Annotated in this window: 54 protein-coding genes and 3 pseudogenes (1 of these 57 only partly in view); 25 read left to right on the top strand and 32 right to left on the bottom strand. The window is 62.4% G+C overall.

What is annotated here, in order from left to right; all coding sequences use genetic code 11:
• On the top strand, positions 1-1,284 hold the 3' portion of the coding sequence (gene recD, locus ACK59L_RS09010; protein WP_409273096.1) for an exodeoxyribonuclease V subunit alpha. 792 nt of this gene lie to the left of the window's left edge; 1,284 of the gene's 2,076 nt are visible here — the last part of the coding sequence; the start codon falls outside the window, past its left edge; the stop codon is at positions 1,282-1,284.
• Positions 1,285-1,296: 12 nt separating this feature from the next.
• Here the strand turns inward: recD and ACK59L_RS09005 are convergent, their stop codons facing one another.
• Positions 1,297-2,259, bottom strand: coding sequence for a LysR family transcriptional regulator (locus tag ACK59L_RS09005; protein WP_409273094.1), 963 nt, complete (start codon positions 2,257-2,259; stop codon positions 1,297-1,299).
• Positions 2,260-2,392: 133 nt separating this feature from the next.
• On the opposite strand from ACK59L_RS09005, the gene ACK59L_RS09000 reads away from it, so the two are divergent.
• Both ACK59L_RS09000 and mmsB read left to right on the top strand, forming a co-directional pair.
• Positions 2,393-3,919, top strand: a complete 1,527-nt coding sequence (locus ACK59L_RS09000) for a CoA-acylating methylmalonate-semialdehyde dehydrogenase (protein WP_058639893.1) — start codon at positions 2,393-2,395, stop codon at positions 3,917-3,919.
• A 10-nt stretch (positions 3,920-3,929) separates the two neighbouring features.
• Positions 3,930-4,817 carry a 3-hydroxyisobutyrate dehydrogenase gene (gene mmsB / locus ACK59L_RS08995; RefSeq protein WP_409273092.1) on the top strand — a complete coding sequence of 296 codons (888 nt, stop codon included), beginning with the start codon at positions 3,930-3,932 and terminating at the stop codon, positions 4,815-4,817.
• Positions 4,818-4,878: 61 nt separating this feature from the next.
• On the opposite strand, the gene ACK59L_RS08990 is transcribed toward mmsB, so the two are convergent.
• From ACK59L_RS08990 to ACK59L_RS08960, 7 genes are all read right to left on the bottom strand, one after another.
• On the bottom strand, positions 4,879-5,223 hold the full coding sequence (locus tag ACK59L_RS08990; RefSeq protein WP_023534343.1) for a cupin domain-containing protein: 345 nt from the start codon (positions 5,221-5,223) through the stop codon (positions 4,879-4,881).
• Positions 5,224-5,378: 155 nt separating this feature from the next.
• Positions 5,379-6,311 carry a phosphatidate cytidylyltransferase gene (locus ACK59L_RS08985; protein WP_058604848.1) on the bottom strand — a complete coding sequence of 311 codons (933 nt, stop codon included), beginning with the start codon at positions 6,309-6,311 and terminating at the stop codon, positions 5,379-5,381.
• A gap of 1 nt (position 6,312) precedes the next feature.
• On the bottom strand, positions 6,313-6,936 hold the full coding sequence (locus ACK59L_RS08980) for a lysophospholipid acyltransferase family protein (RefSeq protein WP_409273089.1): 624 nt from the start codon (positions 6,934-6,936) through the stop codon (positions 6,313-6,315).
• Positions 6,937-6,946: 10 nt separating this feature from the next.
• The gene (locus ACK59L_RS08975; RefSeq protein ID WP_409273087.1) at positions 6,947-7,378 is read right to left on the bottom strand and encodes a hypothetical protein; all 432 of its coding nucleotides are present in this window, start codon (positions 7,376-7,378) and stop codon (positions 6,947-6,949) included.
• Entirely contained in the window at positions 7,379-9,133 is a 1,755-nt protein-coding gene (locus ACK59L_RS08970; protein WP_409273085.1) for a bifunctional alpha/beta hydrolase/class I SAM-dependent methyltransferase, read from the bottom strand.
• Positions 9,134-9,163: 30 nt separating this feature from the next.
• A complete protein-coding gene (locus tag ACK59L_RS08965) occupies positions 9,164-9,769 on the bottom strand; it encodes a CDP-alcohol phosphatidyltransferase family protein (protein ID WP_409273083.1) in 606 nt (201 codons plus the stop codon).
• Between the two features lie 113 nt (positions 9,770-9,882).
• Positions 9,883-10,770: a LysR substrate-binding domain-containing protein gene (locus ACK59L_RS08960; RefSeq protein ID WP_409273082.1), complete on the bottom strand. Its 888-nt coding sequence runs from the start codon at positions 10,768-10,770 to the stop codon at positions 9,883-9,885.
• Between the two features lie 77 nt (positions 10,771-10,847).
• Between ACK59L_RS08960 and ACK59L_RS08955 the strand changes: the two genes are divergently transcribed.
• On the top strand, positions 10,848-11,612 hold the full coding sequence (locus tag ACK59L_RS08955; RefSeq protein WP_409273080.1) for a sulfite exporter TauE/SafE family protein: 765 nt from the start codon (positions 10,848-10,850) through the stop codon (positions 11,610-11,612).
• Here the strand turns inward: ACK59L_RS08955 and ACK59L_RS08950 are convergent.
• On the bottom strand, positions 11,602-11,916 hold the full coding sequence (locus ACK59L_RS08950; RefSeq protein ID WP_409273078.1) for a putative quinol monooxygenase: 315 nt from the start codon (positions 11,914-11,916) through the stop codon (positions 11,602-11,604). The two genes, ACK59L_RS08955 and ACK59L_RS08950, sit on opposite strands and share 11 nt — an antisense overlap.
• Positions 11,917-12,076: 160 nt before the next feature.
• Between ACK59L_RS08950 and ACK59L_RS08945 the strand changes: the two genes are divergently transcribed.
• From ACK59L_RS08945 to ggt, 3 genes are all read left to right on the top strand, one after another.
• The gene (locus ACK59L_RS08945) at positions 12,077-12,667 is read left to right on the top strand and encodes an NAD(P)H-dependent oxidoreductase (protein WP_078477999.1); all 591 of its coding nucleotides are present in this window, start codon (positions 12,077-12,079) and stop codon (positions 12,665-12,667) included.
• Between the two features lie 82 nt (positions 12,668-12,749).
• A complete protein-coding gene (locus tag ACK59L_RS08940; protein WP_196135159.1) occupies positions 12,750-13,655 on the top strand; it encodes a LysR family transcriptional regulator in 906 nt (301 codons plus the stop codon).
• A gap of 110 nt (positions 13,656-13,765) precedes the next feature.
• Positions 13,766-15,433 (top strand): gamma-glutamyltransferase, encoded by a 1,668-nt coding sequence (gene ggt, locus ACK59L_RS08935; RefSeq protein ID WP_409273075.1) that lies wholly within the window; start codon positions 13,766-13,768, stop codon positions 15,431-15,433.
• 301 nt (positions 15,434-15,734) lie between these two features.
• Here the strand turns inward: ggt and ACK59L_RS08930 are convergent.
• From ACK59L_RS08930 to ACK59L_RS08905, 6 genes and pseudogenes are all read right to left on the bottom strand, one after another.
• Positions 15,735-16,316 (bottom strand): annotated as a pseudogene (locus tag ACK59L_RS08930) (methyl-accepting chemotaxis protein); the annotation flags it as partial.
• 198 nt (positions 16,317-16,514) lie between these two features.
• Positions 16,515-17,396, bottom strand: a pseudogene (locus ACK59L_RS08925) (methyl-accepting chemotaxis protein); the annotation flags it as partial.
• Positions 17,397-17,735: 339 nt separating this feature from the next.
• Entirely contained in the window at positions 17,736-18,611 is an 876-nt protein-coding gene (locus ACK59L_RS08920) for a neutral zinc metallopeptidase (protein ID WP_058604860.1), read from the bottom strand.
• A 148-nt stretch (positions 18,612-18,759) separates the two neighbouring features.
• The gene (gene trmA / locus ACK59L_RS08915; RefSeq protein ID WP_409273073.1) at positions 18,760-19,845 is read right to left on the bottom strand and encodes a tRNA (uridine(54)-C5)-methyltransferase TrmA; all 1,086 of its coding nucleotides are present in this window, start codon (positions 19,843-19,845) and stop codon (positions 18,760-18,762) included.
• The gene (locus tag ACK59L_RS08910; protein ID WP_023534351.1) at positions 19,842-21,137 is read right to left on the bottom strand and encodes an NCS2 family permease; all 1,296 of its coding nucleotides are present in this window, start codon (positions 21,135-21,137) and stop codon (positions 19,842-19,844) included. Before ACK59L_RS08910 ends, trmA begins: the two co-directional genes overlap by 4 nt.
• 201 nt (positions 21,138-21,338) lie before the next feature.
• Entirely contained in the window at positions 21,339-22,559 is a 1,221-nt protein-coding gene (locus tag ACK59L_RS08905; protein ID WP_058604862.1) for an MFS transporter, read from the bottom strand.
• Positions 22,560-22,914: 355 nt separating this feature from the next.
• Here ACK59L_RS08905 and ACK59L_RS08900 point away from each other — a divergent pair, with 355 nt between their 5' ends.
• The 3 genes from ACK59L_RS08900 to ACK59L_RS08890 are packed head-to-tail and all read left to right on the top strand — an operon-like array spanning position 22,915 to position 25,526.
• A complete protein-coding gene (locus tag ACK59L_RS08900; protein WP_409273072.1) occupies positions 22,915-24,351 on the top strand; it encodes a cytochrome ubiquinol oxidase subunit I in 1,437 nt (478 codons plus the stop codon).
• A gap of 3 nt (positions 24,352-24,354) precedes the next feature.
• The gene (gene cydB / locus ACK59L_RS08895; protein ID WP_058604864.1) at positions 24,355-25,362 is read left to right on the top strand and encodes a cytochrome d ubiquinol oxidase subunit II; all 1,008 of its coding nucleotides are present in this window, start codon (positions 24,355-24,357) and stop codon (positions 25,360-25,362) included.
• 11 nt (positions 25,363-25,373) lie between these two features.
• Entirely contained in the window at positions 25,374-25,526 is a 153-nt protein-coding gene (locus tag ACK59L_RS08890; protein ID WP_023534359.1) for a DUF2474 domain-containing protein, read from the top strand.
• 76 nt (positions 25,527-25,602) lie between these two features.
• On the opposite strand, the gene ACK59L_RS08885 is transcribed toward ACK59L_RS08890, so the two are convergent.
• Together ACK59L_RS08885 and ACK59L_RS08880 are read right to left on the bottom strand one after the other, a co-directional pair.
• Positions 25,603-26,727, bottom strand: a complete 1,125-nt coding sequence (locus ACK59L_RS08885) for a methyltransferase (RefSeq protein WP_409273069.1) — start codon at positions 26,725-26,727, stop codon at positions 25,603-25,605.
• Positions 26,728-26,823: 96 nt separating this feature from the next.
• Positions 26,824-27,531, bottom strand: a complete 708-nt coding sequence (locus ACK59L_RS08880; protein WP_409273067.1) for an autoinducer binding domain-containing protein — start codon at positions 27,529-27,531, stop codon at positions 26,824-26,826.
• A 205-nt stretch (positions 27,532-27,736) separates the two neighbouring features.
• Between ACK59L_RS08880 and ACK59L_RS08875 the strand changes: the two genes are divergently transcribed.
• Positions 27,737-28,513 carry a ferredoxin--NADP reductase gene (locus tag ACK59L_RS08875; RefSeq protein WP_196135153.1) on the top strand — a complete coding sequence of 259 codons (777 nt, stop codon included), beginning with the start codon at positions 27,737-27,739 and terminating at the stop codon, positions 28,511-28,513.
• Positions 28,514-28,591: 78 nt separating this feature from the next.
• On the opposite strand, the gene mscL is transcribed toward ACK59L_RS08875, so the two are convergent.
• Positions 28,592-29,002, bottom strand: coding sequence for a large-conductance mechanosensitive channel protein MscL (mscL, locus tag ACK59L_RS08870; protein WP_023534347.1), 411 nt, complete (start codon positions 29,000-29,002; stop codon positions 28,592-28,594).
• Between the two features lie 179 nt (positions 29,003-29,181).
• On the opposite strand from mscL, the gene radA reads away from it, so the two are divergent.
• A complete protein-coding gene (gene radA, locus ACK59L_RS08865) occupies positions 29,182-30,552 on the top strand; it encodes a DNA repair protein RadA (protein WP_409273066.1) in 1,371 nt (456 codons plus the stop codon).
• A 62-nt stretch (positions 30,553-30,614) separates the two neighbouring features.
• Here the strand turns inward: radA and ACK59L_RS08860 are convergent, their stop codons facing one another.
• The 3 genes from ACK59L_RS08860 to ACK59L_RS08850 all read right to left on the bottom strand — a co-directional run bounded on the left by ACK59L_RS08860 (position 30,615) and on the right by ACK59L_RS08850 (position 33,451).
• Entirely contained in the window at positions 30,615-32,132 is a 1,518-nt protein-coding gene (locus ACK59L_RS08860) for a nucleobase:cation symporter-2 family protein (protein WP_100850883.1), read from the bottom strand.
• 262 nt (positions 32,133-32,394) lie between these two features.
• Positions 32,395-32,760, bottom strand: coding sequence for a PilZ domain-containing protein (locus ACK59L_RS08855; RefSeq protein ID WP_196135152.1), 366 nt, complete (start codon positions 32,758-32,760; stop codon positions 32,395-32,397).
• 67 nt (positions 32,761-32,827) lie between these two features.
• Positions 32,828-33,451: a lytic polysaccharide monooxygenase auxiliary activity family 9 protein gene (locus ACK59L_RS08850; RefSeq protein ID WP_409273063.1), complete on the bottom strand. Its 624-nt coding sequence runs from the start codon at positions 33,449-33,451 to the stop codon at positions 32,828-32,830.
• Positions 33,452-33,757: 306 nt separating this feature from the next.
• Here ACK59L_RS08850 and ACK59L_RS08845 point away from each other — a divergent pair, with 306 nt between their 5' ends.
• From ACK59L_RS08845 to yjiA, 3 genes are all read left to right on the top strand, one after another.
• Positions 33,758-35,824, top strand: a complete 2,067-nt coding sequence (locus ACK59L_RS08845) for a carbon starvation CstA family protein (protein ID WP_058604871.1) — start codon at positions 33,758-33,760, stop codon at positions 35,822-35,824.
• Between the two features lie 13 nt (positions 35,825-35,837).
• Positions 35,838-36,035 carry a YbdD/YjiX family protein gene (locus ACK59L_RS08840; protein WP_023534469.1) on the top strand — a complete coding sequence of 66 codons (198 nt, stop codon included), beginning with the start codon at positions 35,838-35,840 and terminating at the stop codon, positions 36,033-36,035.
• Positions 36,036-36,179: 144 nt separating this feature from the next.
• The gene (gene yjiA, locus ACK59L_RS08835) at positions 36,180-37,157 is read left to right on the top strand and encodes a GTPase (RefSeq protein WP_078479388.1); all 978 of its coding nucleotides are present in this window, start codon (positions 36,180-36,182) and stop codon (positions 37,155-37,157) included.
• Here yjiA and ACK59L_RS08830 read toward each other — a convergent pair.
• Entirely contained in the window at positions 37,117-38,601 is a 1,485-nt protein-coding gene (locus tag ACK59L_RS08830; protein ID WP_409273061.1) for a methylenetetrahydrofolate reductase C-terminal domain-containing protein, read from the bottom strand. The two genes, yjiA and ACK59L_RS08830, sit on opposite strands and share 41 nt — an antisense overlap.
• A 228-nt stretch (positions 38,602-38,829) precedes the next feature.
• Between ACK59L_RS08830 and ACK59L_RS08825 the strand changes: the two genes are divergently transcribed.
• A complete protein-coding gene (locus tag ACK59L_RS08825) occupies positions 38,830-39,702 on the top strand; it encodes a 5-methyltetrahydropteroyltriglutamate--homocysteine methyltransferase (RefSeq protein WP_409273059.1) in 873 nt (290 codons plus the stop codon).
• Between the two features lie 66 nt (positions 39,703-39,768).
• Here the strand turns inward: ACK59L_RS08825 and ACK59L_RS08820 are convergent, their stop codons facing one another.
• Positions 39,769-40,947 carry an acetyl-CoA C-acetyltransferase gene (locus tag ACK59L_RS08820; RefSeq protein WP_409273058.1) on the bottom strand — a complete coding sequence of 393 codons (1,179 nt, stop codon included), beginning with the start codon at positions 40,945-40,947 and terminating at the stop codon, positions 39,769-39,771.
• Between the two features lie 286 nt (positions 40,948-41,233).
• Between ACK59L_RS08820 and fabV the strand changes: the two genes are divergently transcribed.
• Entirely contained in the window at positions 41,234-42,445 is a 1,212-nt protein-coding gene (fabV, locus tag ACK59L_RS08815) for an enoyl-ACP reductase FabV (RefSeq protein ID WP_058604875.1), read from the top strand.
• Between the two features lie 97 nt (positions 42,446-42,542).
• Here the strand turns inward: fabV and ACK59L_RS08810 are convergent, their stop codons facing one another.
• The 6 genes from ACK59L_RS08810 to ACK59L_RS08785 form a co-directional block, all read right to left on the bottom strand.
• Positions 42,543-42,884 (bottom strand): HopJ type III effector protein, encoded by a 342-nt coding sequence (locus tag ACK59L_RS08810; RefSeq protein ID WP_196141358.1) that lies wholly within the window; start codon positions 42,882-42,884, stop codon positions 42,543-42,545.
• Positions 42,877-43,173 carry a DUF1244 domain-containing protein gene (locus ACK59L_RS08805; RefSeq protein WP_144966995.1) on the bottom strand — a complete coding sequence of 99 codons (297 nt, stop codon included), beginning with the start codon at positions 43,171-43,173 and terminating at the stop codon, positions 42,877-42,879. The genes ACK59L_RS08810 and ACK59L_RS08805 overlap by 8 nt, the downstream gene beginning before the upstream one ends.
• A gap of 9 nt (positions 43,174-43,182) precedes the next feature.
• On the bottom strand, positions 43,183-43,920 hold the full coding sequence (gene folM / locus ACK59L_RS08800) for a dihydromonapterin reductase (protein WP_144966994.1): 738 nt from the start codon (positions 43,918-43,920) through the stop codon (positions 43,183-43,185).
• Between the two features lie 33 nt (positions 43,921-43,953).
• Positions 43,954-44,514, bottom strand: coding sequence for an antibiotic biosynthesis monooxygenase (locus ACK59L_RS08795; protein ID WP_058604878.1), 561 nt, complete (start codon positions 44,512-44,514; stop codon positions 43,954-43,956).
• Positions 44,515-44,687: 173 nt separating this feature from the next.
• Positions 44,688-45,305, bottom strand: a complete 618-nt coding sequence (locus tag ACK59L_RS08790) for a hypothetical protein (RefSeq protein ID WP_409273056.1) — start codon at positions 45,303-45,305, stop codon at positions 44,688-44,690.
• Between the two features lie 58 nt (positions 45,306-45,363).
• Entirely contained in the window at positions 45,364-45,792 is a 429-nt protein-coding gene (locus ACK59L_RS08785; RefSeq protein ID WP_196135144.1) for a PAS domain S-box protein, read from the bottom strand.
• A 111-nt stretch (positions 45,793-45,903) separates the two neighbouring features.
• Here ACK59L_RS08785 and ACK59L_RS08780 point away from each other — a divergent pair, with 111 nt between their 5' ends.
• Both ACK59L_RS08780 and ACK59L_RS08775 read left to right on the top strand, forming a co-directional pair.
• On the top strand, positions 45,904-46,359 hold the full coding sequence (locus tag ACK59L_RS08780) for a flavodoxin (RefSeq protein ID WP_167338571.1): 456 nt from the start codon (positions 45,904-45,906) through the stop codon (positions 46,357-46,359).
• Positions 46,360-46,584: 225 nt separating this feature from the next.
• Positions 46,585-47,487 carry an alpha/beta fold hydrolase gene (locus ACK59L_RS08775; RefSeq protein WP_409273054.1) on the top strand — a complete coding sequence of 301 codons (903 nt, stop codon included), beginning with the start codon at positions 46,585-46,587 and terminating at the stop codon, positions 47,485-47,487.
• A 250-nt stretch (positions 47,488-47,737) separates the two neighbouring features.
• Here ACK59L_RS08775 and ACK59L_RS08770 read toward each other — a convergent pair whose 3' ends face one another.
• The gene (locus ACK59L_RS08770) at positions 47,738-48,520 is read right to left on the bottom strand and encodes an IclR family transcriptional regulator (RefSeq protein ID WP_196135175.1); all 783 of its coding nucleotides are present in this window, start codon (positions 48,518-48,520) and stop codon (positions 47,738-47,740) included.
• Between the two features lie 169 nt (positions 48,521-48,689).
• Here ACK59L_RS08770 and hmgA point away from each other — a divergent pair, with 169 nt between their 5' ends.
• The 4 genes from hmgA to ACK59L_RS08750 all read left to right on the top strand — a co-directional run bounded on the left by hmgA (position 48,690) and on the right by ACK59L_RS08750 (position 52,493).
• Positions 48,690-49,991 (top strand): homogentisate 1,2-dioxygenase, encoded by a 1,302-nt coding sequence (hmgA, locus tag ACK59L_RS08765; protein WP_409273052.1) that lies wholly within the window; start codon positions 48,690-48,692, stop codon positions 49,989-49,991.
• 3 nt (positions 49,992-49,994) lie between these two features.
• On the top strand, positions 49,995-51,287 hold the full coding sequence (gene fahA, locus ACK59L_RS08760; RefSeq protein WP_409273050.1) for a fumarylacetoacetase: 1,293 nt from the start codon (positions 49,995-49,997) through the stop codon (positions 51,285-51,287).
• Between the two features lie 12 nt (positions 51,288-51,299).
• A complete protein-coding gene (gene maiA / locus ACK59L_RS08755) occupies positions 51,300-51,926 on the top strand; it encodes a maleylacetoacetate isomerase (protein ID WP_409273048.1) in 627 nt (208 codons plus the stop codon).
• Positions 51,927-52,247: 321 nt separating this feature from the next.
• A complete protein-coding gene (locus tag ACK59L_RS08750) occupies positions 52,248-52,493 on the top strand; it encodes a hypothetical protein (protein ID WP_409273046.1) in 246 nt (81 codons plus the stop codon).
• A 55-nt stretch (positions 52,494-52,548) separates the two neighbouring features.
• Here ACK59L_RS08750 and ACK59L_RS08745 read toward each other — a convergent pair whose 3' ends face one another.
• A complete protein-coding gene (locus ACK59L_RS08745) occupies positions 52,549-53,355 on the bottom strand; it encodes a SirB1 family protein (protein WP_409273044.1) in 807 nt (268 codons plus the stop codon).
• 122 nt (positions 53,356-53,477) lie between these two features.
• On the opposite strand from ACK59L_RS08745, the gene ACK59L_RS08740 reads away from it, so the two are divergent.
• On the top strand, positions 53,478-54,497 hold the full coding sequence (locus ACK59L_RS08740) for a Glu/Leu/Phe/Val dehydrogenase dimerization domain-containing protein (RefSeq protein WP_409273042.1): 1,020 nt from the start codon (positions 53,478-53,480) through the stop codon (positions 54,495-54,497).
• 42 nt (positions 54,498-54,539) lie between these two features.
• Here the strand turns inward: ACK59L_RS08740 and ACK59L_RS08735 are convergent, their stop codons facing one another.
• Positions 54,540-54,803: a YebG family protein gene (locus ACK59L_RS08735; RefSeq protein ID WP_058604888.1), complete on the bottom strand. Its 264-nt coding sequence runs from the start codon at positions 54,801-54,803 to the stop codon at positions 54,540-54,542.
• A 218-nt stretch (positions 54,804-55,021) separates the two neighbouring features.
• On the opposite strand from ACK59L_RS08735, the pseudogene ACK59L_RS08730 reads away from it, so the two are divergent.
• Positions 55,022-55,324, top strand: a pseudogene (locus ACK59L_RS08730) (phosphate-starvation-inducible protein PsiE); the annotation flags it as partial.
• Between the last annotated feature and the right edge of the window lie 173 nt (positions 55,325-55,497).

Raw genomic sequence — 55,497 nt, 5'->3', positions numbered from 1 at the left:
ACCGAATCCATTGGCCAGCAAGTCGAGCGTCTGCAGGTCAGCAGCACCGTGCGTGGCCATATCCCCACTGAAGTCAGTACCGTGCACCGCCTGCTCGGCAGCCGTCCAGGCTCGCGACATTTCCGTCACAATGCCGCCAACCCGCTGCCCCTGGACGTACTGGTGGTCGATGAAGCCTCGATGATCGACCTGGAGATGATGGCCAACCTGCTCGATGCCATGCCGCCAAAGGCACGGCTGGTGCTGCTGGGTGACAAGGATCAGCTGGCCTCGGTGGAGGCCGGTGCGGTGCTGGGTGATTTGTGCCGGGATGCCGAGCAGGGCCGCTACTCCCCTGCGACCCAAGCATGGCTGGAGCATATCGGCGGGCAATCGCTGTCTGAAAGCGGTCTTGAGCCAGGTGATGAACAGCGCCACCCACTGGCTCAGCAAGTGGTCATGCTGCGCTTTTCCCGGCGCTTCGGCGAAGGCAGCGGCATCGGCCAGCTCGCCCGGTTGGTCAACCGCCAGCAAAGCCATGCGGCGCGCAACCTGCTAACCATGCCGCCGCCCGACGTCCACAGCCTGGCCCTGAAACAGGAGCATGACCGCGCCTTCGATCGCCTGCTGCTCGACGGCCTGGACCGCGGCGCAGAAGGCCCCCAGGGCTATCGCAGCTACCTGCGTACACTGGGCAGCCAGCGTCCGGCGCTGGATACACCCTTCGACGACCCTGCATGGGAGCGCTGGGCTGCCAAGGTCTTGCACAGTTTCGAGGATTTCCAGCTGTTGTGCGCCGTGCGCCGCGGCGCCTGGGGCGTTGAAGGGTTGAACGAGCGCGTGGCGCGGGTGCTGCACAACGCCCGCCTGATCGACAGCCAGCAGCCTTGGTACGAGGGCCGCCCGGTGTTGGTCACGCGCAACGACTATGGGCTGGGTTTGATGAACGGCGACATCGGCATCGCCCTGTGCCTGCCGGACGAACAGGGCAAGCCATTGCTGCGCGTGGCCTTTCCCCGCAACGATGGCAAGGGTGGCGTACGCTTTGTGCTGCCCAGCCGCTTGAACGAGGTGGAAACCGTGTTCGCCATGACCGTGCACAAATCCCAGGGCTCGGAATTCGGCCATACCGCACTGGTCCTGCCCGACGCACTCAATCCGGTGCTGACCAAGGAGCTGATCTACACCGGCATCACCCGTGCCAAGCACTGCTTCAGCCTGGTCGAACCTCGCCAGGGCATCTTCGAGGAAGCCGTGGAGCGCAAGGTTCGACGTATCTCGGGGTTGATGCTCGAGCAGGTGTGAGGGCGAGCGCCGTCAGGGCTGGGTGCAGGCCTTGGCAAAGCGCATCACCGTATCCTGCCCCATCATCAGTGGGGCATTGGCTTCGGTCACCTCGCGGATGTAGTCCCACAACAAGGTGATGCGCTTGAGTTTGCGCAGGTCTTCGCGGCAATACATCCAGAATTGCCGCGTCACCTCCACCTGATCGGGCAGCACCGTGACCAGCCGCGGGTCCTGCGCGGCCAGAAAACACGGCAGAATGGCCAGCCCCCGACCTTGAAGCGCCGCGGTGTACTGGGCAATCACGCTGGTACTGCGCAGGTGGGCCGTGGCCCCGGGGATCAGGTTGGCCAGGTACAGCAGCTCGGAGCTGAAAGCCAGGTCGTCGACATAGCTGATGAAGGGATGCCCGGCCAGGTCGGCAACGCCCTGGATCGGCGCGTGGCTGTCCAGGTAGGCCTGGGTGGCGTACAGGCGCAGCCGGTAGTCGCACAGCTTGCAGCATACATAGGGCCCGTGTTCCGGACGTTCCAGGGCGATGACGATGTCTGCCTCGCGCTTGGACAGGCTGATGAAGTGCGGCAGCGGCAGAATATCTACTGAGATCGCCGGGTATGCATCGACGAAGTGGCTCAGCTGCGGGGTGATGAAGAAGCTGCCGAAGCCTTCGGTACAGCCCATGCGCACATGCCCCGACAGCGCCACCCCGGAGCCTGATACCTGCTCGCACGCCATGTGCAGCGTACTCTCGATGGCCTCGGCATAACCGAGCAGGCGTTGGCCTTCTGCCGTCAGCACAAATCCGCTGGTGCGCGATTTTTCGAACAACAAGGTGCCAAGCGCCCCCTCCAGCGACGTGATGCGCCGCGAGACGGTGGTGTAGTCCACGCTCAGGCGTTTGGCCGCGCTGCTGGCCTTGCGGGTGCGGGCTACTTCAAGAAAGAACTTCAGGTCGTCCCAGTTGAGCGCGCTCAGGGATGTGAGGTCTTTTTGCATGATGATCCGGAATTTTTATGCGTTCTTGTAGGATGTTTGCACATCTATACTCGAAACATGCCCTCTTACGCCACCCCGCGTTAGCGACGGCGCTGGCGATCTCGTCCTGACAATAATTCCAAGGAGAACGCAGATGAACGCACCCCAGTCACCTGACCAGACCAAGGTCGAGCAGGCCAAGCTGCTGATCGATGGCCAATGGGTGGAGTCCCGAACGAGCGAGTGGCGCGATATCGTCAACCCGGCCACCCAGGCCGTGCTGGCGCGTGTTCCGTTCGCCACCACCGAGGAGGTGGATGCCGCCGTGGCAGCGGCACAGCGCGCCTTCTTGACCTGGCGCCATACGCCGATTGGCGCGCGCATGCGCATCATGCTCAAGCTCCAGGCGCTGATTCGTGAGCACAGCAAGCGCATTGCCCAAGTGCTGAGCGCCGAACAGGGCAAGACACTGGCCGACGCCGAGGGCGATATCTTCCGTGGCCTGGAAGTGGTCGAGCACGCGGCGTCCATCGGCACCCTGCAAATGGGCGAATTCGCCGAAAACGTGGCAGGCGGTGTCGATACCTATACCTTGCGCCAGCCGATTGGGGTGTGCGCCGGCATCACACCGTTCAACTTCCCCGCGATGATCCCGCTGTGGATGTTCCCCATGGCCATCGTCTGTGGCAATACGTTCGTGCTCAAGCCCTCCGAGCAGGACCCGTTGTCCACGCTGTTGCTGGTCGAGCTGGCCGTGGAGGCCGGGGTGCCGGCCGGTGTGCTCAACGTCGTCCATGGGGGCAAGGCCGTGGTCGATGCCCTGTGCACGCACCAGGACATCAAGGCGATTTCCTTCGTTGGCTCGACCGAAGTGGGTACCCATGTCTACAACCTGGCCAGCCAGCATGGCAAGCGCGTGCAGTCGATGATGGGCGCCAAGAACCATGCCGTGGTGCTGCCGGACGCCAACCGTACGCAGACCGTGAATGCCCTTGTAGGGGCGGCCTTTGGTGCCGCAGGCCAGCGCTGCATGGCCACCTCGGTCGCGGTGCTGGTGGGCAAGGCCCGCGAATGGCTGCCGGACATCAAGCAGGCGGCGAGCAAGCTCAGCGTCAACGCTGGCTGCGAGCCGGGTACCGATGTGGGGCCGGTGGTGTCCAAGCGGGCTAAGGAGCGTGTACTGAGCCTGATCGAGAGCGGCATCCGAGAAGGCGCCACGTTGGAGCTCGATGGCCGCGACGTCAAGGTGCCGGGCTATGAGCAAGGCAACTTCGTCGGCCCCACCTTGTTCTCGGGGGTGACCACCGACATGCAGGTCTATACCCAGGAAATCTTCGGGCCGGTGCTGGTCACGCTCGAAGTCGATACCCTCGACGAGGCCATCGCACTGGTCAACGCCAACCCGTTCGGCAACGGGACCGGTCTGTTCACCCAGAGCGGCGCGGCGGCGCGCAAGTTCCAGAGCGAGATCGACGTCGGGCAGGTGGGCATCAACATCCCGATCCCGGTGCCCGTACCGTTCTTCAGCTTCACCGGCTCGCGCGGCTCCAAGCTGGGAGACCTGGGGCCGTACGGCAAGCAGGTGGTGCAGTTCTACACCCAGACCAAGACGGTTACCGCCCGCTGGTTCGATGACGACAGTATCAACGACGGCGTGAACACCACCATCAGCCTGCGCTAAGGAGCACGACATGCGTATCGCATTCATTGGCTTGGGCAACATGGGCGCCCCCATGGCCCGCAACCTGATCAAGGCCGGTCACCACCTTGCCCTGTTCGACCTGAACAAGGAGGTACTGGCAGAACTCGGCGCCCTGGGTGGGCAGGTCAGCGCCTCACCACGCGAGGCGGTGGCCGAAAGTGATCTGGTCATCACCATGTTGCCGGCCGCCGCGCACGTGCGCAGCGTCTACCTCGATGACGATGGGGTACTGGCCGGGATCCGAGCTGGCACGCCTACCGTCGATTGCAGCACCATCGACCCGCAAACCGCCCGCGAGGTGTCCAAGGCGGCGGCCGCCAAGGGCGTGGACATGGGCGATGCACCGGTCTCAGGGGGCACGGGTGGGGCGGCGGCCGGTACGCTGACGTTCATGGTCGGGGCCAGCGACGCACTGTTCGCAGCGCTCAAGCCGGTGCTCGCGCACATGGGCCGCAACATCGTGCACTGCGGCGAAGTGGGGACGGGGCAGATCGCCAAGATCTGCAACAACCTGCTGCTGGGCATTTCGATGATCGGTGTGTCCGAGGCCATGGCGCTGGGCCATGCCTTGGGTATCGACACCCAGGTGCTGGCAGGCATCATCAACAGCTCCACCGGGCGCTGCTGGAGCTCCGACACCTATAATCCCTGGCCTGGCGTGATCGAAACGGCGCCGTCTTCGCGTGGCTACACCGGCGGCTTCGGCGCCGAATTGATGCTCAAGGACCTGGGGCTGGCCACTGAAGCTGCGCGTCAGGCCCGCCAGCCTGTGATCCTTGGCGCCGTTGCGCAACAGCTGTACCAGGCCATGAGCCTGCGCGGGGAGGGGGGCAAGGACTTCTCGGCCATCATCGAGGCCTACCGCAAGCCACAGTGAGCAAAGGGGGCACGTCATGAACGTGCAGGGGGCGGCTCATTGCACCCCCTGCGCCTGCGAATCAGGCGAAGACGAAGTACTTGCGCACCGTCTCGACCACCTCCCAGGTGCCCTTCATTCCTGGCTCGATCACGAACACGTCACCTGCCTTGAGGTGCTTCGGTTCCTCGCCTTCCGGGGTGACGATGCAGTAGCCATCGAGGAAGTGGCAGTATTCCCACTTGTCATAGTTGACTTCGAACTTGCCTGGGGTGCAGATCCAGGTGCCCATGATCTTGCTGCCGTCGGCTGACAGGTAGGCGTTCAGGTTTACGGTGTGCGGGTCGCCGCCGATGCGTTTCCACTTGGTAGCGTCCACGACCGGGGTGGGGCAGGTTTCACGCAGCACGGTGATGAAATCGGACATGGCACAACTCCTGTGACTGGTTGAATGACCCGTCACCATAGGTGTTGAAGCGCCCGTGCAGTTGCCTGAAGTCGACGTCCAGGTGCCTGGCCGCGCTGTTCATGCAGGTTCAGCTCAGGCTACAGGCTAGTTCGCTACCAGGCCTTGGCGCCGCTTCAAGCCCACCAGTAACGCACGAAGTGGAAAAACACCGGTGCAGCGAAGCAGACCGAGTCGATGCGGTCGAGCATGCCGCCATGGCCTTCGATCATGTGCCCCCAGTCCTTCACGCCACGGTCGCGCTTGATCGCCGACATCACCAGCCCACCAAAGAAGCCCATGGCATTGACCGCCAGGGCCATCAGGGCAGCCTGCCAGAAGCTGAACGGGGTGATCCAGCACAGCAGCGCGCCGATCAGCGTGGCCAGTGCCACGCCGCCCACCAGGCCCTCGAGGGTTTTGGAAGGCGAGAGGTTTGGCGCCACCTTGCGCTTGCCGAACAGCTTGCCGCACACGTACTGCAGCACATCACTGAGCTGCACCACCACGATCAGCCAGGCGATGAGCAGCAGGTTGCGCCCTTCAAAACCGGGAATCTCCAGGGTCATCAGCGCCGGTACCGCCGACACGCAGTACACCGCGATCATCAAGCCCCACTGCACCTTGGAAGCCCGCTCCAGAAAGCGCGTGGTGTCGCCCCCCAGGCTGGCCAGGATCGGCAGCAACAGGAACAGGTAGACCGGAATGAAGATGCTGAACAGGCCATACCAGTCCATGGCGATCAGCACGTACTGGACGGGCAGCGCAATGTAGAACGCCGCTGCCAGTGCGGGGTAGTCACTGCGCCGGGTGGGGGTGAGGGTCATGAATTCGCGCAAGGCGTAGAACGACACGCCGTAGAACAACACGATCACGCCGTATTTGCCGAAGACGAAGGCGATGCCGATCACCAGCACCATGACCCACCAGGCATTGATGCGGGCGTTGAGGTTGTCGATCACCGCATGAGGCCCTGGGCCTGCGCGCCATTTCAGCACGCGGCCGATCACACTGGCGAGCAGCAGCAGGGCGCCGATGCCGGCGAACAGCGCGAGGGTATTGTCGTGCATGTCAAACGTCCTTGGGTGCTAGATCGAGCAGGGCCTGACCAGCCCGCTCTAGAAAGGCTTGCTTGCTTTCGTCGGCCTGCAGGTGCAAGGGTTCGCCGAAACTCAGGGTGCACAGCAACGGTAACGGCAAGGCGCGTCCCTTGGGCATCACCCGATTGAGGTTGGCGATCCACACCGGCACCAGCTCGACCTGTGGGTGGGCCGCCGCCAGGTGATACAGGCCACTTCGCAACGGCAACAAGGGCTCATCGCTGAGGTTGCGTGTGCCTTCGGGAAAGAAGATCAGCGAATCGCCCTGGGCCACGGCATCGAGCACCGGTTGCAAGGGGGGACCCTGGCCTTCGTCGCGTTGTCGCTGGATCAGCACGCCATTGAACACCTTGCGGATGAGAAAATCGCGAATACCCGGCTTGGCCCAGTAGTCGGCGCCAGCTACCGGCCGAGTGCGACGCCGCAGCGTCTGGGGCAGCGATGCCCACAGCAGGACGAAATCGCCGTGGCTGCTGTGGTTGGCAAAGTACAGCCGCTGCACCGGAAGGGGCGTGCACCCCAGCCAGAGGGCTCGCGCCCCGGTAATCAGGCGTGCGGCCGAAGTGATCAGGTAGGCGGTCAGGTTGGCGAGCATGGAGCGTTCATCATCCTTTGATAGACAGTATCAGCAGGGTAGCCAAGGCCACCGTGAGTTGCAGGCCCAGGCACAGGGCCTGGCGACGCAGCAGGCCGAGCGCAGCCCGGCTGCGCAGCGGCCAGGTACGCGCATCGGTCGGCTGCGGCTTGAGCCCATGGTCGAACAACGCGCGGTCCAGCGCCTGCATGTCTGCCGCCAGGTCCTGGCTTTGGGCCAGGTGCGCGAACAACTCGGCATCGAGCGCAACGCGAATGGCCCAGTACTTGTGCAGCATGCCCAGGCCAACGAGCAGCAGGCACGGCACAACCGACCAGGGCGACAGCGCCGCGCCAAGCAACGGCACCAGGCCGAACCCGAGCGCCAGCAGGGTCATGCCGTCCGAGAGCCCTGCCAGTTGCCGGCCCTGGCGCAACAGGCTGGCGACCAACACAAGGTCCACTCAGCGCACCCGTTGAGCGAGGCTGACACTGAAAATCCCCCACTCGTCGATGCGTTGGGTCACCTTGCGAAAGCCCGCTGCTTCAACCAGCTGGTCCATTTCTGCCTGGCTGCGGCGACGCATCACCCAAGCCTGGCCACCCCGGTGGCTGGTCAAGGCGCGCGCAATCATCTCCAGTTGCGGATGCCACGGTTGACCGGTGTAGACCAGGTAACCGCCATCCTCCATCGCCTGGGCCAGGCCAGCCAGTGAATGGCTCACCAGGGTGTTGCTGGCGAACAGTTCGTACAGGCCTGACACCACTGCCAGCGTCGGAGGCTGTTCCAGCGTCGCCAGGCTATGACGGTCGAAGGCATCGCCCTGAACGAAACGGGCAATGTCACCCAGGCCCTTTTCCTGGATCAGTGCGGCGCCTTGTTGCACGTTGAGCGGGCTGTAATCGCGCAGCAGGATTGACTCAGGGCGCTGATCGACCTGTTGCAGGGCTTCGAGAATGTAGCGGCCATGGCCGGCTGCGATATCCACGATGTGCACCGGGCGACCGGCATCGCGCAGACGATCCATGGCCAGGCGCAGCAGCGCTTCGACATGCACCTTGCGCTGGCGAATGCCACGCCAACCGATGGCATTGAGGTAGTTCTGGTCGACCAGCCGGCCCAGCCCGCCTTTGCCCGCAGGCTGGTTGCGGTACACATAATCCAGTGTGCTGCCCGAATCGAAACCCGTGTCGAAGCCAAGCCGCACGCCGTCCGCTACCTTGCTGCCCAAGCGCAGTCCGGCACGGGTGGCGCGCCAGTAAAGCCCGCGCAGCGAGTGGCGGGGCAAGGGCGCGGCCAGGCTCTCGGCCTCGGCGCAACTGGCGCCGGTCTTGTCCGCATCGAGCAGCGAAAGCCGTTCGACCGGGCAGGCGAAGCAATGCTCGACGAATCGCTCGATACGGCGTAAGGCGTGTGCCCGCTCGCGCTCGCCCAGGGTGTCGTGGAAGAACCCTGGCAGCACGTGCATCTCCTTGCGCGCACTGCCCAGACGGTCGAAGAAGCGCTGCTGAGGTGCGCGCTCGACCACCAGGTCTGCACCGGAGACCAGCAGTTGCGTGGGTAGCTGAATCGCCTGGGCGTCGGCCACCACTCGGTCGGCGGCATCAAACAGGCCTAGCAGCATGGTCACCGAAATGGGCCGGCTGATCAGCGGGTCTGCCTTGTACGACATGACCCGTTCCGGGTCATGGGTCAGCAGTTGTGGCTTGACGTAGCTGTTGACGAAGAAATTGCCGCGCACGGCCTTGAGCAGCTTCAGGCCAGGGCGGGCAAAAGGTACGTACAGCTTGACCTTGAACGCCGGAGACGCCAGCACCAGGCAACGTACCTTGGGTGCGTAGTCATGCGCCCAGGTGGCCACCAGCACCGCGCCGACACTCTGCGCCAGCACCACCAGGTCCTGTTCGGCCAGCCCGTGGCGGGCCTGAATGTGCTCGATGAACGTCTGCACATCGCGCACGCTGCTCGCAAAGCCTGGGCTGTCCCCGCGTGCGCCGGGCGACAGGCCGTGGCCGCGGGCATCCCAGGCAAAAAAGTCATAGCCCGGCATGGCCAGCTCATCGGCCAGGTGGGCCATTCGCCCGCCGTGTTCGTGGCCGCGGTGGAACATCACCACCGCCCGACGCGGCTGGTGTTCGTTGCGCGTGGCAGGCCAGTGACGGTAGTGCAGCTCGACACCGTCATGGGTGGAAAAATGCAGGCTTTGCGCTTGGCGCATGGTCGATATCCTTATGCGACGGGCGAAGACTTAGCGGGTTTCAGCCAGCCCGCGACGCACCCGGTTGTAGAGGGTATAGAGGCAGAGCGCCAGGATCACAAGCAGCAATCCATTGACCCAGGTACCGTCAAACAAACCTAGGGCGACACCGGTACCCAGTACGCCGAAGGCGAAGGCGCGGTCGCTCTTGCCCATGGGCCCGTCGTAACGGCGCGATGCACCTGCCAAGGGGCCCATTACGCCCGCGTATTCGCTGACCGTCGCCAGCAGCACCACCATCACCACCAGCGCCGGCCACACGCCCACCAAGAGCGCGAACGGCAGGTACAAGGCGGCATCGGCGATCACGTCGCACAGCTCGTTCAGATAGGCGCCAAGGGTGGATTGCTGGCCAAATTCGCGCGCCAGCATGCCGTCGATGGCATTGAGTGCCATGCGCAGCAGCATCCATATTGGCACCAGGATGAACAAACCGTGGAGGTGAGGCAGGGCCGCTAGCAACAACCCTAGCGCAACGGAGATGACGGCAGCGGCGAGCGTGACTTGGTTGGCCGTGATGCCCCTGTCATACAGGCGCTGCACCAGAGGCCGCAGCAGGGCCTGGAAACGGGGTTTGAGCTGGTAGATCGATGCCACTGGCAAGTCCTTTTTGGTGGGGCGTTGTCGCGCATTCTGGTGCAGTCCTGGTGGCCGGTAAAGCCGCAGGTACCGGCGCTCTTGCCACTGACATGACTGCGCTGCAAGAAGTTTCAGGTCCGCTCGGTGAATACCCTCACCAATGCCGCTGCATAGCCTGGCAGGGTCGCGAAGTCCCGCGCGCACAACAGCAACCTCCGGTTAGCCCAGGGTTCCTGCAGTGCCATGGCCCGCAGCGGCAACACCCCTTGCCAGCGCTGCACCGCCGCCAAAGGTACGACCCCGACGCCGGCACCGCCTGCGACCATGCGCAACACACCCTCCAAGCCCTCGGCACGGACCCTGACGCGCATGCGCTGGCCTGCACGCAGCGCCTGCTCTTCCAGGTAAAGGGCCAGGGCACTGGCCGGCCCGAGACCGACATGACCATGGGCCAGGCTGTCGACGAAGCGCGGCGTGGGAAGGTTGGCGAGCGGGTGACCATTTGGCGTCACCAGTACCAACGGATCGTCGCGAAAGGGCCGTGTCTGTAGATGCTCGCTAGGGGCTGCGCTGGAGATGATACCCAGGTCGGCCATGCCCTGGGTGATGGCCTGCACGATGCGCAAGCTCGGGTGCTCCTGCACATCCACGCTCATCCCTGTGTTCTCGGCCAGGTAGGCCGCCAGCAGTTCGGGCAGGTATTGGGTCAGGGCCGCGGTGTTGCACAGCAAGCGCACCTGGCCCTGATGCCCCTGCGCGTACTGACCCAGGTCGAATTGCAAGCGTTCGACCTGTTGCGCGATGAGCCGGGCATGTTGCAGCAACGCCTGCCCCGCAGGCGTGGGGCAGACACCCCGGCGATTGCGCAGCAAGAGTGCAACGCCCAGGGACGCTTCCATGGCACGAATCCGGGCGCTGGCTGCCGGTAGCGAAAGGTGGCTGCGCCCAGCGCCGGCGGTGATATTGCCGCACTCGACGGTGTGCCGGAAAAGCGTCAGGTCAACGAGGTCAAAATGCATGAGGCTCTGTCTGGGCAATAGGCTGACCACGAATATGACAGATGTTCAGCACGCTATGCATTCGCCATGATGGGCACATGATGACCTTCACAGCGTTTTACCAAGACCTTGGCCCAGTGCTGACTGCGCTGGTGTTTGCCACCTTTCTTCTGGCAGGTGCCGTCAAAGGCGTGATCGGGCTCGGCCTGCCAACCGTGGCCATGGGGCTGCTGGGCCTGGCTATGCCACCTGCGCAGGCTGCTGCGTTGCTGATCGTCCCCTCCACGGTGACCAACCTCTGGCAACTGGCGGCTGGGGGGCATTTGCAGGCGTTGCTGCGCAGGCTGGGCCCGATGCTGGCCATGATCTTCATCGGCACCTTGCTGGGCAGTATGTGGCTGGGCATCAGCAGCGGCCCCTGGGCCGCGCACGCACTGGGGGGCGCACTAATGGTCTATGCCGGTTACGGGCTGGCTGGGCCGGCCTTGCGCGTTGCGCGGAAACGGGAAGGGTGGCTAGGTCCTGTCTGCGGCCTGGCTACCGGGGTGATCAGTGCGGCCACGGGCGTGTTCGTGATGCCGGCAGTGCCTTACCTGCAAAGCCTTGGGCTTAACCGTGACGAGATGATTCAGGCCCTTGGGCTGGCATTTACGGTGTCCACCCTGGCGCTGGCCTTCGGCCTTGCCGGGCAGGGCGTACTCGGCGGTCCGGCGCTGGGTGCCTCTTTACTGGTGGTGGTGCCCGCCCTGCTTGGCATGCAGGCGGGCCAGTGGCTGCGTCGACGCGTCAGCGCACAGGTGTTTCGCCGCTGTTTCTTCGTGGGCCTGATGCTGCTGGGCGTGCATTTGCTGATCAACGGTTAGCGGATGCGCCGCTGAGCATGTCGACCCGTTGGATTTCGAAGTCGCGCTCCAGGTAATCCATGCGCCGGTCAAAAAAAGCGGCCATGTGCGGCAGGGCCGAGTGCACATCCAGTGCCGCCTTGTTCGCCCAGACCTCGAAGAACACGAACAGGCTCGGGTCCTGCTGATCGCGCAGCATGTGGTATTCGATACAGCCGGGTTCGCGGCGGCTGGGCTCGACATAGGGCCGGAACAGTTGCTCGAAGGCTTCTGCCATTTCCGGGCGTGTCTTGGCTTTGAGAATGAAGGCGTACTGCTCGTTCATGACGTTCTCCTGCTTCGGGAGTGCTAGAGATTAAAGCAACAATCCCTAATCGATTCGTGATCTTGAGGCAAATGTATTTTGCCGTTGATTGGCTGTTTCCCAACCGGGCCTGACTTTAACCTGCTGGCCTGCAATCAGTGTCCAGGTCCGGGAGGCCCCTATGAAAAACATCCTGCTACTCAACGGCGGCAAACAGTTTGCCCATTCCGCCGGGCAGCTCAATACCACCCTGCACGAGGCCGCACTGGCGCACCTTGACCGTGCAGGTTTCGACGTACGTCAGACCTTCATCGACGGGGGCTATGACGTGCAGGAGGAGGTGGAGAAATTCCTCTGGGCTGACGTGGTGATCTACCAGATGCCAGGCTGGTGGATGGGCGCGCCCTGGACCGTCAAGAAGTACCTCGATGAGGTCTTCACTGCCGGGCATGGCAGCTTGTATGCCAGTGATGGTCGTACTCGCTCGGATCACACGCAAAAATACGGCAGTGGCGGGCTCATTCAAGGCAAGCAGTACATGCTGTCACTCACGTGGAATGCTCCGCAGCAAGCGTTCGACGAGGCTGACGACTTCTTCGAGGGCAAAGGTGTGGATGCGGTGTACTTCCCTTTCCACAAGGCGCAGCAGTTCCTGGGCATGAGCGGCTTGCCGACCTTCCTGGCCACCGACGTCATGAAGCGCCCGGATGTCCCGGCAGCGTTGGCGGCCTATCAAGCGCACCTGGACCGCGTGTTTGGCAAGGCTCAGTAGGCCTCTGCCTTGCGGGCATCGCTGGACTTCCCTCGCGCAAGCGGCTATCTAGACCCAGGCAACTCTATCCACAGGCCTTGATGTGAAAACCCGATCCGAAGAACTCCAGGTGTTCGTCGCCGTCATCGACGGTGGGTCTATCTCTGCAGCGGCCGCGCAGATGGGCCAGACGCCCTCGGCGGTCAGCCGAACCCTGGCGCGCCTGGAGGCCAAGCTGGGCACCACGCTGGTCAACCGCACCACCCGGCGCATGGACCTGACCGAGGAAGGACGGTTCTTTCTCGAACAGGCAAGGCAGGTGCTGCGGCAGATGGACGAGCTGGAAGAGCGCCTGGCGATGAACCGGCAGACGCCCACCGGTCGCCTGCGGGTCAACGCGGCCACGCCATTCATGCTTCACGCCATCGTGCCCTGGATAGGCGAGTTCCGGCAGCAGTACCCCGGCATCGAGTTGGCGCTCAACACCGACGACCTGATCATCGACCTGCTTGAGCACAGTACCGACGTGGCCATTCGCATCGGCGAGCTGGCCGATTCCAGCCTGCACGCGCGCAACCTGGGTTGCAGCCCGGTGCAGGTACTCGCCAGCCCGGCTTATCTGAGGCGTCACGGCACACCGCAGCGGGTCGAGGATCTGGCCGATCACTGCCTGCTTGGCTTCAGCCAACCCGAGACGCTGAACCAATGGCCTCTGCGCCATGCTCAGGGCGAGCACTGGACCATTCGGCCCACGCTGGTCGCGTCCAGCGGCGAGACGCTGCGCCAGCTGGCGCTGGCCGGGGAGGGCATCGTCAGCCTGTCGCACTTCATGACCCACGAAGACATTCGCAGCGGCCGTCTTCAGGTCGTGCTGCCCCAGGCCAACAACGGCCACCGTCAGCCCATCCATGCGGTGTACTACCGCAATACCCAGCTGGCCCTGCGCATTCAATGCTTCCTGGATTTCATCCAACGCAAGTTGGCGATCTACGCCTGTTCAGTTGCCTGAACGCGACATCTGCTGCCTAGGGGCGGCGCGTCCTGGACGATGAGATTGCACAGGCCTGACGCTTGGGTCTTACTGACGGTCCCACAAGAACAACACCCAAGGAATGTGTCATGCGTAGCGTCCCTTTCCAGTACCTGGCTCTGGCAGCCGCGCTGTTGGGCAGCTCATCGGTGTACGCCGTTGCCCTGGAGGGCGGGGCTGTCGCCGCGCCTGATCAGTACGGCGCCCAGGTAGCCGCCGATATCCTGAAAAAAGGCGGCAACGCGGTCGATGCCGCGGTAGCCACCGCATTCACGCTGGCAGTCACTTACCCCGAGGCCGGCAACATTGGCGGTGGTGGTTTCATGACGTTGTTCGTGGACGGCAAGCCCTATTTCCTCGACTACCGTGAAGTGGCGCCCAAGGCGGCCACGCGCAACATGTACCTGGATGACAAGGGCGAAGTGATCGAGAACCTGAGCCTGGTGGGGGCCCGTGCTGCGGGCGTACCAGGCACGGTGATGGGCTTGTGGGAGGCCCATCGCAAGTTCGGCAAGCTGCCATGGAGCGAGCTGCTGACACCGGCCATCGGCTACGCCAAAAACGGCTTCAAGGTCGCGGACAAGCAGTATCAGTACCGCAACGATGCCCAGGGCATGTTCAAGACCGCCACCAACTTCAACGACTATTTCGGCAGCATGAAGGTCGGTGAGCTGTTCAAACAACCCGAGATGGCCCAGACCCTCGAGCGCATCGCCGACAAGGGCGTGAGCGAGTTCTACCAGGGCAAGACCGCCGACCTGCTGGTGGCGCAGATGCAGGCCGACAATGGGCTGATCACCAAGCAGGACCTGAAGGACTACAAGGCCGTGTGGCGCGAGCCAATGGCCGTCAGCTGGCGCGGCAATGTGGTGTACACCGCGCCTCCGCCCAGTTCCGGTGGCGTTGCCCTGGCCCAGCTGCTGGGTATCAAGGAGGACCGTGCTGCCGATTTCAAGGGTGTGACGCACAACTCTGCGCAGTACATCCACCTGTTGGCCGAGATTGAAAAGCGCGTCTTCGCCGATCGGGCCGACTACCTTGGCGACCCGGCTTTCACAAAAGTGCCCGTGGACCAGTTGGTGGCCAAGGATTACCTGGCCAAGCGCGCAGCGCAGGTCAATCCCAAGGCCATTTCCGCCACCGATCAGGTCAAGCCAGGGCTGGAGCCGCACCAGACCACGCATTTCTCCATCGTCGACAAGGCCGGCAATGCAGTCAGCAACACCTACACGCTCAACCTCGATTACGGCAGTGGCGTGGTGGTCAAGGGGGCCGGGTTCCTGCTCAATGACGAGATGGACGACTTCAGCGCCAAGCCAGGTGCTGCCAATGCGTTCGGCGTAATCGGTGGCGATGCCAATGCCATCGAGCCGGGCAAGCGCATGCTGTCTTCCATGAGCCCCAGCCTCATGACCCGTGACGGCAAGGTGGAGCTGGTGATCGGCACGCCGGGTGGGTCGCGTATTTTCACCTCGATTTTCCAGGTGATGAACAACCTGTACGACTACGGCATGCCGCTGGACAAGGCAGTGGCTGCGCAGCGGGTGCACCACCAGTTGCTGCCCAAGGACACGATCTATTTCGACAGCTATGCGCCGCTGACCGGGCAGGTGGCCGCTGATCTGAAAAAGATGGGCTATGTGTTGGAGGACCAAGGCTGGGAGATGGGCGACATCCAGGCCATTCGGGTCAATGGACAGACGCTTGAGACCGCGTCCGACCCGCGTGGTCGTGGGGTAGGGATGGTGGTGAAGTGAAAGGGCTGATGGCGCGCCGCTCGCTGGCGCGCCGGAGTGCTGGCATTCAGCCAATGGCTGGGAACCGCAACAAAAGCTGAGGCCGCAGAGCGGCCCCAGGTAACCAGCTCCACGACAGACTGCACAAGCTGCTGCGGCGCCTCTACTATGACCACCCCGCCCAACCCACTGCTTCAGGTCAAACCCGGAACCGGCTGACCAGCATCTGCAACTCACCCCCAAGCCGCGCCAGCTCAACGCTCGACGCCGCCGTCTCGTCGCTGGCCGAGGCCGTCTGCTCCGACACATCGCGCACATTCAGGATGCTGCGGCTGATCTCTTCGGCCACCGCGCTCTGCTGCTCGGCCGCAGCGGCAATCTGCTGGTTCATCGACTGGATGCTCGACACGGTGCCTGTGATGTTCTCCAGCGACTCACCAGCCTTGCGTGCCAGTTCGACGCTGCTGTCGGTCAAGGCGCGGCTGCCCTGCATGGCATTGGCCACCTGCTGGGTGCCATGCTGCAGGCTGGCGATCAGCTCTTCGATTTCCTCGGTCGACTTCTGCGTACGCTGAGCCAGCCCGCGCACTTCGTCTGCCACCACGGCAAAACCGCGCCCGGCTTCACCCGCACGCGCCGCCTCGATGGCCGCGTTGAGGGCTAGCAGGTTGGTCTGCTCGGCCACCGACTTGATCACGTCCATGACGCTGCCGATCTTCTGGCTTTCCTGCTGCAACGCGGTCATGGCCTCGGTGGAGCGGTGCATGTCCTGCGCCAGGCGCTCGATCTGGCTGATTGCCTCGCCCACCACCCGATCCCCGGCCCGCGCTTCGCCATCGGCACCTGTGGCCGCCTGCGAAGCCTGTTCGGCATTGCGCGCCACTTCCTGAACCGTGGCGGCCATCTCGTGCATCGCCGTAGCCACTTGGTCGGTTTCGACTTTCTGGCTGTTGGCACCGGCACTGGTCTGTTCTGTTACGGCCGACAGCTCCTCGGCAGCGCTGGCGATCTGGGTTACGCCATCGCGAATGCCGCCGATCAGCTCGCGCAGGGTCGTGCCCATGCGGGCAATGCCTTGCTGCAGCACCCCCAGCTCGTCGCGGCGGGTGACATGCAACCGCTGGGTCAGGTCGCCGCTGGCGATTTTCTCGACCGCGGCCAAGGTGTCCTGCAACGGCCGGGTGATCTGCCGGGTGATCAGGACGGCGGCCACGATACCCACCAGCAATGCCAGCAGGGTGGCGATGGTCTGCAAGGTGCGCGCCTGGCTGCTTTCGACGTCGCGACGCTCCAGCTGGATCTTGTACAGCGCATCGCTGTGCTTGACGATGTCCGCGCCTTGGACCGTCATCTCGGCGCGCGCACCGGTAATGGTGGCCACGGCATCGCGGAATTGACGCGTAGCTTCACGGTAGTCGGTGACTGCGCGCTCGAGCTGTTGCACCCGCTCGCTTGGGCCGGACAGTTCACGCTTGAGGCTATCGACCACCGCAAGCGCCGCATCGAGCTGGCGCAGAGCCGCTTGTTCATTGTCCGCCGTGTTGTCGGCGATGTAGCCGCGTACATCGATGCGCACCTGCATCAGCTGCTGGCGGGCCTTGCTGATCAGCTGATACTGCGCAAGGCGCACGCCGTCGGCCTCTGGGCGAGCCATGACTTCCTGGCTCAATGCCTCCATGGCTTGGTCAGCCTGCTTACCGGCGCGGGTCATGGCGGCGCGGGCGGCACGGCTGGCGTCGTAGCCCTGGCGCATCTTGGACAGCGACACCTTGTAGGCGCTGATGATGCCGCCCAGTTCGCCCAGCAACTTGACGTTTTCAGGGCTCTTGAACGTGTGCTCCAGGTAAGCCTGCTGCTTGCTGAAGGTATCGAGCTTGGCCAAGGTGTTGGCAGCAGCGGCGTCATCGCCGTTGGCGATCATGTATTGCAGGCGGGCGATACGCAGGTCGGTAAGGTCCTTGTTCAACTGGCCGATGTCGCTCATCCAGTTGCTGCGGTCGATGAGACCGCCCAGGCTCGTCCAGCCCACCAGGGCCAGCAGGCCGGTCAGGATCAGCACCAGGCCGAAGCCCAGGCCGAGTTTGAGGTTGACGCTGATATTGGCAAACCAGCTGTTCATGCACGCACTCCAGAAGTTGTTTTCGCTCTCTTGATCTCCGATCGCAAGGCGTTGTTATTCTGGGTGCCCGCTCAATCGTGCTGGAGTTATCGGCCGTTGGCGAGGAAGCTGAAACGCTTTTTCAGCCGTAAGGGCGACACGGCACGTTTCAGCGACCACAGGTGCTGTAATAGTCGAATCAATCAGGTGCAGCGCTGAACATGTTCAGAGATTACGCGCGCTGAAGGTGTCGCAGCTGTCGACGTCGCCTTGAGCGAACCCGGCCTTGAACCAGCGTACACGTTGCGCCGAGGTGCCGTGGGTGAACGAGTCGGGCACCACGCGCCCTTGACCTTGTTGCTGCAGCCGGTCGTCACCGATGGCATTGGCGGCATTGAGCGCTTCCTCCACATCGCCAGGTTCCAACCAGTTCAGGCGTTTTTGTGCCTGGTAGGCCCACACGCCAGCAAAACAGTCAGCTTGCAGTTCCTGGCGCACCAGCAGGCCATTGCTGCCTTCCATGCGCTGGCCGCTGCGTCTTGCCGCATCCACCTTGGCCGAGACGCCAAGCAGGGTCTGCACGTGGTGGCCGATTTCATGGGCGATCACGTACGCCTGGGCGAAGTCGCCGGCAGCCGAGAAGCGTGTTTCCATTTCCCGGAAGAAGGACATGTCCAGGTACACCTGCTGATCCGCCGGGCAGTAGAACGGCCCGACCGCCGCGGTGGCAAAGCCGCAGGCAGAATTCACCTGACCACTGAACAGCACCAGCTTGGGGTCTCTGTACTGTTTGCCGGACTGGGCGAACAGGGCTTGCCAGGTGTCTTCGGTGTCGCCCAATACGGAGGCGACGAATTCTGCCTGCTGGTCATTAGCCGGTGGCGCCTTGCCATCGGTCACGGCAGGCGCTTGCTGCTGCATCTGGCCAGTCAGTTGACCGAGGATCTGCAAGGGATCCTGGCCCGTCAGCCAGCCGATCCCGACAATCAGCAAGATGGCGCCAAGCCCCAGTCCTTTGCCACCGCCAAAGCGCATGCCACCGCCACCTGCGCCCCGTGCATCGACCACATTGTCGCTACGCCGGCCTTTTCGCCATTCCATGAGTGCTCTCCAGAGCGTGAAACAAGAAGACAAATATTAGTTCAACACAGCCTCAGGTGTCAGAGCACCGGCAGCTGTCTAGCGCATTGGAGATTGCCGGGGCGGCTGAATTCAATTTCATCGGCCCCGACCTGCACAGGGTCCAGGCTCAGCGCCGCACCAGCAGCACACCGCTTTCCATGTGGTGGGTGTAGGGGAACTGATCGAACAACGCGCAACGCTCGATCCGGTGGGTATCGTGGAGCTGGGCAATGTTCGCCGCGAGTGTTTCCGGGTTGCACGAAATGTACAGGATCCGCTCGAAACGCCGGGTCAGCTCGCAGGTGTCCGGGTCCATGCCGGCGCGCGGCGGATCGACGAAGACCGTGCCGAATGCGTAGCTTTTCAGATCGATGCCTTCCAGGCGGCGGAACGGGCGCACCTCGTTCAGCGCCTGGGTCAGCTCTTCAGCCGACAAGCGCACCAGCCGCACGTTATCCACAGCGTTTTCGGCCAGGTTGCTCAGGGCAGCATTGACCGAGGTCTTGCTGATCTCCGTGGCCAGCACCTGGCGCACCCGGGTGGCCAGCGGCAAGGTGAAGTTGCCGTTGCCGCAGTACAGCTCGAGCAGGTCGTCATCGCGCTCGCCAATGGCCTCGAAGGCCCAGCTCAGCATCTTCTGGTTCACGGCGCCGTTAGGCTGGGTGAATGCACCTTCAGGCTGGCGATAGCTGAACACACGGCCGGCCACGTCGAGCTTTTCAACCGCATAGTCACGGCCGATGACCAGGCGCTTGCCCTTGGAGCGGCCGATCAGGCTCACCCCCAGGTCTTCAGCCAGTTGCCGCGCAGCTACTTCCCACGCTTCGTCCAGCGGGCGGTGGTAGCACAGGGTGACCATCGCATCACCGGCCAGGGTGGTGAGGAATTCCACCTGGAACAGGCGATTGCTCAATGCCTCGCTGGCCTGCCAGGCCGCCTTCAGGCGCGGCATCAGGTCGTTAATGCGCTCGCTGGCAATCGGAAAATCGTCGATCAGGATAGCCTTGTGCTTCTCGCCAGGGGCGAACATCGCATAGTGGCGCTGGCCGTCCTCGCGCCACAGGCGGAACTCCGCACGCAGACGATAGTGCGCGCGCGGCGAGTCGAACACGGCAGGCTCTGGCGCACCAAAGGGGGCCAGCAGCGCACGCAGGCGGGCGGCCTTATCCTGCAGTTGCGCGTCGTAGGCGCTAGGGTCGAATGCAGCACTCATGCGTTGAACCAACCCAATTTGATGACGAACAGGATGGAAAGAATCACCAGGGCCGCGTTCAGGTCATGGCGACGCCCGGAAATAAGCTTCACGGCGGTCCAGGCGATGAAGCCGAAGGCAATGCCGTTGGCAATCGAATAGGTCAGCGGCATGGCCAGCGCGGTGACCACCACCGGGGCGGCTTCGGTGACATCGTCCCAGTTGATTTCCGCCAGGCCCGAGGCCATCAGCACGGCGACGAACAGCAACGCCGGCGCAGTGGCGAATGCCGGTACGCTGCCGGCCAGCGGCGCGAAGAACAGGGCCAGCAGGAACAGCACGGCGACCACGATGGCCGTAAGGCCCGTACGCCCCCCGGCGCTCACGCCAGCCGCCGACTCGATGTAGCTGGTGGTGGTCGAGGTGCCCAGCAGCGAGCCGGCCATGGCGGCGGTGCTGTCGGCAATCAGGGCACGGCCCATCTTCGGCATGTGGCCGTCCTTGCCCATCAGCCCGGCGCGCTTGGCTACGCCAATCAGGGTGCCGGAGTTGTCGAACAGGTCGACGAACAGGAAAGCGAAGATGACGCTCACCAGGCCCACATCCAGCGCCCCGGCGATGTCCAGCTGCAGGAAGGTCGGCGCCAGCGAAGGCGGCATGGACACGATGCCCCCGAATGGCGTCACGCCCATGGCAATGGCGGCCACGGTCACGGCCAGGATGCCGATCAACACGGCGCCGCGCACCTTCAGCGCTTCCAGGCCTACGATCAGGAAGAAGCCCAGGGTGGCCAGGATCGGTGCCGGCTGGCGCAGGTCACCCAGGCCAACCAAAGTCGCAGGGTTATCCACGACGATGCCCGCGTTGTGCAGCGCGATCAACGCCAGGAACAACCCGATACCCGCCGCAATGGCCGAGCGCAGGGGCAGGGGAATGCTGTTCACGATCCATTCCCGGATCCGGAAGATCGACAGCAGGAAGAACATCACCGCCGACAGGAATACCGCGCCCAGGGCCACCTGCCAGGTGTGCCCCATGTGCAGCACCACGGTGTAGGTGAAGAATGCGTTCAGGCCCATGCCCGGCGCCAAGGCGATCGGGTAGTTGGCGATCAGGCCCATGGTGGTCGAGCCAATGGCCGCCGCCAGGCAGGTGGCGACGAACAGCGCACCCTTGTCCATGCCCGTCTCGCCGAGGATGCTCGGGTTGACGAAGAGAATGTAGGCCATGGCCAGGAAGGTGGTGACGCCCGCCAGTATCTCGGTGCGCACATTGGTGTTGTGTGCTTTTAGTTGAAACAGCCTTTCCAGCATGCCCGCTCCCCGAGGCGCCCCCGGCGCCATGAATATGTCGACCCCATCAGCAAAGCACAGACCGTACCGGCTGCCGTGATTTCTATGGGGCAGAAAAAAGCCGCGCATCATACCAGCATGCCGGGCAGGGGCCTATGGCCGTCTGGGAATAGGCCGGCCCCGCCCGGTGCGCATGGCGTGCAGGGCCGCTGGGGTGGCTTTTCAGCCTTCGTGCAAACGGTCCCGGTTGGCCAAGGTGGGGAACAGTTTTATCCACACCCCCGTCACCACCAGGGTCCCCACCCCACCCATGACGACGGCCGGGACCGTACCAAACCAGTGCGCGGTGACCCCCGATTCGAATTCGCCGAGCTGATTGGAGGCACCGATGAACAGCCCGTTGACCGCGCTGACGCGCCCGCGCATTTCATCCGGGGTATGCAACTGCACGAAGGCGCCTCGAATGACCATGCTGATCATGTCGGCAGCGCCCAGCACCACCAGGACCGCCAAGGAAAACCAGAAGGACGTCGACAGGCCGAACGCAACAGTGGCCACGCCAAAGACGCCCACTGCCGTGAACATGGTTCGGCCCACCTTGCGCTCGAAGGGAAAGCGCGCCAACCACACCGACATGAGCAACGCGCCCACCGCGGGCGCCGAACGCAGCAGCCCAAGGCCCAGCGGGCCTGTCAGCAGGATGTCCTTGGCAAATACCGGCAGCAGCGCCGTGGCCCCGCCCAGTAGCACGGCGAACAAGTCCAGCGAGATGGCGCCCAGAATGTCCGGTCGGCTGCGAATGAAACGAATGCCGGCCAGCAGCGACTCGACGGTGGCACGGCCGCGTTGAACGACCTGTCCTCGCGCGTGCAGGCTCAGGGTCAGCCCACAGGCTATTGCATACAGCACCACGGTCGGGCCGTAGACCCAGCCGCTGCCGAAGGCATACAGGAACCCGCCCACGGCGGGGGCCACGATGGTGGCCGACTGAGTCGCAGAGGCCGAAGCGGCGACCGCCCGTGGAAACAGGCCCGCGGGCACGACGTTGGGCAACAGCGCCTGGGTCGCCGGCATCTCGAACGAACGGGTGGCGCCGAGCAGAAACGCCAGCACGAAAATCAACTCGCGGCTGACCTGGTCCGTGGCGCTGCCCAGCGCCAGGGCCAGTGCGATCAGCCCTTGCAGGCATTGGCACAGGGCGGCGACCTTGCGCCGGTCATAGCGGTCGGCCACATGGCCGGTATGCAGCATGAACAGCACACGGGGTGCAAATTCCACCAGCCCCACAAGCCCCAGGTCCAGCACGTTGCCGGTCAGCTGATAGAGGTGCCAGCCAATCGCCACGGTCAACATCTGGAATCCGCTGGCGGTGAAGACCCGTGCCAGCCAGAACGCCAGAAAAGGGCGATGATGACGCAACAGCAGCGGTTCAGTCTCGGACATCGGACACCTGTGACCTCGATGCAAGGGAAGCTCCGCAGCCTATCATCTGTATGTAACAAATAGTTGCTGTTTACCGTGTTCGACACAGTTTCCGTGCCGCTGAACAGGGGGTGGGGCAACCGGTCACGCGGCAAACAACCACACCTCGCACCGGGCTGTTCGGGGCTATGCTTGACTCATATCGTTGACCTGGATCAATCGTTACGTTTGCAACGATCCCCGACGATTTCGGCCTTTGGCCGCAATCCCTGCACATCGAACAGAACAATTCCAACACGCCGTACTCGACTATGTGGGGGCAGTGGGCGAAAGGGCCGAGTGCCCGACCGCCGGATTATCTGATGAGGTAGCACCTATGTTCGGTCTGGAGGCACTGGATCTTGCCCGGATCCAGTTCGCGTTTACCGTATCCTTCCATATCCTGTTTCCTGCCATCACCATCGGCCTGGCCAGTTACCTGGCGGTGCTCGAAGGGCTGTGGCTGAAGACAGACAGGCAGGTCTATCGGGACCTGTACCACTTCTGGTCGAAAATCTTCGCAGTCAACTTCGGCATGGGCGTGGTCTCGGGCCTGGTCATGGCCTATCAGTTCGGCACCAACTGGAGCCGTTTCTCCGAGTTTGCAGGTTCGGTCACCGGGCCCTTGTTGACCTACGAAGTGCTGACCGCCTTCTTCCTCGAAGCAGGTTTCCTGGGAGTGATGCTCTTTGGCTGGAACCGCGTGGGCCGTGGCCTGCATTTCTTCGCTACCTGCATGGTGGCGCTCGGAACGCTGGTTTCCACGTTCTGGATCCTGGCCTCGAACAGCTGGATGCATACCCCGCAAGGTCACGAAATCATCGACGGTCGCGTGATTCCGGTCGACTGGTTCGCTGTCATTTTCAACCCTTCGTTCCCGTTCCGCCTGATGCACATGGCCACGGCGGCGTTCGTCGCCACCGCCTTCTTTGTGGGCGCGTCGGCCGCCTGGCACCTGCTGCGGGGGCGCGACAACCCTTCGGTGCGCAAGATGCTCTCCATGGCCATGTGGATGGCGTTGATCGTCGCGCCGATCCAGGCAGTGATCGGCGACTTTCACGGCCTCAATACCCTCAAGCATCAACCGGCGAAGATCGCCGCTATCGAGGGGCATTGGGAGAACCGTCCCGGCGAGCCTACTCCGTTGATCCTCTTCGGCATCCCGGACATGCAAGCTGAAACGACACGGTTCAAGATCGAGATCCCAGTGCTCGGTAGCCTTATCCTCACCCACAGCCTGGACAAGCAGGTGCCGGCCTTGAAGGAGTTCCCGCCTGAAGACCGGCCCAACTCCACCATCATCTTCTGGTCCTTCCGCATCATGGTGGCGCTGGGCATGCTGATGATCGCCGCTGGCGTGTGGAGCCTTGTATTGCGCAAGGGCGGCAAGCTGTACACCTCGCGGCCGTTCCTGCACTTCGTGACCTGGATGGGGCCTTCCGGGTTGCTGGCAATCCTCGCCGGCTGGTTCACCACCGAAATCGGCCGCCAGCCCTGGGTGGTCTACGGGCTGATGCGCACCGCCGACGGCGTTTCCAACCACAGCTATACCCAGCTGGGGTTCACCCTGGTGGCATTCGTGGTGGTGTACTTCGCCCTGTTCGGCACGGGGTTCGCCTACATGATGCGCCTGGTGCGCAAGGGCCCGCATACCGGCGAAGGCGATCAGCAGCGTCCGGGCGGTCCTGGCCGCAAACGCACGCCGGCGCGGCCATTGTCCGCCGCCGAGGAAGGCAGCGATGCCACCACTGCAGACCTGAGCAAGGGGAACTGAGCCATGGGTATCGATCTTCCACTGATCTGGGCCGTCATCATCATCTTCGGCGTCATGATGTACGTGGTGATGGACGGTTTCGACCTGGGCATCGGCATGCTCTTCCCCTTCGTCAAACAAGAGCGTGACCGGGACGTGATGATGAACACGGTCGCACCGGTCTGGGATGGCAACGAGACCTGGCTCGTGCTGGGTGGCGCGGGGCTGTTCGGCGCGTTCCCAATGGCTTACGCGGTTGTGCTCGAAGCGCTCTATCTGCCGCTGATCCTGATGCTGATCGGCCTGATCTTCCGTGGCGTGGCCTTCGAATTTCGCTTCAAGGCCACCGATGCTGGCCGCCATCTGTGGGACAAGGCGTTCATCTGGGGTTCTCTGGTGGCGACGTTCTTCCAGGGCGTAGCGCTGGGCGCTTTCATCGAAGGTTTCAAGGTGGTGGACCGCCACTACGCCGGTGGCTCGCTGGACTGGCTGACACCCTTCAGCATGTTCTGCGGCCTGGGGCTGATCGTGGCCTACGCGCTGCTGGGGTGTACCTGGCTGATCATGAAGACCGAAGGGCCGCTTCAGGAGCAGATGCACAAGCTGGGGCGGCCGCTGGCACTCGTGTTGCTGGCCGTAATGGGTGTCGTCAGCCTGTGGACGCCAATCGCCTATCCACAGATTGCCGACCGCTGGTTCAGCATGCCCAACCTTGTATGGTTCATGCCGGTGCCGATCCTGGTGCTGTTGACCTTCTACAACCTGTTCAAGGCAGTAGCCCGCAGCGCGAACTACACACCGTTCCTGCTGACGCTGGGGCTGATTTTCCTGGGTTACAGCGGCTTGGGCATCAGCCTGTGGCCCAATATCATCCCGCCATCGATCTCGATCTGGGAGGCTGCCGCGCCGCCGCAAAGCCAGGGCTTCATGTTGGTGGGAACGCTGTTCATTCTCCCGCTGATCCTGGGTTACACCTTCTGGAGCTACTATGTGTTCCGCGGCAAGGTCACCCATGACCAGGGCTATCACTAGGAGGCTGCACCATGACCCGTGATCAGGACGTGGCAGGCAAGAAACCGTTGTGGCAGCGCCTGGGCTGGCTGGTGCTGATCTGGGCGTTGAGTGTGGCCGCGCTGGGTGTGGCGGCCTGGTTGATGCGCCTGTTCATGAGCGCAGCCGGCTTGACCACCCACTGAACCCCGGCATCAGCCGGTAGTACGCCGGACGCGCCTGCTCACCCAGGCGCCGTACGGTGCTCCACCCTGTCGACAGTTACTTGCGCGCCTTGAGCACCACGAACTTGGGCGTTGCCGCCACCTGCTCCACGCCCCGGAACAGGCGGGCAAGCTTGCTGTGATAGCCAAGGTGGCGGTTGCCCACGATGTACAAGGCGCCGCCGACCACCAGCGCCTCGCGCGCCTGCTGGAACATGCGCCAGGCCAGCACGTCACCCACCACCTGCTGCTGGTGGAAGGGTGGATTGCACAGCACCACATCCAAGGATTGTTTTTCGATGCCGGCCAGGCCGTCTGCGGCCAGGAAGTCGGCTGGCCGATCACCCAGCGCAAGCTGCCAGTTTTCCCGTGCCGATTGCACGGCCATGTACGACTCGTCCACCAGGGTGTACTGGGCGTCTGGATTTTTCAGGGCGCTGGCGATGGCCAGCACGCCATTGCCGCAACCCAGGTCCGCGACCCGGGCGTTGCCCAGGTTATCCGGCAGATGCGGAAGAAATGCCCGTGTGCCAATGTCCAGGCCTTCACGACAGAAGACATTGGCATGGTTGAGCAACTCCAGCGCTGGCGATTCGAGGCGATAGCGGCTGGGGTAGGGCGATGTGAAGGCAGGGCGCGCATCCACCGTGGCGGTCAGTAGCCGGGCTTTTTTACGTGCCAGCGAGGCTTGCACAGGGCCGACATACTTTTCCAGCAAGTCGCCGGCAGCACGGGGAAGGTGCTTGATCATGGCCCCGGCAATCACCTGCGCCTGCGGCGCCAGATGCCCTTGCAGCCCAATGAGTTGCTCTTCGAGCAAGGCAAGCGTCTTGGGCACCCTGACCACTACCCGATCGAAGGGGCCTTGCCAGGGGTGACAGGCAGGCACGAACGAAACGCTGTCTGCGGGCAGGCCGTTACGTGCCAGGTTTTTGGCCAGCGCGAGTTGAGCAAGGTAGGAGTCGCCACTGCTGGTCACCTGCAGGTGCCTGGCAAGGCTTGCCGCCAGCGCCCCGAAACTGTCGTTGAGCACTAGCACACGGCTGCCGGCTGGCAACGCTTGGGCATGCAATTGTTCGAGCAGGTACTCATCGGCGGCGTCAAAGGCCTGCAAGGGATCGTTGGCCTGGTCCGGCTGGCGGATCAGATCAAGTTCGGCGAAGGGCGTGGTCAACAGGGGCATGGCAATCTGGCTCGGGTACAAAGCTGCCCGCAACCGTTCGCTGCAGGCCTAGTCGAGCGATTCTACAGGGCTTTGGCTGGGCTCGCAGGCCCGGGATCAGATCCAGCCGCGCAACGCGGCAATGGCGACAGCGCCCGCTTTGTTGGCGGCGTTGGTCTTGGTAATCACGCTGCGAATGTGAAAGTTCACCGTACTCTGCGACAGCGACAGGATGCAGGCGACATCGGAAGCAGTCTTGCCTGCCGCCGACCACTTCAGCACTTCCAACTCGCGTTCGCTCATTTTGGGCTGGGAGGGGCACAATGCATCGAGGTGATGCTCGGTCAGCACCGCATGTACGGTATGGGACAACCATTGGATGGCTCCGGCTTTTTCGAAAAGCTCGGCGGTCTCGACGCTGCGCAGCGGCCTGGACACGCTCATCTGGCTTTCGTTGTGCTGCAGGTCATGCAAGGACTGGGTCCAGCCATGACGCAGGCCATGCTTGCAGGCTGCCTCGCGAAAATGCGGTACCTCGCGGTAGACCTCATCGCTCCATACCACTGGCGTGGTCGAGCTGTGGCTGAGCGCAGCCGCTGCATCCTGCTTGTAGAATTCTTCGCGCTGGTAGCGCTCGATCCATGCCCTGGGGTAATTGCTGTACAAGTAGTGCCGCGGTGTCTGGGTAGCAATCTGAATGCGAAGCTTAAGTCCCACATTCTCGAAACCCAGGTCCTGAACCAGATGCACCGCGATGTCGAACAGCTTCCGTGGGTTACGCTCACTCACCAGGGCGTGCAGGTGCTCGGGGTTCCAGTGAAACATGCGAATCTCCAAGGGCGGCGCGGCCCAGTCCATATGGGTTCGAAGCCAGTGTAGATAGATTCAAATACATGTGTCCGTCTTTTTCGCTATAACTGTGCAGTACTTCTGCATATCTTTGTACAACTTTCGAAGCCGCAAAAACCCAGTGGTTTTTATCGCGGGCGCTTTGCGCGACACTGTAGGGACTCAAGACATGGAGCCCGACATGACCGCCAGCGACGAAAAATTCACCCGCCAGACCTTGCTCGAGGTTCAGCCGCTCACGCCGAACCTCTTCAGCCTGCGGGTCACCCGTGATGCGGGTTTTCGCTTTCGCTCCGGTCAGTTCGCTCGCCTGGGCGTGACCAAGGCTGACGGCAGTGTGGTCTGGCGCGCGTATTCCATGGTCAGTGCACCCCACGACGAATACCTGGATTTCTTTTCAATCGTAGTGCCGGGCGGTGAGTTCACCAGTGAGCTTAGCCGACTGGGCGAGGGCGATACGCTATTGGTTGAGCGGCAAGCCTTTGGCTTTCTCACCCTCGACCGTTTTGTCGACGGACGCGACCTGTGGTTGCTGGCCACGGGTACAGGCATCGCGCCGTTCATGTCGATTTTGCAGGACTTCGAAGCCTGGGAACGCTTCGACAACATCAAGCTGGTGTATTCGGTGCGTGAGGCCAAGGAGTTGGCCTATTTGAGCGAGATCGCTGGCTTGGAGCAGCGTGAGTACCTGGCCGAGCATGCCGGCAAGTTGCAGTTCATCCCGGTCGTGACACGTGAGCGACATCCAGGCGCCCTGAATCAGCGCATCACCACCTTGATCGAAAGCGGCGAGTTGGAAAGGGCGGCAGGGCTTGAGCTGTCACCGGAGCATTCGCGAATCATGCTGTGCGGCAACCCTGAAATGATCGATGAAACGCGCAAGGTGCTCAAGGCCCGTGATCTGCAGTTGAGCCTTAGCAAACGGCCGGGCCAGGTGGCCGTCGAGACGTACTGGTAGCCGGCGTGCCGCTACAGGCTACAGGGGCGCAGCGGTGCGTGGAGCTTTGCCGCTTCCTGCAGCCTGTAGCGGTGCACTTCAGGGCCGGTTCTGAGCCTTGAGCAGGTCGCGGATCTCGGTAAGCAGGGTCTGCTCGGGGGACGGCGCGGGCGGTACGCTTGGCGCCACGGCCTCTTCGCGCTTGAGCCGGTTGATGGCCTTGACGCCCATGAAGATCGCAAAGGCGATGATCACGAAATCGATCACGGTCTGGATGAACTTGCCATAGGCCAGCACCACGGCCGGGACGTCGCCTTGCGCCGCCTTCAAGGTGATGGCCAGGTCGCTGAAGTCAACGCCGCCGATCAGCAGGCCCAGCGGTGGCATGACCACGTCGCCGACGAAGGACGAGACGATCTTGCCGAAGGCCGCGCCGATGATGATACCTACCGCCATGTCGACGACATTGCCTTTGACCGCGAAGGCCTTGAACTCACTGATCATGCCCATGTTTCGATTCCTTTGTAACAAATGGTGAGGTAAACGCAGTGTAAGCCACTTAAACGCTTCATGCGCTGCATTCAGGGGTAGTGACTTCCGTCGCACCGAATAGTTTTGTCGCATCCCAAGGCATTCGGGACACGGTCAGGCTCGGGTATCATGCAGGTTTTGCCCGGAGGCACTCACCCATGGCCAAGGCCAAGCGCTTGTATGGCTGCACCGAGTGCGGCGCGACTTTTCCGAAATGGGCTGGCCAGTGCGGCGAGTGTGGCGCCTGGAACACGCTGGTCGAAACCATGATCGAGAGCGGCGGCGCCGCAGCACCCAGCACGGGTCGCGCGGGCTGGACGGGGCAGCAGGCGCAGATCAAGACCCTGGCTGAGGTCAGCGTCGAGGAGATCCCGCGCTTCACCACCAGCAGCACCGAGCTCGACCGTGTGCTGGGCGGTGGCCTGGTCGATGGCTCCGTGGTGTTGATCGGTGGCGACCCTGGGATCGGCAAATCGACGATCCTGCTGCAGACCCTGTGCAACATCGCCGTCGGCATGCCGGCGCTGTACGTTACCGGCGAGGAATCCCAGCAGCAGGTGGCCATGCGCTCCAGGCGTCTGGGCCTTCCCCAGGACCAGCTCAAGGTCATGACCGAAACCTGCATCGAGACCATCATCGTCACCGCCCGTCAGGAAAAGCCACGGGTGATGGTGATCGACTCCATCCAGACCATCTTCACCGAACAGTTGCAGTCCGCCCCGGGCGGGGTGGCGCAGGTGCGTGAAAGTACGGCGCTGCTGGTGCGTTATGCCAAGCAAAGTGGCACGGCAATCTTCCTGGTGGGCCACGTGACCAAGGAAGGCTCGCTGGCAGGCCCGCGGGTACTGGAGCACATGGTCGATACCGTGCTGTATTTCGAGGGCGAGTCCGACGGTCGCCTGCGGCTGTTGCGGGCGGTGAAGAACCGCTTCGGCGCGGTCAATGAGCTGGGCGTGTTCGGCATGACCGACCGAGGTTTGAAAGAAGTCTCCAACCCCTCGGCGATCTTTCTCAATCGCACCCAGGAAGAAGTCCCTGGCAGCGTCGTGATGGCCACCTGGGAAGGGACCCGGCCGATGCTGGTCGAGGTCCAGGCACTGGTCGATGACAGCCACCTGGCCAACCCGCGCCGCGTCACCCTGGGCCTGGATCAGAACCGTCTGGCGATGCTGCTGGCCGTATTGCACCGGCACGGGGGCATCCCGACCCACGATCAGGATGTGTTCCTGAACGTGGTGGGCGGTGTGAAAGTGCTGGAAACGGCTTCGGACCTGGCGTTGCTCGCCGCCGTCATGTCCAGCCTGCGCAATCGGCCGCTGGCCCATGGCCTGCTGGTGTTCGGGGAAATCGGCCTGTCTGGTGAGGTGCGGCCTGTGCCCAGTGGCCAGGAGCGGCTGAAGGAAGCTGCCAAGCACGGCTTCAAGCGCGCCATCGTGCCCAAGGGCAATGCACCCAAGGAGGCGCCTGCAGGGTTGCAGGTGATCGCCGTGACGCGCCTTGAGCAGGCGCTGGACGCCTTGTTCGAATAATCCACAGGCGAAAAAAAGGGCCGACGATGCGCATCGGCCCTGTACAACACCCACGTGATGGGTCAGTGCTCGGCGACTGCCGCGCGCTTGACCGGCTCACTGCCGTGCTCGTCCTGGCCCTTCATCGGTACCTCATGGCCTTCGGCATCGAATAGCCTGCCATCCTTGAAATAGTCACCGTCGCGCAGTGCGGAGATATCCGAGTAGCGGATGGTGCGTTCGTAGCCGGCAGCGAACACCGACTGCTGGTCCGAGTTGCCCGCCGTGAAATGGTTGAAGATCAGGTTCAGCACAATGGCCATGATTGCCGCCGAGCTGATGCCTGAGTGGAAGATGGTTTCGAACCAGTTGGGGAACTGGTGGTAGAAGGCCGGTGCGGCGATCGGGATCATGCCAAAGCCCAGGGACGCGGCGACGATGATCAGGTTGACGTTGTTCTGATAGCTGACCTTGGACAAGGTGCGGATGCCGCTGGCTGCCACCGTGCCGAACAACACGATGCCCGCGCCGCCCAGCACGGGGGTAGGCACCGCGGCGATGATGCGCCCCATGATCGGTAGCAGGCCCAATACCACCAGGATCACACCGCCGGTGGCCACCACGTAGCGGCTGCGCACGCCAGTCACGGCGACCAGGCCCACGTTCTGGGCGAATGCACTTTGCGTGAACGAGCCAAACACCGGTGCGAGGATGCTCGAGGCCATGTCGGCACGCAGGCCATTGCCCAAGCGTTTGGAGTCGACCTTGGTACCGATGATCTCACCCACGGCCAGGATGTCGGCCGAGGTTTCCACCAGCGTCACCATGATGACGATGCACATCGACAAGATGGCCGCGATGTGGAATTCCGGCATGCCGAAGTGGAAGGGCGTCGGGAAGGCGAAAACAGGGCCTTCGGTAACCTTGCTGAAGTCGGTCATGCCCAGTGCCCAGGCGATCAGCGTACCGACCACCATCGCCAGCAGAATGGACAACCGGGATATCGTCGCGCTGCCCAGTTTGCTCAACAGCAGCACGATGGCGAAAGTGAGGGCAGCCAGGCCGATGTTGGCCATGCTGCCGAAGTCAGGTGAGGCGCTGTTGCCACCCATCACCCAGCGCGCGGCCACCGGCATCAGCGTCAGGCCGATGGTGGTGATCACGATGCCGGTGACCAGCGGTGGGAAGAACTTGGTGATGCGTGAGAATACCGGGGTGATCAGCAGCCCTATCAGCGAGGCGGCCATCACCGCGCCCAGTACCCCCGGCAGCCCGCCCCCACTCTCACTGCTGAGGATGGCGCCCATGGTGGCGACCCCTGCGAAGGACACCCCTTGCACCAAGGGTAGTTGGCAGCCGAAGAATGGCAGACCCAGGGTCTGTAGCAAGGTCGCCAAGCCACCTGCAAACAGCGAAGCGGCGATGAGCATGCCGATTTCTGCGCCATTGAGGCCTGCGGCCTGCCCCAGGATCAAGGGTACGGCAACGATCCCCCCATACATGGTCAACACGTGCTGCAGGCCGTAGGCCAGGTTGGCACCCAGGCCGAGGTTTTCGTCCTCTGGCCGCTGGGCAGGAGACGTGCTTGTGGACGTAGTCATGGCGCAAGCTCTCTGTTTATTGTTGTGGAGCTACTGTAGTCAGTTACTGCCTACAGGTACTACACAAATTGTATACAATTTTTTGATCCAAGCGCCGTCATGGGCAGCCTTGGGGCGTACGCGTCCTCGTTGCAGGAGGCATACCAACCCAAAGCGCTTGTAAAAAGAGGGTGTATACAACGGTGCCTGAGGCAGACAGGAAGCTGTCTAGATGGACAGGAAAGGGGCGGTGGTCAGGCAGTTAGCCAGCTAATAGATCCTGTTATTCGATCAATTCGCGCAGCTCACGCATCATTCCGGTGCTGTTGGCAATGTTCAGTTCCACAAGACGGTGCAGGTGGCTCATGGAGTCGATGTCGATGTACAGGCACACGAAGCCCAGCCGCGTGGATTCTTCATGGCGCAGTTCGACCTGCATTTTCACCCAGGTATCGGCGTCGAGCTGAATAACGGCCTCGTAGTTCTGGGTAGGGTCCGGGGTCCAGTCGGTCGGGCGCTCGACCAACAGGCCTTTGAGGGAGAGATCGATCAGTCTGGCAGGCCAGCGCTGTTCGCCTTGGCGAAGTTCGGCAGGTGCGTCGAAATCGATGCGCTGGAAGCGGCGACGTTCGGAAGATGGCGGGGTCATGGCGAGTCCTCATCTGATGTTCAGACTATAGACCAGCCATGATGACGTCGTTGTTTGCCAGGCAAGGCTACTTGATGAAGTCCAGGTCCACTACCTGATAGAAAGCTTTATCGGTTTCGGCAATCTCCCAGACGCCAAGCAGCACATGGTAGCCTTCGCGCTCCGGCAGTTGCAGGTTATGAACCGTTGGGTTGCCAGGCCACATTTCTCGTTCGCCGAAGCCCCAGTAAGGTTGATGCGGATTCAGGAAGGTAGCAAATGGCGTGGCTTCGAAGGCGTCGCGTGCCAAAGGCTTATTGAAATCCCAGCCCGCTTTGGTGATGAAGTAATTGAAACGGCGATATTTATGCTGTGCGCTGAAGGCCCATGTGAAGTCCAGGGTAGAGCCGCTCTTGACCTGGTGCTTATCCCAATGCTGGCCAGGGGTATCCAGATAGGCTGCTCCAGGCCTCTGCGCGCTTGCAATCTGGCCGTCAGCGGGTGGCGCGATATTGCGCACGTCATCCTTTGCATCAGGGTCCAGAAGCCCTCCCTGTGTAGCGGGGAAGAATTTACCACCTTCTATTCCGTACTGCAGGTTGCCTTCGATCTTGCCGTTCTTCTCTGCAATGAAGGCCCGCGATTCAGGCTTTGAAATACCGCCATGAGCGGGGGTAATTGGGGGGCTGCTAGGTTGGTTTTTTTGTGTCATGACTAAGTCCTCGTGGTGTTCCGACAAGTTGTGCGAGGCCCCTGGACAAGTTTTTGTATCCCTTGGACCTGGGGTTCACATTGGCTGCAGGGTCATTGAAAGCGACAGCCGATTTCCCCACAACTGTCAGGAATGCCAGTTGCCAGACCCAGACATGCGTTGAAAGGGGCTGGCAACCGAGGATGAGCCCCGCATTAGAGCGGGTTCGGGCCTGCGGCATCTGGCGTAATTGGAGATGGTAAAGCCGGCAGGCAGGCCCTAGACTCCAAGGGCCATTCATTCCAACCTCTCAGCTGGAAGCCAACTATGAACAATAACAACAGCCTGCTACGCCACCTCCCGTGGCTGGTGCTGGCAGTCCTGGGAGCCTGCGCGCTGGGTGTTGTCGCCCTGCGCCGTGGCGAAGCGATCAATGCCTTGTGGATCGTGGTCGCGGCAGTGGCCATTTATCTGGTCGCCTACCGCTATTACAGTCTGTTCATCGCCACCAAAGTGATGCAACTCGATCCACGCCGCGCCACCCCTGCGGTGCTCAACAATGACGGTCTGGACTATGTTCCAACCAACAAGCACATCCTCTTCGGCCACCACTTCGCGGCCATCGCTGGCGCAGGCCCCTTGGTCGGCCCGGTACTGGCGGCGCAGATGGGCTATCTGCCCGGCACCCTCTGGCTGATTGCCGGTGTGGTACTGGCCGGTGCCGTCCAGGACTTCATGGTCCTGTTCTTGTCCACTCGCCGCAACGGCCGCTCGCTGGGCGACATGGTGCGCGAAGAGATGGGCCGCATTCCGGGCACCATCGCCCTGTTCGGCTGTTTCCTGATCATGATCATCATCCTCGCGGTGCTGGCGCTGATCGTGGTCAAGGCCCTGGCCGAGAGCCCCTGGGGCATGTTCACGGTGATGGCGACCATCCCGATCGCCATGTTCATGGGCGTCTACATGCGCTACATCCGCCCCGGCCGCATTGGTGAGATTTCCCTCATCGGCGTGGTGCTGCTGCTGGCTTCCATCTGGCTGGGCGGCCAGATTGCCGCGGATCCGGTTTGGGGCCCAGCCTTCACCTTCACCGGTGTTCAAATCACTTGGATGCTGGTGGGCTACGGCTTCGTCGCAGCCGTGCTGCCGGTCTGGCTGGTGTTGGCCCCGCGTGACTACCTGTCCACCTTCCTCAAGATCGGCACCATCGTGGGCCTTGCCATCGGCATCCTGATCATCGCCCCTGAGCTCAAGATGCCAGCGCTGACCCAGTTCACCGATGGCACCGGCCCGGTCTGGAAAGGCACGCTGTTCCCGTTCCTGTTCATCACCATCGCCTGTGGCGCGGTCTCAGGGTTCCATGCCCTGATCTCGTCGGGCACCACGCCCAAGCTGCTGGACAACGAAACCAACGCCCGCTACATCGGCTACGGCGGCATGCTGATGGAATCGTTCGTGGCAATCATGGCCATGGTCGCGGCCTCGGTGATCGAGCCGGGCGTGTATTTCGCCATGAACAGCCCGGCTGCCGTGGTCGGTGCAGACACGGTTTCGGTGGCGCAGACGGTCAGCAGCTGGGGCTTCTTGATCACGCCCGAGCAGCTTGAGGCGGTTGCCCGTGACATCGGCGAGCACACCATTCTGGCCCGCGCCGGCGGTGCACCGACATTGGCCGTGGGTATCGCGCAGATTCTTCACCAAGTGCTGCCTGGCGAGAACACCATGGCGTTCTGGTATCACTTCGCCATTTTGTTCGAGGCCTTGTTCATCCTCACCGCCGTGGACGCCGGTACCCGTGCCGGGCGCTTCATGCTGCAGGACTTGCTCGGCAGCTTCGTGCCGGCGCTCAAGCGCACCGAATCGTGGGGCGCGAACCTTCTGGCCACCGCAGGCTGCGTCGCCATGTGGGGCTACTTGCTCTACCAAGGCGTGATCGATCCGCTCGGGGGTATCAACACGCTGTGGCCGCTGTTCGGCATCTCCAACCAGATGCTGGCCGGTATTGCGTTGATGCTGGGCACCGTGGTGCTGATCAAGATGAAGCGCCAGCGCTACATCTGGGTCACGCTGCTGCCAGCCACCTGGTTGCTGATCTGCACCACGGCGGCCGGCCTGATCAAGCTGTTCGATCCCAACCCGGCCGTGGGCTTCCTGGCCTTGGCCAAGAAATACAGCACCGCACTGGACGCTGGGCAGGTGCTGGCACCGGCCAAGGACATCGGGCAGATGCAGCACGTGATCTACAACGCCTACACCAACGCCGGGCTGACCATCCTGTTCCTGCTGGTGGTATTCAGCATTCTGTTCTTCGCGATCAAGGTGGGTTACGCCGCCTGGGGTCGCAAAGAGCGGACCGACAAGGAAACCCCGTTCCAGGCCCTGCCTGACGCTTGAGAGGACTGCTGCGATGTTCAATGACCTGGGTCGGCTGGGCAAATACCTGGGGCAGGCTGCACGCCTGATGGTGGGCATGCCTGACTACGACAATTACGTCGAACACATGAACAAGACGCATCCGGACAAACCGGTCATGACGTACGAAGCGTTCTTCCGAGAGCGCCAGGAAGCACGTTATGGTGGCAAGTCCGGGCCAAAGTGCTGTTAAGCCCAAAGCGTTAAGCTGTACCGGCCCCATCGTCGGCAGCCTGTGGTCATCGACAAGCCCGCTCCCCTTGGGGGCAGGCGCTGGCGATGAGCGCAGGCCTGTCGCGGTGGGGCCTGTGTTTTTTCCGAACAGGAGATGTTCTGCGTGCAGACCCCGATTCCCGTAACCGTACTGACCGGCTTTCTCGGTGCCGGCAAGACCACGCTGCTCAAGCACATGCTCAAGGCCGAGCACGGCCTGCGGCTGGCCGTGATCGAAAACGAGTTCAGCGAAGCAGGCATCGACAGCCAGTTGCTCGGCGACGAGCCGGTGCAGGTCATGACCCTGGCCAACGGCTGTGTGTGCTGCAGCATCCATGGCGACCTTACCCGTGCGCTGTTCCTGCTGCTGGAGCGGCTCGATGCTGGCGAAATTGCCTTTGATCGGCTGGTGATCGAGTGCACAGGGCTGGCCGACCCCGCGCCTGTGGCTCAAACGTTCTTCATCGACGAAGAGCTGCGCGAGCGGTACATCCTGGACGGCATCATCACCCTGGTCGACGCCGCTCACGCCGACGTCCACCTGACCCAGACCATCGCCCAGGCTCAGGTGGGCTTTGCCGATCGCCTGCTGCTGAGCAAGACCGACCTGGTGGAACCGGCCACCGTGCAAGCCTTGCGCGAGCGCCTGGCCCGCATCAATGGGCGGGCCGCCATGCATGTGGTCGAACAAGGCCGCATCGACTTGGGTGCACTGCTCGATGTACGCGGCTTCAACCTCAACCCGGATCTGGGCGCCAACCTCAAACCCACCCTGCGTCCAGTACTCAAACCCGCCACCCCGGACCGTATCGCCACCTTGGTGTTGCGCACCGATAAGGCGCTGGACATCGACCGCCTCAGCGACTTCATGAATGGCCTGTTGGAAACCCATGGTACGCAACTGTTGCGTTACAAGGGCGTGCTCAATATCGCGGGCGAGGATCGCAAGCTGGTGTTTCAGGGCGTGCTCAAGCTCTACGGGTTCGACTGGGACGCTGAATGGGCTGAGGCCGAACCGCGCGAGAGCGTCATGGTGTTCATTGCCGATGATCTTCCCGAAGCTACGATTCGCGCCGGCTTCGAGGCGCTAACGGCCGAGTGACGGGCTGAGCCTTTCCACCGAACCAACCCGGCCAGGAGCTTCGATGGCGGGTGTGCTGCTCCACGCAAGGGATCAAGCGCTGGGCCAGCACATCGGTTTGCCGCACCGCCTTGGCCGTGCGGTACTTGGCACTGTGGATGCACTCACGATCGCCAAACTCGCACCGGTTCAAGGTGGTACCGCCGCAGGGGCCGTTCGCCAGGCCCTTGGGGCAGGTCTCGGGGCAGGTGTACAAGGTGTCTTCCAGGCGGCAACGACCGCAGGTGTCGCAGCCAAGCAGTGGTCGCTTCACGGCCCGCTCCACGCTGTGCAGCACCTGGGCGCCCAGGCCTGTCGTCCACATCGGCTGGCGAACCGCCCACCCGAACAACTGACTCACCGGGTTGCGACGGCTGAACAACAGGCCATGCATGCCATGCATGGCGTGGTAGCGGGCTTTCTGGGCAAACGAAGCCACGACACGCGACTCTCCCTCGCGCCATGCCGCCTGCGGTGGGTGAAACGTCACTGCCGGTAGGCCAGGCATTTGCCAGCTAGCCTGCCAGGCAGGCGCCCATTGCTCCAGCGTGGCCACTTGCGTCTGCCAGTGCGCAAGGCGTGCCTCCAAGGCAAGCAGCTGGCTGGGCTCATGGATGCCCGACAGATGCACACCGGCGTAGCCCATCAGCTTTACCCCAATGACCTGCAGGGCCAGACGGTCGATGCTGCGAGCCTGGGCAAAGGCCTTGGATTGCGCCGCCTCGGCTTCCAGCATTTGCCGCATCGACGGGGTGACGGTCACACCTGCGACATGATCGAGCATGCCCGCACGGCCTTGGGTAAGGCTCATGAGACAAGCCAGCATAGGTTTAGGTGCGCGTTGGCGGCGCATCCAGTGCATGGCCTCCTGGTGCTTGGCAGCATCGAAACCTAGCTGCAGGATGAAAAAGTCGGCACCGGCTGCCAATTTCTTTTCAGCCTTCAGGTACTGAGCGGCGCCTTCTTCTTCACGGTATTTGAACGGGTTGAGGGCTGCGCCCAGCCACCAGTGTGGATAGGCCTGGCGAGCGATCTGCAGCGCTGCCACCGATTCCAGGTAGCGCACCGGGCGCTTGCCTGGGGTATGACCTGGCAGGCGGTCTCCTGTCAGCAGCAGCAACTGGTGCTGGCCCGCAGCATCCATGCGCCGCATCTGGGCGAGCAGGTGATGGCGCTCCCGGTCCTTGCCGGAAAAGTGGGGCAGGGCTGGTACCGGATGCTCGAAACAGGCCAAGGCATCCAGGGGTGACATGTCCAGCGGGCTGCTCACCCGGTCGCCAATGGCGAGTGTCATCGGCCAGCCACACAGCTGCCTGCGGGCCATTATTGCGTCCATCGCCGCAAAACGCTCTGCCGACGGCTTGGGGACGAACTCCATGACGCAAGCGAATTGCTGTTGTTGCAGGGCAGTTTTGAGCACGCTCATGACGGAACACCGAGTGTGGGCAGGCTGGCATTGTGTGCCAGCCCCGTGAATGGGTCATGCCCGGTTGCGCAGCGCATTGATCTGATCAAGACACGGCTAGGCGTCTCGGGTGCGCCAGCACGAGTAACATGAGGGAAACTTGAGTTGATCTCAAATTTATTGAGTTTGTTTCAAACGCTCATCGATCTGAAAATACCCCCATCATTTCCGCACACTGGGGACATACACATGGCACTGGCGCATAACCTGGGCTTTCCACGCACTGGCAACGACCATGCGCTTCGCGCACGTCATTGGCAGATGCAGAAAGACGCCGGTATCGAGCTGTTGCCTGTGGGCGATGTGGACTGGCAGGGCGGGGCAGTGCGCGATCCACATGCACCTGTGACGCGGCATTTCACCCTGCTTGCCGATCAGCTGCTACAGGAAGTGGCCCAGGCCAGCGCGCTTGGCCACACCGTCAAACCTGTTCTCGTTGGCCCGCTGACCTATTTGTGGCAAAGCGCGGCGCAAGACGGGCACAGCCTGGCGCTGGAATCTGTCGACGAACTGCTTCCGCACTACGACGCCGTCCTCAATCGCCTGGCCGAACAAGGCGTGCAGTGGGTGCAGATCGATGAGCCGATCCTTGCCCAGGCGCTGCCGCAGGACTGGAAGAACGCCTACGAGCGGGTTTACAACATCCTGCAGCGCGCCCCGTTGAAGAAGCTGATCGCGACGTGGGCTGGTGGCTTGCAGGGCAACCTTGGCCTGGCCGCGCACCTGCCGGTGGACGGCTTGCACATCGACCTGGTGAGCGACCCTGAGCAGCTGACGACCACCCTGGACCGCCTGCCTGCCTACAAAGTGCTGTCGTTGGGCCTGGTCGACCCAGAAAACGATGCCCAGCATGCCCTGGATAGCAAGTGGCACTGGCTGTGTGAAGCCAATGAGCGTCTGGGGGAGCGACTGTGGATCGGTACGGCGTGCTCACTGCTGCACAGCCCGCTGGGCGTCGCCGTGCAGGCCTGTGAGGAAGTGGTCCGGCTGGTCAAGGCGCTCAATGATCCGATCAAGGCTACGCCACCTACGTTCCACGCCCTGCAGGTAGCCAACGCCTGATTGTGCATGGCAGATGCCGCCGCTAGGGCGTGCACGGCGGCGTCCAAGTGCCCATGGCTCGGTTGATCAGCGCTCGATCGCCAGGGCCACGCCTTGCCCACCCCCGATACACAACGTTGCCAGGCCTTTCTTGGCATCGCGCTTGATCATCTCGTGCAGCAGGGTGACCAGCACGCGGCACCCGGATGCACCGATGGGATGACCCAACGCAATCGCCCCACCGTTCACGTTGACCCGCGAAGTATCCCACGCCAGCGCCTTGCCAACGGCCAGCGCCTGGGCCGCGAACGCCTCGTTGGCTTCGATTAGGTCCAGGTCGGCCAGTTGCCAGCCTGCTTTGCCCAGGCAGCGTTCGGTCGCCGAGACAGGGGCGATCCCCATCACGGCGGGGTCGACCCCAGCGCTGGCATAGGCCGCGATCCTGGCCAACACGGGCAAGCCCAATGCCTGGGCCTTTGCAGCGTTCATCAGCAGCACTGCCGCAGCCCCATCGTTGAGGCTGGAGGCATTGCCTGCCGTCACGCTGCCGTCCTTCTTGAAGGCAGGGCGCAGTTTGGCCAGGGATTGGGCTGTGGTGTCCGAACGTGGCTGTTCGTCCTGGGCGAAAACCTTGGGCTCGCCTTTTTTCTGTGGCAGCACGATCGGGGTGATTTCGGCCTCAAAGCGGCCAGCGGCGATGGCTGCCACCGCCTTGCGCTGCGACTCGGCCGCGAAGGCGTCCTGCTGTTCACGGCTCAGCGCGTACTCCTGCACCAGATTTTCAGCCGTGATGCCCATGTGGTAGTCGTTGAACGCGTCCCATAGGCCGTCGCTGATCATGCTGTCGATCAGCTGACCATGGCCCATGCGCTGGCCGGTGCGGGCAGAAGGCATTACATAAGGGGCAAGACTCATGTTTTCCTGACCGCCGGCGATCACCACCTCAGCGTCGCCGCAGCGAATAGCCTGGGCGCCCAGGTGCAGTGCCTTGAGACCGGAGCCGCAGACCTTGTTCAGGGTCAGGGCAGGCACGCTGAACGGCAGGCCGGCCTTGATCGCTGCCTGACGTGCAGGGTTTTGCCCGGCGCCGGCCGTAAGCACCTGGCCCATGATCACCTCGTCGACCTGAGCCGGCTCCAGCCCGGTCTGCTCCAATAGCCGCTTGATCACGGCTGCCCCCAGGTCGACGGCCGGGATGCCCGCCAGTGCGCCCTGGAAGCTACCGATGGCGGTGCGGGTCGCGGCGACGATCACCACTTCGTTCATGTTGTTGTTCTCCGTCTGAAGGTGAGGGCAACCAGCATCGGCGCATTTTGCTCATTTGTTAAGTTTGTTTTTATTGCTCATTGATAGGAAAACCGAATCAATGCCTCGGCGCGGCAAGGGTGCGTCCGGGCCGCGTGCCGTGTCGCCAACCGGCCACCGATTTTGCATCGCTGCGCTCAACCCTTAAGATGTGTCGCCTAACCTGCGGGGTGAGTCTTACCCCTCAGTCCACTCTGAAAGCGCCCTGTGTGGCGTTTTCGTGCATAAACCAGACGAGGTACAGACATTGGCCATCATTCATCCTAAGGTCCGCGGTTTCATCTGCACCACGACTCACCCCAAGGGCTGCGAGCTCAACGTCCGTGACCAGATCGAAGCCACCCGCAAACTGGGCGTGCGCGAGGATGGTCCGAAGAAGGTGTTGGTCATCGGTGCTTCCAGTGGCTACGGCCTGGCCGCGCGCATCACTGCGGCCTTCGGTTTCAAGGCCGACACCCTGGGCGTGTTCTTCGAGAAGCCAGGCACTGAAACCAAGGCCGGCACCGCTGGCTGGTACAACGCGGCGGCGTTCGACAAGTTCGCCAAGGCCGAGGGCCTGTACAGCAAGTCGATCAACGGTGACGCTTTCTCCGACGAAGCGCGGGCCAAGGTCATCGAGCTGATCAAGAACGACATGGGCGGCAAGGTCGACCTGGTCATCTATTCGCTGGCCTCGCCGGTGCGCAAGCTGCCACAGACGGGCGAACTGGTGCGCTCGGCGCTCAAACCCATCGGCCAGCCGTACAAGTCGACGGCCATCGACACCAACAAGGACGCCATCATCGAGGCCAGCATCGAGCCGGCCACCGAGCAGGAAATCGCCGACACCGTGACCGTCATGGGTGGCCAGGACTGGCAGCTGTGGATCGACGCCCTGGCCGGTGCCGATGTGCTGGCCGAAGGCGCTCGCACCGTCGCCTTCAGCTACATCGGCACCGAAATCACCTGGCCCATCTACTGGCACGGCGCCCTGGGCAAGGCCAAGCAGGACCTGGACGACACTGCCCTGCGCCTGGACCAGAAGCTGGCAGCTGAGGTCAAGGGCGGCGCCAATGTGGCCGTGCTCAAGTCGGTGGTGACCCAGGCCAGCTCGGCCATCCCGGTCATGCCGCTGTACCTGTCGATGGTGTTCAAGATCATGCAGGAGAAGGGTGTCCACGAAGGTACCCAGGATCAGCTCGATCGCATGTTCCGTGACCGTATGTATCGCACCGACGGCGCCCCGGCGCAGGTCGACGAGAAAGGCCGCCTGCGCCTGGACGACTGGGAACTGCGCGATGATGTGCAAGATGCCTGCAAGGCCATGTGGCCACAGGTGACCACCGAGAACCTGTTCGAGCTGACCGACTATGCCGGTTACAAGAAGCAGTTTCTGAACCTGTTCGGCTTCGAGCGCACGGACGTCGACTACGACGAAGATGTGGCGACCGACGTGCAGTTCGATTGCGTGCAGCTGTAACGCTCTGAGGTCAGGTGACTGGGGCTGCCAAGCAGCCCCAGTCTTCATGCTGCCGTGCGCGACTCCAGGGCGCAGACCGCTGGATAGATGACCCCCATCAAGCCTTGCGCGACAGTGGCAATGCCTCGAACTTGACGCCTGCCAGGCCGTACGCGATCAGCGCACGGATATTCCCATGGTCGTGGCCCTCGGGTGTGGCCTGCACATCTCGATAATGCTCGCCAAAGGCCAGCAGCGCCTCACGATCACTCAATCCCTCGAGCAACGCCAGGCCCAAGGTTTTGCATGAACCTTCGTTCTGCCCGGCTGCGTTTTCGACGTCACCGTTGCTGAAGGCCTGGGGTTGATAGGCATAGTGCTCAGCAATGAATGCCAGGGTATCGGCGAACACATGTTCACCACTGGCCAGGCTGGTGCGCAGGGTAGTCAGATCAGTCACGGGGTTTTCCTTGTTCGAATGCGGCCTGCTGCTGGGGGCTGGCTTCTTTTTGGTACTGGGCCTTCCACTCGCCATAAGGCATGCCGTAGATGGCTTCACGGGCGTCATCCAGGCTCAGGTCCAGCTGGCGCTCATCGGCGGCCGCCTTGTACCACTTGGACAGGCAGTTGCGGCAGAACCCGGACAGGTTCATCAGGTCGATGTTCTGCACGTCGGTGCGTGAGCGCAGGTGTTCCACGAGTCGGCGGAAAGCGGCGGCTTCCAGTTCGAGCTGTTGCTGTGGGGTCATGGACTTCTCTCAAATGATGCGGTTTTTCAGGTGGCGGCCACCATTGATGACCACTTGGCTGCCGGTGCTGTATTGGCTGGCAAGCAGGTACTTGACCGTCTCGATCAGCGGCCCGGCGCCCGGTTCGAACTCCAGCAGTGCCTTCTTCAGCGTCTGCTGGCGATAGGCTTCATCGCCGCCCTCCTTGAGGATCAGCAGCCCAGGCAGAATACCGTTGACGTGTACCGTGGGTGCGTACTTTTCGGCGAACGACAACACCATGTTCTGCAACGCGGCTTTGGTGGCGGCGTAGCCGATGTGGCTCTTGCTGCCGCGTGAGGACGTTTCGTCGCAGACGTGGATGATGTCGGCCTTGTCGACCTTGGCCAAGAGCTCGCCCAGGGCCAGGTTGAGATGATAGGGCGCTTCGACATGAAGGCGGAACATGGTGTCGAGGTGGGTCAGGTCATCGTCGAGCCACAGTGAAGCGTTGTGGATGACGGCGCGCAGGCCATCGTAATGGCTATAAAGGTAGTCGATCAGTGCCTGGCGGTCGGCCACCTGGCACAAGTCTGCGGTGAACGGAATGATATTGGGGTGTGGCGATTGAGGCTGGACGCTGCGGCTGGCACTGACCACCGTATGGCCGGCCTGGGCCAGTTCCATGGCCAGGGCCAGCCCGACGCGTTGGCTGGCTCCGGTTATCAGGATAGGGCTGTTCATGTTCGGGGCGGTCAACTGTATGTGTCGAAGGTTGCCGCCCAGCATACCCCAACTGCCCAACGCGTGTGTGGCCTGCGCCTACCGGCTACGCCAGGCGTGTTCGCGTGCCGCCGACCCCTGCAGCCAGCCCGCCAGCAGGTGCGTTGAAAGGGGGATGAACAGGTACACCATCAGGGGGGTGAGCGCCAGGGTGCTGACAAGCACGCGTGGCAACAGGTCCATGCCTGCCAGCCAGTGACCGAACAGCATGTTAAAGGCCAGTGACACCGGAAAGAATGCCAGCCAGATCGCCGTGGCCTGTTTCCAACGGGGTGGTTTACGCACCAAGGCAGTGCCGAACCAGTCGTTTATGCCACTGACCCGTGCCTCCCTGGGGCGCTCGAACAGCCCGTTGCCGCGCTTGAGCCAGGCGCGCCGCGAGGCCGAATGTTCCCAGGCATGCAAGGTCGGCTCATCGCTGAAGCGGAAGATGATCTGGAATTCATCGCCGTCGCGCGGCGGTGCGAGAATCCCTGAGCCCAGGTAGCCAGGGAAGTCGGTGGCCAGCTGTTCGCCCTCATGGAGCCAGGCCAGCAGTTCTTCATAGCGGCCATCGGCGGCGCGCCGCGACACCATCAAGGTGACGGGGGATCTAGACATCGTGTATCTCCTGACGACGAGGCTGGCGGGTAGCTGGCCCCTTGGCTGTGTCGGCCGGGGTGGTGGTCGACTCAGTTAGGCATGCAAGAAGTGGGCGCGGATTATGGCGTATCGACCGAGCGGGCGTAAGCCACCGCCGTGGGAGAACACGGTGCGTTCGTCGGGTGTCGTCTTCAGCCGGGCATTTGCGTATGCAACTCAGGGTGAGCAAGCCGGTGCTTGTGGAGGATGAAATCGCGCAGGCGTTCGATGTCTTCCTGGGCAGTGCCACTCAGGTCATAGGCGGCCTTGGAGCCGTCGATACGCCGGCCCAGCTTGCCGTGAAGCTCGATGGGGCAGACACCGTCCGGGGCGAATCGGAGCGTGAAGACATCAGGAGCGTCTAGCCGGTCGCGCACATGCACAAGCACACCTTTGACAGAGATGTCGCACACCCAGAGCCCGCTCTCGTCACCGTGGGCGTCGAGCAACGCACAGGGCGGATCAAGGGTCAGTCGCCATGGGCGCAGCCTGGGGCCTATCTCGAAGATATCGGGCGCGCCCAGTTGCAATTGCAGCGTATGAAACTCGTCCTCGATCAGCTGCAGCGGAATGCTGATCTGCTGGTTGTCGACATGGGCCTGCAAGGTCACCTGCTCATGGGCGACCAAGCGCGTGAGCAGACCCTGAATGCGGCTGTCCCCATTGACCAGGAGGCTCGTCATGGCTTCGGTCATGTCGAACTGCGGGGAATGCTGGACATCCTGGATATAGTCCAGCTCATCCTGGGTCAAGAGCATGTCGGGGGGCATTTTGAAACTCGATATGAAGGGTACTACGGCCGAGTTGACTCTGAAACGCAGACTTGGTTCACATGCCATCACCGGTTTTCGGACGAGCGCGCAGTTCGGCCAATTCGCGCTCCATTTCCACTTGGCGGCTAATGTCCTTCTGAATGCCGATGAAGTACAGACGCTGATCAGCCGCATGCCTGAGAGGCGTAATGGATAGCTCGTTCCAGAACGCGGTGCCGTCCTTGCGGTAGTTACGCAGCACTTCACGGCACGCCCGGCCCTCGGCCAGCGCTTTGCGGATGCGCGCGCGGCCCAGTTGGTCGCGGTCGTCCCCCTGCAGGAAGCGGCAGTCCTGGTACAGGATTTCATCCCGGCTGTAGCCGGTGAGACGCTCGAAAGCCGCGTTCACGTAGATGAGGATGGTGTCGTCGCCTTCCTGTTCGGCGACCACGATACCGTCGTCCGAGGCATCGACCATTGATTGCAGCAACTGCGCATTGATCATGTCTGAGTCATGCAGTGAAGGAATGAGGGCCGCGGGCGTTGCCACGGCCTTGTGCCAGCGCTGGGTGCTAGTATCCTACGATTTCACTCAGTATCGGAATCCTTTTCCCTGATGAAAGTCGTCATTATTTCCGGATCGGTGTACGGCACCGCCGAAGAAGTTGCCCGTCACGCCGAATCGCTGCTCAAGGCCGCTGGCCTGGAAGCCTGGCACGCCAACCGAGCCTCTTTGCAAGACTTGCAGGCGTTCGGCCCGCAGGCCGTACTGGCGGTGACCTCCACCACAGGCATGGGCGAGTTGCCCGACAACCTCATGCCCCTCTACAGCGCCCTGCGCGACACCCTGCCGGCCGACTGGCGTGGCCTGCCGGGTGCAGTCATCGCCTTGGGCGACTCCAGTTATGGCGATACCTATTGCGGTGGCGGCGAACAGATGCGCGAACTGTTTGCCGAACTTGGCGTGCATGAGGTGCTGCCCATGTTGCGGCTCGATGCCAGCGAAACCGTGACACCGGAAACCGATGCCGAGCCGTGGCTGGCTGAACTGGTGCAGGCACTGAGCGCCTGACGTTTTTGCAGGACGGATACGCAGCCGGCAACCAGGCAGGCTGCGCCTACCGCTGGTGCAGCTGACTCGCTCAGTCATCAAGCTGGCTGGCAACGCAAGTTCAAGCGCCTCGGCCGCTGGCTAGACTGTGTCTCGACACAGAGAGCACATGCAAGTGCCGAGGTGACATGCAATGACAGCAGCCTTGCCTTATCGCGTCCACATCCCTTAACCCGGTGCCTTCCGATGCCCATGGCCGAAATTCCATTGTGCGTCTGGCGTACCCGGGGACAGAGTTTCACATTCCGGGGCCAGAGCATCCGCTACTGGACCGCAGGGCAAGGAACGCCCCTGCTTTTGCTACATGGTTTTCCTACAGGCAGCTGGGACTGGCATTATTTGTGGGGCCCTCTGGCCCAGCGCTATCGGGTGGTGGCCTGCGACATGCTGGGGTTCGGCGATTCGGCCAAGCCAGTTGATCACGCCTATAGCCTGATGGAGCAGGCCGACTTGCAGCAGGCCTTGCTGGCTCACCTGCAGATCGACCAGCCGGTGGATGTGCTAGCTCATGATTACGGAGGTAGCGTGGCTCAGGAGCTGCTGGCTCGGCATCATGAGCAGCGCGCCAATATCGCCAGCTGCGTCTTTCTCAACAGCGGCCTGTTTCCTGAAGGTTGTCGCATGCTGTTGCTGCAGAAGCTGCTGCTAAGCCGCCTGGGCTGGCTGGTGGCGCGCTCGTTCAGCCGCGATGACCTGGTGCGTCACCTGACCCGTGTCTATGGGCCATGTACCCACCCGAGCGAAAGCGTGCTCGACGACTTCTGGAGCATGCTGGCTGCCAATCGCGGCACGCGCGTGCTGCACAGGCTTGCCAGCTACGTGCCTGAACGCTTGCAGCACCGTGATCGCTGGACGCAGGCGCTGCAGGGGGCGGTGCCGTTGCGTTTGATCGCCGGCGCAGTCGATCCCCTTTATGGCGCGCACATGGTCGAGCACTACCGTCGACACGTTCCGACCGCCGATGTCGTGCTGTTGCAGGGTATTGGCCACCATCCGCATACCGAGGCGCCGCAACAGGTGTTGCGTCATTACCTGGCGTTCAGGGAACCCGCCCAAGGGTTCGGCTCGCTCAAAGTGGCCAGGTTTTGACCCGATGACGTGGCAACCGGGCTCCTGAGGACCAAACGGCAGGCAAAAAAAACCGCTGCCTTTCGCAGCGGTCAATCGAGACGTCAGATCAAGGAGCTTCAAAATCTACGTCGATACACCCGGCTGGCACCGTGAGCGGGGGGAGAGCCCTCGGTGCCAGCCAGTGATCCGATAATAAGCAATTGAATCGACTGGAAAAACCGCATACGGCGACATTCACCGTTACATACCAGGCAACAGTCTGCGGTGCTCAAGGGGCTGGGCAGTACCCCATGCGCCAGCTTGCCTCGCGCGTAGCAGCCAAAAGCCGCTGTGCCGCAGGGCCTTGTTCATCGGCATGAAACATCGACGTGGGCCCCACCACCGTCATCACCGCAGCGATCTGCCCCATGGCGTTGAAGATCGGCGCCGACAGCGCATCCACACCCGGCATCAGCAGCCCGTGGATATGGTGCAGACCGCGTTCACGTATACCTGCCAGCACCGTCTGATAATCCCCAGGCCCTTGCTTGAGCTGGGTCAGCTCGCGCGCCATCAAGTCCACGGTTTCCCGCTCAGGCAGATGGGCCGCGAACACCAGTCCGGTGGACGAGGTCAGCAGCGGCAATACCGAGCCAATCTGCGTCACCACGGTGACGGCGCGTACGGCCGGTTCGATGCTTACCACGGTCGCCCCCTGATTGCCCCACACCGCAATAAAGCAACTCTCGTTCAGTTCATCACGCAGCTGGGAGAGGGGCAGCGCGGCGACTTTCAGCACATCGATGCTGCCCAGCGCGGCCATGCCCACGCGCAAGGCTTCGCGCCCCAGGCCGTAATGATTGGTAGCCGCATTCTGTTCGGCGAACCCGCTGGCAATCAGAGCTTGCAGGTAACGATGCACCTTGCTCGCCGGCATTTGGACATGCTCTGCAAGCCTGGACAGTGACGTGGAGGGTGAGAGTTCGGCCAATGCCTTGAGGATGTCGGTGCCTACCTCGGCTGAGCGGACCTTCTGCTTGCCGTTGTCGGTAGGGGAGCTGGCTTTGGCCATCGGTAGGGTCATCCGCGAGTCATCGAGTCGCGCCTTTATAGCTTGACGCCTGGCGCAGAGCAAATTACGTTATTCGTAATCTGATTACGATAAAAACAATGCAGATGCGCCGCCGTTCCCTCGGGCAGCAGCAACTGCTCCCACAGGCCGCCCCGGCCCGGAGGCATCGATGAATCGCGACCCTGCACCTGACCTTCACTACCTCAGCGGTTTCGGCAACGAATTCACCAGCGAAGCGTTGCCAGGCGCCTTGCCGGTCGGGCAGAACTCGCCACAGAAAACCCCCTACGGGCTCTATGCCGAGCTGCTCTCCGGCACGGCGTTCACCATGGCCCGTCATGAGCTGCGCCGCACCTGGATGTACCGCATCCGGCCCTCAGCCGCCCATCCGCGTTTCGAGCGCCTGGCGCGCCAGCCCCTGAACGAGGCGGGGGGCTCGATCACGCCCAACCGCCTGCGCTGGAACCCGCAGCCCATCCCGCAAGCGCCAACCGACTTCATCGAGGGTTGGCTGCCCATGGCGGCCAATGGCCCTGCCAACGCGCCTGGCGGTGTGAGCATCTACATCTACAGCGCCAACCGCTCCATGGAGCGCGTGTTCTTCAACGCCGATGGCGAGCTGTTGCTGGTGCCTGAGCAAGGTCGGCTGCGCCTTGCCACCGAGCTGGGTGTGATGCAGGTGGGCCCGCTTGAAATTGCAGTCATTCCCCGCGGCATGAAGTTTCGTGTCGAACTGCTCGATGGCCATGCCCGTGGCTACCTGGCTGAAAACCACGGCGCGCCCCTGCGCCTGCCGGACCTGGGGCCTATTGGCAGCAATGGGCTGGCCAACCCCCGCGATTTCGAAACGCCGGTGGCCGCTTATGAACACACCACCGGGCCGGTACAACTGGTACAAAAATTTCTGGGAGAGCACTGGGCGTGCGAGCTCCAGCATTCCCCATTGGACGTGGTGGCCTGGCACGGTAGCAACGTGCCTTACAAGTACGACCTGCGTCGCTTCAATACCTTGGGCACAGTCAGCTTCGACCACCCGGACCCCTCGATCTTCACCGTGCTCACCTCACCGACCAGCGTGCATGGCCTTGCCAACATGGACTTCGTGATCTTCCCCCCGCGCTGGATGGTGGCCGAGAACACCTTCCGTCCGCCATGGTTCCACCGCAACCTGATGAACGAGTTCATGGGGCTGATCGACGGTGCCTACGATGCCAAGGCCGAAGGCTTCGTGCCCGGTGGCGCCTCCCTGCACAGCGTGATGAGTGCCCATGGCCCGGATGCCGAGACCTGCGACAGGGCCATCGCGGCCGAGCTTGCCCCGCACAAGATCGAGAACACCATGGCGTTCATGTTCGAGACCAGCCAGGTGCTGCGCCCGAGCCAGTACGCCATGTCCTGCCCGCAGTTGCAGGCCGACTACGACAGCTGCTGGGCCACCTTGCCCAGCACCTTCAACCCGAACCGGAGATAACCCATGAACCAACCCGCCATTGCCCGCAGCTGGGTGAGCCACGCCAATGGGCACAGTGACTTCCCGCTGCAGAACCTGCCCTTGGGTATCTTCAGTCGTGGCAGCGAAGCCAAACGCTGTGGCGTGGCCATCGGCGATGCCATCCTCGACCTCGAGGCGGTGCTGGCCATGGGTTTGTTCGAAGGCCAGGCCAAGGCGGCGGTACTCGCCACCCAGGGCGGCACCTTGAACGCGTTTTTCGCACTCGGGCGCGGTGCGCGCGTGGCGCTGCGGGAGCGGCTGCTCGAGTTGCTCGGTGAGCAGTCCGAGCACCAGGCAATGCTGGAGGGGGCGCTGTATCCCGCCAGCACCTGCCAGTTGCATGTGCCGGCCCAGATCGGCGATTACACCGACTTCTACGTGGGCATCGAGCATGCCCGCAACATTGGCAAGTTGTTCCGCCCCGACAACCCCTTGCTCCCCAACTACAAGTACGTGCCCATCGGCTATCACGGCCGCGCATCGACCATTCGCCCCTCCGGGACGGATGTTCGCCGGCCCAAGGGCCAGACATTGCCTGCCGGCCAGAGCGAACCAAGCTTCGGCCCCTGTGCGCGGCTGGACTATGAGCTGGAGCTGGGCATCTGGATCGGGCAGGGCAACGACATCGGCCAGGCCATCCCCATCGGCGATGCCGCCGAGCACATCGCGGGCTTGTGCCTGCTCAACGACTGGTCGGCGCGGGACATCCAGGCGTGGGAATACCAGCCGCTGGGCCCGTTCCTGTCCAAAAGCTTCGTGACCACGATTTCGCCCTGGGTCGTCACGGCCGAGGCGCTGGCGCCCTTGCGCTGCGCTCAGCCGCCAAGGCCTCAAGGTGACCCCCAGCCGCTGTCCTACCTGCTCGACAAGCGGGATCAGGCAGCGGGTGCATTCGACATCGAACTGGAAGTGTTGCTGCTCACCGAGCGCATGCGCGAGGAGGGGGAGGCGCCGCACCGCCTGGCCCTGAGCAACACCCGCAGCATGTACTGGACGGTGGCCCAGTTGGTGGCGCACCACAGTGCCAACGGTTGCCAGTTGCAACCCGGCGACCTGTTCGGCTCCGGCACCCTGTCAGGTGCCACCCCAGGGTCCTATGGCAGCTTGCTGGAAATCACCGAGGGCGGTAAGCACCCGGTCGAGCTGCCCAATGGCGAAGTGCGCAAGTTTCTGGAGGACGGCGACGAAATCATCCTGCGGGCACGGGGTGTGTGCGACGGTGAGGTGAGCATCGGGTTCGGCGAGTGCCGTGGTCGGGTCATTGCGGCCAACTGAGGAGACGCAGGCATGGAGCTGTATACCTATTACCGTTCCACCTCGTCCTACCGAGTGCGGATTGCCTTGGCCCTCAAAGGGCTGAGCTTCAGGGCACTCCCCATCAATCTGCTGCAAGGCGAGCATCGGCAAGCCGGTTACCTGGGTATCAATGCCCAGGGCCGGGTGCCCACCCTGCGTACAGACGGTGGCGAGCTGCTCGTGCAATCTCCAGCGATCATCGAGTACCTGGAAGAGGCCTATCCGCTGCCCGCGCTGCTACCGGCAGGGGCGGCGCAGCGCGCCAAGGCGCGTGGGGTGGCGGCGATCATCGGCTGCGACATCCACCCCCTGCACAACGTCAGCGTGCTCAACCGCCTGCGTGAAGCGGGCCAGGATGAAGTGCAGATCAACCAATGGATCGGCCATTGGATAAGCCAGGGGCTGGGGGCTGTCGAGCAGGTGATCGGCGAGGGTGGCTACTGCCTGGGCGATGCGCCTGGCCTGGCGGATGTCTACCTGATACCGCAGCTCTATGCCGCCGAGCGATTCGGGGTCGACCTTGGGCGTTACCCGCGCATTCGCAGGGTGGCGGCGTTGGCGCAGCAGCATCCGGCGTTCATACAGGCGCATCCTTCGCGCCAGCCCGATACGCCATAATGAAAGGTGCGTTCATTGCCATTCTCCGGGCAATATATAACTGAGCAATTGCTGGTCGGTCGGCCTCTGTCCTGCACCAAGATCAACTGCACACCTCAGTCTTCACCTTAAAAGCTGCTTTCTCTTCCAGGTGGACAATAAGCGAGTGGGTAGTAACTGAATTGCCCTGCCGCTCAGAAGCCCAGGCATCACATAGACAAATGGTCAACTGATATATTTGTCAGTGGTTCCGCTAGTAGGGTTCGAGTAGTCTCATTGACAACTGATGCAAGCCGTCAGCCTTGATTGAGTTTCCATCTAGCAGAATTGGAGTGTCCAGAAATGACAACAAAAGAGATCCGTATTTCAGTTGAAGACATCGACCGGGATAATAGCCCTGAGATCTTGATTGAGTTCTACGAGGGTGGAACAACCGAGTTTTCTATTTCCGTGTCGTCCTCAGGCGCCAACGGCGTGTATGACAAGGTTAACGGCACGGCAGATGCTAATGGAGACGATCAATTTGATGAGAAGGACAAAGAGGCGTTCCGTCGTTTCGCCCAAACGGCATATCACCTCTTGAAGTAAGACTATTTGTGATAGTTGCTCAAGCACCTGCTCGTTATTTAAGTTCTTTTAGTAACTAATGAATCGAGCGGCTTGTCAAAGGCAACTGTCCCAAGCGCTCACCCAGTGCAAGCCGCTGTAAAGGATCGTCAGTCAACAATAATGCACGCTCCAGGTCGAAGCGCTCGGCGTGTGGGCAATCAAGCTGCCTGTACAGGCTTGCCCGGGCCAGGTAGTCGCCGACCTGGGCGGGCCCCAGTTGCATGACGCGCTCGGCGTCGATCAGCGCCGCGAGTGGGGCGTCATTACTGGTGTGCAACTGGCGCAAGTTGCGTGACAGCCGTTGCAGCATCTGCATGGCGCTGGCCGGGCGCAAGTGCTCGGCGCTCAAGGCGGTGCCAGGACCGTACTGGCGGATCAGCAGCTCCCGGCAATCATTGGGATAAAGACGCCGACCGCCGCAGGGGTCGAGCAAATGGTCGGCACCCGGCACGCGCAACAGGAAATGCCCAGGGAAGGCGACGCCTTCGAGTGGAATGGACAGACGCTGCGCAAACTCCAGTGCCAGGATGGCCAAGGCCAGCGGTTGGCCGCGTCGCCTTGTCAGCACATGGTTCATCAAGGCAGCGTGAGGACGCAGCGGCAGGTATTCATCCTGTTGGAAACCCAACGCGTTGAGCTGGCGCAAAAGCGGCTGGGCAAGTTCAGTGACGCCAATCATGGGCAGGTGAATGCTGATGGTGTGCTGCATGTTCTGGAACACGGCCTGGCAGGCATCAGGATCGACGCTTGGGTCATGTTCGGCGGCGATCCACAGCGCAGCTTGCAGCAGGGCGGCAGGCGTGTTTTCAAGGCAGGCCAGGCAGGCTTGACGTGGCTTCATGGGCTTCTCCACTCACCCTTGAGTAATAGCCGGCCAGAGCGGTTTCGTCCAGTTGTCCGGTAGCCCGGCCCGCCCGTTTCAGGTGCCTATACTGGATGCTGCACCTCATGGGGAGCCAGGCCATGTTCGCACTGATGCAAAGCACCCGTACTCAGTCACTGCATCTGTTCAACGATCCGCAGACAGGCCTTGAGGCCGTCGTGGTCATTCACAGCGAGCGGTTCGGGCCGGCCATGGGCGGTTGTCGCTACCTGGCCTACACCGATCATGAGAGTGCGATCACCGACGCAGTCACCCTGGCCCAGGGCATGAGCTACAAGGCGGCAATGGCGGGCCTGCCTTTCGGGGGCGGCATGGCGGTCATGCTGCGCAGCCCGCAGGTGAACGACCGCGCTGCCTTGTTCGAAGCATTCGGCCGCTGTATCGATAGCTTGCAAGGGCGGCTACTCATCGCCCTGGACAGCGGCACCTCGACACTGGACATGGATTGCCTGGCGCAGGGCACCTCCCATGTTGTCAGCACAACAGCGCTGGGTGACCCGGCCCCACATGCGGCGATGGGGGTATTCGCGGGCCTGCGCGCTACCGCCCATGCGCGGCTGGGCAGCCACAACCTGGAAGGGCTGCGTGTCGCCATCCAGGGGTTGGGGAGCGTGGGGTACACGCTGGCCGAACACTTGCACGCAGCGGGTGCAGACCTGCTGGTCAGCGACCTGGAGCCTGGCCGAGTGCGACTTGCGGTAGAGCAGTTCGACGCACAACCGATTGCCCACGATGCGTTACCCAGTACACCGTGCGACATCTTCGCCCCCTGCGGCATAGGCCCGGGATTGAATGGGCAAAGCGTGATGCAGTTGAGGTGCGCGGCAGTGGCAGGTGCTGCAAACAACCAACTGGCATCGTTGCAGGTTGCCGACCAGTTGGAAGGGCGGGGGATTCTGTATGCACCTGATTACGTGATCAACGCGGGTGCCCTGATCTACTCAGCGCTGGCCCATAGGGGCGAAAAAGCGGAGGCGATCACCGCCCATATTGCCCGTATACCCACCCGCCTGACCGAAGTGTTCGGTCATGCCCAGGCTGAAAAGCGTTCGCCTGCACGTGTGGCGCAGGCGCTGGCAGAACGTTTGTTGTACGACTGAATACAACGCCCCAGACCTCGTCGCTCAAAGGCCCAGCGATCGCTATTGAGCAGCATCGCCCTCGAGCAGTTCACCCAGCGCGTCGGGCTGGCTCTTGAACGCCCTGGCGAACACATCGCGGTTCTTGGCCATGTAGATACCGGCTTCTTCTACCTGCTGTTCGCTCAACGATGGCACAGCCTTGTGCAGGACTTCTGCCAGGCGCTCAGCCAGTTCGAGCATCTTGTCGTGACGGTCTGCTTCGGCCTTATCCATGAACAAGCGCTCCGGGTCGCGGCTGCTGCGATACACCACTTCGACGGCCATTCATCACCTCTATGCCTTTTTGCTGTTAACGATTTACTGTATCGATATACAGTAATGGCATTCCCTGAATCGCGCAACCCTGAATTTCCCAGGTGGTGAGCGTGTCCTGCATCACTCGACCACCTTCCAAGCCCCTGTGCCTGGCCCTTTAACTGCATGGCACAAGCGTCATACAGGTAGCGGATCATTTTTCAGAGAGCTTCGGGGAGTCATCGATCATGAACATCAAATGGGCAGAAAAACTGCGCAAAGGCCTGCACGGCTCAGCCGATTCGCTGGGCAACCTGTGCGTCGAAGGCTTTCACTACCTGGCCTTGTTCGGCATCGGTGCGATAACGGCCTATGCCGCTGTGGTGACGTTTCTGGACATGCTCGGCAAAGGTGGGATCAGCGTGGATGACATCCTGCTGCTGTTCATCTACCTGGAGTTGGGCGCCATGGTGGGCATCTACTTCAAGACCTGCAGCACGATACTAACACCGGTACTTGTCCAGAAAATTAGCCGACTAGAGTCTCTAGTAGCTTGAGCTTTACGGTGAACTGCTATTTTGCTGCGGCATCTGTTTGGAGTAGTGAGTAATGGATAAATTGAATTGGGCTGATAAGGTTCGCAAAAGCCTTCATTCATCAGCGGATTCGCTTGGGAATTTGTGTGTTGAGGCGTTTCACTATTTAGCTTTGTTTGGTATTGGGG

Origin of the sequence: Pseudomonas sp. KCJK9111 (genome assembly GCF_046231935.1) — a bacterium.
Classification (GTDB): Bacteria; Pseudomonadota; Gammaproteobacteria; order Pseudomonadales; family Pseudomonadaceae; genus Aquipseudomonas; species Aquipseudomonas parafulva_B.
The sequence above is the reverse complement of the archived record's forward strand: the minus strand, read 5'-3'. Positions and strand labels throughout refer to the sequence as shown.

Excerpts from the sequence above, each read along its gene's own strand:
- ACK59L_RS09005 (WP_409273094.1), bottom strand. The coding sequence starts at position 2,259 with ATGCAAAAAGACCTCACATCCCTGAGCGCGCTCAACTGGGACGACCTG.
- ACK59L_RS09000 (WP_058639893.1), top strand. The coding sequence starts at position 2,393 with ATGAACGCACCCCAGTCACCTGACCAGACCAAGGTCGAGCAGGCCAAG.
- mmsB (WP_409273092.1), top strand. The coding sequence starts at position 3,930 with ATGCGTATCGCATTCATTGGCTTGGGCAACATGGGCGCCCCCATGGCC.
- ACK59L_RS08990 (WP_023534343.1), bottom strand. The coding sequence starts at position 5,223 with ATGTCCGATTTCATCACCGTGCTGCGTGAAACCTGCCCCACCCCGGTC.
- ACK59L_RS08985 (WP_058604848.1), bottom strand. The coding sequence starts at position 6,311 with ATGCACGACAATACCCTCGCGCTGTTCGCCGGCATCGGCGCCCTGCTG.
- ACK59L_RS08980 (WP_409273089.1), bottom strand. The coding sequence starts at position 6,936 with ATGCTCGCCAACCTGACCGCCTACCTGATCACTTCGGCCGCACGCCTG.
- ACK59L_RS08970 (WP_409273085.1), bottom strand. The coding sequence starts at position 9,133 with ATGCGCCAAGCGCAAAGCCTGCATTTTTCCACCCATGACGGTGTCGAG.
- ACK59L_RS08960 (WP_409273082.1), bottom strand. The coding sequence starts at position 10,770 with ATGCATTTTGACCTCGTTGACCTGACGCTTTTCCGGCACACCGTCGAG.
- ACK59L_RS08955 (WP_409273080.1), top strand. The coding sequence starts at position 10,848 with ATGATGACCTTCACAGCGTTTTACCAAGACCTTGGCCCAGTGCTGACT.
- ACK59L_RS08950 (WP_409273078.1), bottom strand. The coding sequence starts at position 11,916 with ATGAACGAGCAGTACGCCTTCATTCTCAAAGCCAAGACACGCCCGGAA.
- ACK59L_RS08945 (WP_078477999.1), top strand. The coding sequence starts at position 12,077 with ATGAAAAACATCCTGCTACTCAACGGCGGCAAACAGTTTGCCCATTCC.
- ggt (WP_409273075.1), top strand. The coding sequence starts at position 13,766 with ATGCGTAGCGTCCCTTTCCAGTACCTGGCTCTGGCAGCCGCGCTGTTG.
- ACK59L_RS08920 (WP_058604860.1), bottom strand. The coding sequence starts at position 18,611 with ATGGAATGGCGAAAAGGCCGGCGTAGCGACAATGTGGTCGATGCACGG.
- trmA (WP_409273073.1), bottom strand. The coding sequence starts at position 19,845 with ATGAGTGCTGCATTCGACCCTAGCGCCTACGACGCGCAACTGCAGGAT.
- ACK59L_RS08910 (WP_023534351.1), bottom strand. The coding sequence starts at position 21,137 with ATGCTGGAAAGGCTGTTTCAACTAAAAGCACACAACACCAATGTGCGC.
- ACK59L_RS08905 (WP_058604862.1), bottom strand. The coding sequence starts at position 22,559 with ATGTCCGAGACTGAACCGCTGCTGTTGCGTCATCATCGCCCTTTTCTG.
- ACK59L_RS08900 (WP_409273072.1), top strand. The coding sequence starts at position 22,915 with ATGTTCGGTCTGGAGGCACTGGATCTTGCCCGGATCCAGTTCGCGTTT.
- cydB (WP_058604864.1), top strand. The coding sequence starts at position 24,355 with ATGGGTATCGATCTTCCACTGATCTGGGCCGTCATCATCATCTTCGGC.
- ACK59L_RS08890 (WP_023534359.1), top strand. The coding sequence starts at position 25,374 with ATGACCCGTGATCAGGACGTGGCAGGCAAGAAACCGTTGTGGCAGCGC.
- ACK59L_RS08885 (WP_409273069.1), bottom strand. The coding sequence starts at position 26,727 with ATGCCCCTGTTGACCACGCCCTTCGCCGAACTTGATCTGATCCGCCAG.
- ACK59L_RS08880 (WP_409273067.1), bottom strand. The coding sequence starts at position 27,531 with ATGTTTCACTGGAACCCCGAGCACCTGCACGCCCTGGTGAGTGAGCGT.
- ACK59L_RS08875 (WP_196135153.1), top strand. The coding sequence starts at position 27,737 with ATGACCGCCAGCGACGAAAAATTCACCCGCCAGACCTTGCTCGAGGTT.
- mscL (WP_023534347.1), bottom strand. The coding sequence starts at position 29,002 with ATGGGCATGATCAGTGAGTTCAAGGCCTTCGCGGTCAAAGGCAATGTC.
- radA (WP_409273066.1), top strand. The coding sequence starts at position 29,182 with ATGGCCAAGGCCAAGCGCTTGTATGGCTGCACCGAGTGCGGCGCGACT.
- ACK59L_RS08860 (WP_100850883.1), bottom strand. The coding sequence starts at position 32,132 with ATGACTACGTCCACAAGCACGTCTCCTGCCCAGCGGCCAGAGGACGAA.
- ACK59L_RS08855 (WP_196135152.1), bottom strand. The coding sequence starts at position 32,760 with ATGACCCCGCCATCTTCCGAACGTCGCCGCTTCCAGCGCATCGATTTC.
- ACK59L_RS08850 (WP_409273063.1), bottom strand. The coding sequence starts at position 33,451 with ATGACACAAAAAAACCAACCTAGCAGCCCCCCAATTACCCCCGCTCAT.
- ACK59L_RS08845 (WP_058604871.1), top strand. The coding sequence starts at position 33,758 with ATGAACAATAACAACAGCCTGCTACGCCACCTCCCGTGGCTGGTGCTG.
- ACK59L_RS08840 (WP_023534469.1), top strand. The coding sequence starts at position 35,838 with ATGTTCAATGACCTGGGTCGGCTGGGCAAATACCTGGGGCAGGCTGCA.
- ACK59L_RS08830 (WP_409273061.1), bottom strand. The coding sequence starts at position 38,601 with ATGAGCGTGCTCAAAACTGCCCTGCAACAACAGCAATTCGCTTGCGTC.
- ACK59L_RS08825 (WP_409273059.1), top strand. The coding sequence starts at position 38,830 with ATGGCACTGGCGCATAACCTGGGCTTTCCACGCACTGGCAACGACCAT.
- ACK59L_RS08820 (WP_409273058.1), bottom strand. The coding sequence starts at position 40,947 with ATGAACGAAGTGGTGATCGTCGCCGCGACCCGCACCGCCATCGGTAGC.
- ACK59L_RS08805 (WP_144966995.1), bottom strand. The coding sequence starts at position 43,173 with ATGACCCCACAGCAACAGCTCGAACTGGAAGCCGCCGCTTTCCGCCGA.
- folM (WP_144966994.1), bottom strand. The coding sequence starts at position 43,920 with ATGCTGGGCGGCAACCTTCGACACATACAGTTGACCGCCCCGAACATG.
- ACK59L_RS08795 (WP_058604878.1), bottom strand. The coding sequence starts at position 44,514 with ATGTCTAGATCCCCCGTCACCTTGATGGTGTCGCGGCGCGCCGCCGAT.
- ACK59L_RS08790 (WP_409273056.1), bottom strand. The coding sequence starts at position 45,305 with ATGCCCCCCGACATGCTCTTGACCCAGGATGAGCTGGACTATATCCAG.
- ACK59L_RS08785 (WP_196135144.1), bottom strand. The coding sequence starts at position 45,792 with ATGATCAATGCGCAGTTGCTGCAATCAATGGTCGATGCCTCGGACGAC.
- ACK59L_RS08780 (WP_167338571.1), top strand. The coding sequence starts at position 45,904 with ATGAAAGTCGTCATTATTTCCGGATCGGTGTACGGCACCGCCGAAGAA.
- ACK59L_RS08775 (WP_409273054.1), top strand. The coding sequence starts at position 46,585 with ATGCCCATGGCCGAAATTCCATTGTGCGTCTGGCGTACCCGGGGACAG.
- ACK59L_RS08770 (WP_196135175.1), bottom strand. The coding sequence starts at position 48,520 with ATGGCCAAAGCCAGCTCCCCTACCGACAACGGCAAGCAGAAGGTCCGC.
- hmgA (WP_409273052.1), top strand. The coding sequence starts at position 48,690 with ATGAATCGCGACCCTGCACCTGACCTTCACTACCTCAGCGGTTTCGGC.
- fahA (WP_409273050.1), top strand. The coding sequence starts at position 49,995 with ATGAACCAACCCGCCATTGCCCGCAGCTGGGTGAGCCACGCCAATGGG.
- maiA (WP_409273048.1), top strand. The coding sequence starts at position 51,300 with ATGGAGCTGTATACCTATTACCGTTCCACCTCGTCCTACCGAGTGCGG.
- ACK59L_RS08750 (WP_409273046.1), top strand. The coding sequence starts at position 52,248 with ATGACAACAAAAGAGATCCGTATTTCAGTTGAAGACATCGACCGGGAT.
- ACK59L_RS08745 (WP_409273044.1), bottom strand. The coding sequence starts at position 53,355 with ATGAAGCCACGTCAAGCCTGCCTGGCCTGCCTTGAAAACACGCCTGCC.
- ACK59L_RS08740 (WP_409273042.1), top strand. The coding sequence starts at position 53,478 with ATGTTCGCACTGATGCAAAGCACCCGTACTCAGTCACTGCATCTGTTC.
- ACK59L_RS08735 (WP_058604888.1), bottom strand. The coding sequence starts at position 54,803 with ATGGCCGTCGAAGTGGTGTATCGCAGCAGCCGCGACCCGGAGCGCTTG.